Below are 53894 nucleotides of genomic sequence, written 5' to 3' on the forward strand. Positions count from 1 at the left end.
CGTAATGGCGTGACCGAACGGACCATTAATGGTTTGATAACCGGGGCTGAACAGGGTAATACCGATGGCCGTCGCACTTTTTATATTTTCACTGTCCGCCCCAAAATGTGGCTGATGACGCTCAATCAGGACAGCCGTATTTTCCATCGACAGTCCGTACCGGAAATCTTAACGGAGCTGCTTAAAGAGCATTATATTTTCTTTGCCCGCGATACGCTCTATAAGCACCATGCCGAACGGGAATACACCACGCAAAAACGCGAATCGGCCTATGATTTTTGGTGCCGGCTGGCGGCGGAAGAGGGCATTGTCTTCTGGTTTGAGGAAGAACAGACGTTGTTCTGTGATTGCCGCCTGGGCATGCAGGCGGATATCGATCTGACTTACAATACTCACCCTGAAACGGACGAGACAGATACCACCGCGTACGAATGGAGTTATGGCGAATACCTGTGTTCGAATGGCACTATCCAGAAAGACCATAACTTTCTTAACCCCAAATATTCGCTCGAACATCAGAAGCAATCCGACGATAGCGGGCACAATTCTGTGTTTGAAAGTTACGGACGTTTCCAGTGGGACGAGGAAGGAAAACCTTTTACCCAATTGCGGCTGGAACAGTTACGAAACTACAGCAAAGTCGGCACTGCCAAAACTAACGTGACGGGGTGTACCTACAATGGCCTCAACCGGCCGCCGCTTGATTTACCGCGGGAGAAAACCCGTACCACCTTTAAAACCCGGACTCACCGGGGAGAGGGATTTAATGAACTGCGCTTTGAGGATGACAAAGGAAGCGAGGAAGTGTTTATTCATGCTCAACGGGATATGAACATGCAGATTCTCTGGGATAACACCACGCAGACAGGTAATGACCAGAAAACAGAAGTGGCGCATAACCGCACGGCGATAATTAAAAACGATGATGATGAAGCCGTGCAGGGCTTTCAGACGCTTGAAGTCGGTCAAAATCAGACGGTGACCGTTAAAGGTCAGCAAGCCCTTTCCATTGGTAAAAGCCATCAACTGAACATCAGCGATAACCAGCAAATCACCGTGGGTAAACATATCACGGTGCACTCTGAAAGCGGGCAAATCACCATTGGGAACGCAGGCGGGCAGATAGTCATTGACCCGATGGGCAATATCCGTATCGAAGGCGTCAGCATCACTATGACCGACCATATCGCCGGCAAGAAATCCGCCGGTGCGCTGTTTGACTACTCCGCCCGCTATACCCTGCTCAGTGAACGGAGCGGTAAACCACTGGTGAATACCCCCTATACCATTACCACCGCTGGCGGTCAGACCCTTTCCGGTAAAACCGATGCGCTGGGCAGAACCGTGACGGTACAGAGTGAGGCGGAAGAAAATCTGCAACTGAGTTCACCAGAAGTCCCACCGAAACCGAAGCAAACCTTATACCGTGCCAGCGGTAACACGCAGATAGAGTATGTGATGGAATTTACGGAGAAATAAGTATGACAATATCCAACAGCGGTAAAATGTGCCCGGCCGTGACCTCAGTTAACTGTACGATGGAAATAGGGGTTTTTCCCGCCGATGAAGACCCCTGCTATCTGGCGGAAAAAGCTGAGTATGCTCTGCGCCTGCCGGCAATGATTGTCACCAAGCTGGGCGCTATTCGCTTTCTTAATCAAGTCATTATGAGTGGGTTGATTAAGGTTGAGGAACTCAAACATGACTTTTTATGGCCTTATAAAGCAGAAGTGGTGTTTGCTATCAGAGAAGAGGCAGTGCCTTTACCCATGCTGGCAACCAGTCAAATCTCTAAGCAGCGTTATGGTGATAATTTACCGCAATCCAGTAATCCATTTGCCCGGCCTTCTGCCGACGATACGGAGAAATTTGGTGTTGTTGGTATTCGGCGCCCCGATATTATTTTGGTTAAAGATGAGACTCTCCGCTGGCCGGGTAGGAGTGCCACCTACTTTGATGGCTCCGTGCATCCCGATAATCTGAAAATGCTGATTGAGGTGAAATTTCCAGGGGATACTCTCAATAAAGGGCAAGAAATTGATTACATTCAAATTGCTACCCGCTCTCGCTTTGGTGTGATGCGTATTGACGATAACCGCACAGAAGAGCAAAAACAGTACGATGAAGCGTGGCGAAAACATTATCAACCCGGTTCCCAACACTATAAAAATCCGATACCACTGGCCCCGCTGCCGCCTGGTTCGCCGCCTGATGATAAAGCTTTACCCGCTCTTCCCGCAGAGGGTGTGCCGGGAACCATTCCGCAGCCCCTGACAGAAAATCCACCGCTTCTCAGTACTTCCCGCTGGTCGTTTTTACCGAGCTATGAAGACTGGGTTGTCCTTGGGCAGGAGGTGGCGGGTCTGACCGAAAACGGATTGAATTATGTCCGTGACAGTACCCGGGAACTCCTTGCCCAGTTTGGAGCATGGTTCAATCAAGCCGGCAAGTGGGTGTGTGAAGAGATTATTGATCCGGTCACTCATCAAGTCAGCTACGCGTTTTCCTGGGTTAATGAACAAACGGGGAAAATCGTGACCTGGACGGAGAATGAGATAAAAGCCCGATGGCAGACTGTGCAACAGGGCTCAGATATCACCCTGGAAGAGCTAAAAAACATTAGCTGGATGCAAATATTAAAAGAGGTGGGGGAAGGCATGCTGGAAGTAGTTGTGATTATTGCCGAAGTTGCCGTTGTTATCCTGGTCACCGTTGCCGTTGCTGCTGCACTGATTGCACTGGTGGAAATTTTAGCTGCCGCAGTAGCAGCCAGTGCCGCCGCGTTAGCTGCTGTCCTGACAATATTGGCGAGTGTGACATTCGCCACCGCTTCATAATTAACGGAGGGAATATGGATACTTCAGATTACTTTACCCAGTTGAGATCACAACTGACCTCTTTTCTTTTTATCAATGGCGATGAACTGACTGTTTCCCGTCTGGGTCTCTCGATTACTCTGTTTTTTAAACAGGGTTACACTCAGGAGAAAAAACAGCGTATTCTGGCCTGCTACCGGCGCTTTCGCGAAGAGTTTGGTACTCATCTGCGTTTTCATACTCATGAACTGAAAGGGTTCAAAAAATATTCTCCGGAAAATATAGCCAAAGTGGAAGAAGGCATTCTGAATCAGAAAAAAAACCAGTTTTCTAGCTGGGATGTTAGTGATGCAAAAAATCTCTATGAAGCCCCTCGCTATCTGATGCATTACATGGACTCCCGGGAAATAAGTGGTGACAACAGTAGCTCCTACCTGAGTCTTGTACTGCCTTGGGATTATCTGAAAGCACAAGAGGGCATGACCCGATTTATGGCCTGGCTGGACTTTCTGTGTAACCAACTTGAACCTGATTGGGGAGACTGTGGTTACTGTCTGGTCTTACCCAGAGATTATCATGATTATTTTCCCTTAGAGTACCAGCTAGCTCAGCGTTATCCCACCCTACAAGTTAACTCCACTGTTCATACAACATTGAGAGATTATGCCCACTCCATCAGAAGCATTAACTGGATCACCCTGCTGTCCAAACGCTTTGTAGAGCGATTGGGTGGGGAATCATGGATACGCCACACGCTGGCTCGCCACCTCTACCCGGATGTGGTGATTACCCCTTACTCCAATGGTCTGATGATCCGGGCCGGTCAATACCCGGACTTAACGCCGCTACCGGGCAGTGTCCCGGAGAGTTATTTTGCCATTAACCAACTGATACGTCCGATACGTTTTGTTCCGGGAGAAGGTGATTCACTGCATTTTTATGGCGAGGGTCATTTTGATGATATTTCCACACAAGCCTGGTATGCCCGTTATGACCGTGGACCGCTACAGGTGACTCCTTTGAGAAGTAACCATCCTGCACTGGTCAGCGGGATCTGGCAAACCGATAGTTTGCCTGGTCGGCAGTACTTCTTTGCTCAGGGGGCGATGGCTTTTGATGTTGAAGGTGCGGAGACGGGTACAACTGTATGGCATCTGATACGGGAAGCGGCAAATAGGTGGGAATAACAGATTATCCACCGCCTCATAATTTACGGAGAAAATGATGGAAACTTCAGATTACTTTGCTCAGTTGAGATCACAACTGACCTCTTTTCTTTTTATCAATGGCGATGGACTGACGTTTTCTCGTCTGGGTCTTTCAATCACCCTGTTTTTTAAACAAGGCTACACTCAGGAGAAAAAACAGCGCATTCTGGCCTGCTACCGGCGCTTTCGCGAAGAGTTTGGCCCTCACCTGCGTTTTCACCGTCATTCACTGAAGGGATTAAAAAAATATTCCCCGGAAAATATTGCCAAAGTCGAAGAAGGTATTCTTAATCGGAAAAAAAACCAGCCCTCTAGTTGGGTAGTCAGTGACGCCAAAAATCTCTATGAAGCCCCTCGCTATCTGATGCGTTACCTGGATTCCGATGAAGCTGATGGTGACGATGGCAGCTCTTACCTAAGCCTGACACTGCCTTGGGATTATCTAAAAGGGCAAGAGGGCATGACCCAGTTTATGGACTGGCTGGACTTTCTGTGTGAACAACTCGAACCGGACAGTGGGGACTGTGGTTATTGTCTGGTGCTGCCCAGAGATTACCATGACTACTTTCCCTTAGAATACCAGCTAGCGCAACGTTACCCTGCATTGCAAGTTAATTCTGCGGTTCATACAGCCAAATTACAGTATGGAAATTCCATCCGTGGCATTAACTGGATCACCCTGCTGTCTAAACGATTTGTAAACCGACTGGGTGGGGAATTCTGGATACGTCATGTGCTGGCCCGCCACCTCTACCCGGATGTGGTGATTACGCCTTACTCCAATGGTCTGATGATCCGCGCCGGTCAATATCCGGACTTAACGCCGCTACCGGGCAGTGTCCCGGAAAGTTATTTTGCTATTAACCAACTGATACGTCCGATACGGGTGATACCTCGTGAAGGCCATTCATTGCACTTCTATGGTGAAGGTCATTTTAATTCAACTTCCACCCTGGCCTGGTATGCCCGCTATGACCGGGGACCGCTACAGGTGACTCCTTTGAGAAGTAACCATCCGGCACTGGTCAGCGGGATCTGGCAAACCGATAGCTTGCCGGGTCAGCAGTACTTCTTTGCTCAGGGGGCGATGTCTTTTGATGTTGAAGGGGCAGAACCGGGCACAACCATCTGGCATTTAATACGAGAAACGGAAAATATAACGGAGTAAATGATGCGAAGTGTAGTGGAAGGAAAAAAAATTATCCTGAAAGGTGATACCACAACGACCGGAGGCGATGTTTTAAATGGTTCCGGTTTGGTAAACCAACAACTATCGGTTGCCTGTAAAGGTGACCCGGTGTTTTGTCCCGCCTGTAAACAAACCGGCGCTATTGCGGAAGGTTCTAACTTGTTCAATATACAAGGAATACCTGTCGCACTGGAGGGGCACTTGGTTAATTGTGGTTGCCCGACCGGAGCTTGTCGATTAAAGGTACGGTCATAAATATCAAATTCTAAAGCCTTTAATTGAAATACTCACAAAACAGGGGCAGGTTTTAAACTGTGATTAAAAGTTATTTTTTTAACTTATGATTTTAATCGGTATAAAGTTTTAACCGTTTTTTACCCCCCTTTTAAATAAAATTTCGAAATAGTAGAGCACTTGAAGGGAACTCAGTCCGATTTTTGTGATCTGATTAATCGTCAAATTATCAGAGTAAAATCCTGTTTTTTACGAAGGCCGTTTTTACGAAGACGAAATAGGTATTGACCTTAACTTCAAAATCGGCAACGTTAACCAGATTACTTATTTAATAGTAATAATATATTAATTATTTTGGTTCAGCTCAAATATTTGGATTGATTCGTGGAGGTTTCTTTTTTTATTGCTACTTTTAAAATTGTCACTGTGTTTTTAGTCTCTGAGTAAATGACGCTAATTATCATTCCATGCGGGGTAGCCGGGCTATCAATTCCCGTTTTTTTACTCTGCATGTTCGCTTTCTCTGGTAGTCAAAAGTAAACGCTGTGTTATCCGACTAGTTTGCATGCAGAAGAGTGTGGAGTCTGCACAACGTTTTAATCGTAGGGCTTGCAATGGAAAGGTGAAGATTATGCGTGTTCAGTTAGGGCAATTATATGATTTGCGATATTCACTGAGCGTTGATCAGTTGTGTGTCGGTGAAGTATTAATGCCCTTGGAGCGATTGACACCGGCACATCTTAAGGTAGCGATTGAATATCTGTTGCATAAGTATTCTGTTCTGAGAGCACGGTTTGTCGGTAGCGGGATGAATATGAAGATGGATTTCGTACCGCCTAGCAGTGAATTATTGCATCAGGTTTTTGAAGTTAGAGAGCAAACCGATAGTCAATGTGATCGCCGATGCTTAATATCAAACTACATTGCTGAGGTTAGGGCTGCCATGAATTTGGCAAATCCGCCGTTATTGCGTTACTGCCTGTTTGATGGCAATTGTGCCAGTGATCAAAGATTGGTATTGATATTCAATCATCTAGTCTGTGACGGTATTTCCAGCAGGATCTTATGGCGAGATCTTTCAAAGGCATACAGAATGTCAGTGAATGGTCAGCCCCTTGCGCTTGAGAATGCCACAAATTATGAGCAATTTTGTGCTGAATTGTATGAACAACATCGGCAAATCGTAAAAGCTGCTATCCCTAATGATGAACAACAAGTTGAGCAACCTACCCTAAATATTCTCGGCGGGCGGCGTGTTGAGTCACTACCCATTAGCAGATTGTCTGAGGCCGTCACAGAAATCAGGCAACTTGATGGTGAAGCCTTAAACAGGATACGCCTTTTGGCTAAGCAACATCGTGTCAGTATTGCAGATTTGCTATTGGGTAGTTGGTTAAAGGCGCTGGCGGCTGTTTTTGGGAAGGGCAGCCTGAATATGCTGTTGTGGGTCAGTCCTCATTTTGTGGGGTATTGGGAAACCTCGGTGGCTAATCTTGTCGGGTCAGTATCATTTCCAATCACAATTAAGTTTAATATTGATCCAGATCCATCGTTGGATAGCGCCCTCCAGCACACGGTACAAGAATTCAATAATGCGATGGAAAAAGCGGCGGATTATGCTGCGACTTACTTTGTGCCTAATTCCATCTTTGGATGGCCTGAGTTTCCTGCAATTTCTTTCAATTTCGTTGGTGATCAACGACGGTCTCCCAATGTTATTGGTTATGAACTGTCACCTGAAAAAATACGTATTGGGAAACCCGATGAAGATGCGCAAGAGATACCATTGAGCATGGATATAGAGATCTATGCCGATACGATGGAAGTCACTATTTCTTCCAGACCAGATTGCCATCTACAAATTTTACCGCCTCGTTTAATGGATCTTTGGTTAGAAATGATTGGAGAATCTGGAGTTGAATAGATATTTTAATTTATTTATCAATAGCATACCTGACATTCTTCATCTTTTATGGTTGCATAAGTAGAGCACAGCCTTTCTCTGGATCATGATCGTTGTTGATTGGCTGAAAAGTTGAAACGCTATTTCTGACGAGCCGTTGATTGATGGAGTAACACCAAGCACAAATTTTGCCCTCTCCGTAACGAGGCTGGCTTAGCCAGAGGGTGGGGATACTGTTTAAGTATTTATGGAGCTTGACACGTTATGTATAAAGATTGCCTACAGATTGGTGATGAAGAATTACTGTCCATGCAGCAAAGAGCTTTATGGTTCATTGACAATTATACCCCTGGCGATTCCCAATATAATATTTCCATGGCATTCCGTATTCACGGATCGTTTCAAATCGATGCTTTTCGCTATGCGGTTAACCAGCTCGTTTCCAAGAATGCCACCCTGAGAAGCACTTTCGTTAATGTGAATGGCGAGCCAAAGTTGGTCATTAATGAACACTTGCCGCCGGCATTGGAGGTTTTCGATGCAACGAACTTGAGTCAGGAGGCGCTTGAAGATGCAGTTCAAAACTTTCATTCCATCCCTTTTCAATTAGAAAAAGCGTCGTGTCTGCGTTTCGGTATCTACGTTGTCAGTGCGGAAGAATACGTTGTACTCATGTGTGTTCACCATATTGTGTCGGATTTTACTTCACTGGGGCTGATGTTGGATCAGCTTGAACACTATTATTTGGCTGGACTTGGCGAAGATGACGATGCTTGGTTACCGCCCGCTGAGGATTTTAAGGATTATGCAGTCAAAGAACGAGAGTATTACCAAAGTGAAGCGGCGGAAGAATCGAAAGCTTATTGGAGTGGATGTTTAAAGCAGCCGCCAGAAGTGCTGCAATGGGATAGTTTTTGGCGCAAAGGCGCTAATGACAAGTCATCCGTCCTGTTTAGTATTGGTGAAGAGACAACTAAAAAAATCAAACGGCTTGCTTCAAAAATAGGTGGATCGGTCTTTACGGTCATGTTGGCCGCATGGAGCGCTTACATCGCCAGAGAGACAAAAACTGCTGATATCGTTATGGGGGTGCCGGTGTCGATGCGTCACTCGGTTCATCAGCACATTATCGGCTGTTTGTTTAATGTATTACCCATACGTTTATCCGTCGATCAGACATTTCACCATTTTCTATTGGCAGCGAAAGAGCGATTGTTATCGGCCCTTGATAATCGAAATTTTTGTCTCAGCCAAATGGTCGAACATCTGGCCGTGGAACGAAATGATGGTCGTAACCCATTGTTTCAGGCTATGGTGAATATGCTAGGGCATGTAGAGCAATCGCGTTGGTTGACACTGGAGATGGCTGACGATTCTGTTCAGGTATCATGGGCGGGGCGGACTATTTCCCCATTCAGGGTTTGTCAGCAGGAAGGCCAGATTGATATTGAACTGATGTTTGTGGATGCCGGTTCCCAATTAAGATGTGAGCTTAAAGGGGACAAACATTTTTTCTCACATTCAGGCCTTCAGATATTTGCAAAGCGCTTTGAGCTGGTGGTTGAAGCGCTTGTCGCCGCGCCTGATGAAGAGATTAATACTTTGTTGGCACCAAAATCAGAGGATTACAATCTGCTATCTGGTCCGATTAATTCTGATGCTCTCCCGGAAGTGTCAAATCAAACCATTATTTCGCTTTTTGATCAATGGGTGACGCAACAAGCGGCATCAGTAGCGATTCGTTATGGTGTCGATACATTAACTTATTTGGATTTGCAGCATTGGTCGCTGGAGGTCGCTGTTCAGCTTATACAAAATGGGGTTATGCCTGGCGATCGCGTAGGGGTTGCATTGTTACCTTCACCGGAAGCGGTGGTGGTCATGCTTGGTATTATGCGTGCGGGCGCGGGGTACGTACCGTTAGATCTTAGGTTGCCACAGCAACGTCTGGCGCAGATTGTCGAGCAATCAGAGATGAAGCTTATTGTTGTTAACGCTGATGTTGACCCAGATGATTGGTGTACAGCTAAGCTGATGACGATGACGGCTACTGAATCACCCCTTACGGTAAGGCGTGCTGAGTACGGTACATTTGATCACTGTACATTTAATCATTCTACACCCGCTTCGATTGCATACAGTGTTTTCACTTCAGGTTCCACCGGGACTCCCAAAGGCATTGATGTTGAGCACAGCAATGTTGTTTCTTGTTTGAATGCAATGAGTGAATATTTGGCCCACGCGCCTGGCGAGGTGTGGACTTGGTTCCATGCAGCCAGCTTTGATTTATCTGTGTGGGAGCTTTGGGGGGCCCTTTGCTCTGGTGGCGCTTTAGTGGTTGTGCCTGATGATCTGCGGAACCAGCCAGACAAATTTCTGGATCTTGTCGCAGCAGAGCAGGTAACGATTGTCAGCCAGACGCCCTCCGGTTTGAAAAATCTATTATCTGAGTTTCGGCATCGGCCAAGGGCTTATGCGATAAAGCATTGGGTAATTTGTGGTGAAGCATTGCTCAGTGCCACGGTTCGGCCTTATTTGAGTGCGCAGTGGACATTTTGGAATATGTATGGTCCTGCAGAGACAACCATTTTCGCCACTGTGGAGAAGGTAACGGAAGAACTAACTGACTACAATGTGATTCCCATTGGCAAACCGTTAAGCTTCGCAACGGTCTATCTTTTAAATCCTTCAAGGCAAACACCCCTGATGGGTGAGGTTGGCGAAATTTACATTGGTGGTCGTGGCGTTGCTCGTGGTTATGTCGGTCTTGAACAGTTGACTACTCAGTGTTTCATTGCCGATCCCTATATTCATCATAGACGTATGTATAAAACCGGTGATTTAGCCTATTGGGATGGGGAACGAATTCATTTTTGTGGCCGCGTAGATGACCAAGTAAAAGTCTCTGGTTATCGAATTGAGATTGCTGAGATTGAGGATTGCCTCAATCGTCATCATGCTATTGCGGACGCCACAGTCATCGTTGAATCTCACGAAGGGCTCAATCGCTTAGTCGCAATATTCGTCCCTGTCAGTAAGGATAACCTTCCCGAAGAGTCCGCTATTCGTGATCATCTCAAAGCTTATCTCCCCATCTACATGTTGCCCGGCAGGATGATGCTGGCTGATGAATTGCCGCGTAATGCTCACAACAAAATTGATAGAAGAGCATTAAATGGCTTGATTGAAGCGGGGCAATTGACAGATATCAGTTCGTTGGGACCCGCGCCTGTGTTACCTGTTGATTCAGTTTTTGCCGAAATTTCGAGAATTTGGTGTGAAGTGTTGGGAAGATCAACCGTCGGGCTGGATGACGCATTTTTTAATATTGGCGGTAATTCATTGGCACTGATGCAAATCTATGCACAGCTCGTGCAATTACCGGGATGTGGTGCCTTGGCTCCTTCAGATTTATTCCGTTTTCCAACTATCCGGAAGTTGGCTAATTATCTTTTAAGCCCTCTGCAACCGATGGTGTTGGTAGAAGTTGCGGATAAACCCTCTCAAACGCGACGTCAAAAAACGTTGAATGCAAGAAAAGCATTGAAGGAGAGACAAATTCATTCACTGAAAGGGGAACAAGATGTCTGAGAATGCGATTGCCATCATTGGCGTAACTTGTCGGTTACCTGTGGCGAATAACTTGGATGCGCTATGGAATAATCTTGTTGCTGGCCGAATACTTGCCAAAAGATATAGCCAGGAAGAGCTTATCCGTTGTGGTGTAGCTCAGCATATATTCACTGCAAAAAATTATGTTCCTGTCGATTCGCGTTTGCCGGATATTGATCTGTTCGACCCGGATTTCTTTTCAATCAGCCAGCGAGAAGCCGAATTGCTTGATCCTCAGCATCGAATGCTGCTTGAGTGCGCATGGGAACTGGCCGAAGTGACCGGCTATGGCAATCCTTTCCGACGTCCTCGTATTGGTGTTTTTACCGGGAGTTCGATGAATACCTATTTGCCCAATGTCATTAAATCTGAGTGTGATCTGGTTTCATTAATGGGAACAGAGCTCATGCTGACTAATGATAAGGATTATCTGCCAGCGCGAATTTCATACAAACTCGGTTTTGACGGGCCGAGTGTAGCTGTTTTGACCGGCTGTTCGACATCACTAACGGCGGTGCATATGGCGATACAAAGCCTCTTGCTTGGCGAGTGCGAGATTGCTTTCGCCGGTGGTGTTGCCGGACATGTCCATTCTCGACCGGGTTATTTTCACCAGCAGGATATGATCTTCTCTGAGGATGGCTATTGTAGACCGTTCGATGAGAAGGCATCGGGGACTTTCTTTGGCGATGGGGCGGGGTTGGTGGCGCTACGGCCATTAGATGAAGCCATTAGCAACGGGGATACCATCCATGCGGTGATCCTCGGTTCAGCGGCGAATAATGATGGTTCAGCACGGGCTGGCTTTGCTGCACCGGGGGTGGATGGGCAACGAAAACTCATTTTGGATGCTCAGGCGCTCGCTGATGTTGGGCCGGATGAATTAGGGATGATCGAGGCACATGGTACCGCAACGCCACTTGGGGATTCGGTGGAATATGCCGCGCTTTGTCAGGCTTTCCGCCAGAATACGGATCGTGAGAGATTTTGTGCGTTGGGATCGATTAAAGCTAACGTGGGTCATTTAGCGGCGGCGGCGGGGTTTGCTGGATTAGCCAAGACGATAATGGCATTAAAGACCGGCATGATTGCCCCACATCCGACTTTCAGCAAGGCCAGCTCTGTTATGAATCTTGAGCAAAGCCCTTTCATTATCAATACCACGCCCATCAACTGGCCGGTGAAAGGACCACGACGGGCAGGCGTGAGTTCTTTTGGTGCCGGTGGCAGCAATGTTCACATGATTTTGGAGCAAGCGCCGGTACGAAGGTCAGGTAAAAATAGAGTTATCTGGCGAGCTATTCCATTAGGGGGGCGCAGTGCTAATGCCTTGAACACATTGAGTACTCATTTGGCAAGAACGCTGGAAGTTAAACCCGATACGCATATTGATGAAGTGGCTTTTACTTATGCGGAAGGTCGTGCAGCCCAGCCATACAGAGCTTGTTTATATGCTAAAGATGTGAAGATGTTGATTGACGGTATCAGAAATACAGATTTCACCGTCACAGCACAAGTCTCTGAACCACAACGTCTGGTGATTGCGCTTGGTCCTGCTATTCGATCCGCTTTATCAGTGCAGATACCTGGTTATTGGCAAGAAGTGGATAGGTTGCTTGCTGCATTGCCGACAGATGTTTCCCATAACATCGGTAAAATCGATATCACTGAAATGACAATAAATGATGGCGATAAGGGAAAAATTGCCAATCTTGTGGCGATAATTGCGGCGATCAATTGTTGGCGGAAGATGATTTCGACGCCAATATTCATCATATCCGATAGTCGTTACGACCTTGCTGTTGCTTGCTCGTTAGGCATGCTGACATTGCCTGAAATTGCTGATAAGTTGCTAGGAAATGTGACACCACATTTCGCTGAGCGTGGTAATTTCGCTGAGCGTGGTATAGCTTTGCCCGGAAGTTTTTGGTCTAAACATCACGGCATGATTGATGGCAATAATGTGAAAGCTATCTTGATTGATGGTGCGCTGCCGAGCTTACAGCAGCAGAATGAAGTCATATCAGCAAATGATGTGATATTAGATTTGGACCATTCGCCTGATAGTTTCTCTGAAATCGTTGTAAATCCTGAAAATATTATTCGTTTGGATACTCTCCATGAAGAGCGCGACTCGGCTTTAGTCAAACTGGTCGGCAAGCTTTGGCAACGTGGTTTGGTGATAGATTGGTCGATATTGCGAGATGGGGAAGTTGTTCAACGTATTCCACTACCGGTTCAACCTTTGCAACGTCGGCGCTGCTGGTACACAGATTCAACATTAACAGAGTACAAACCAGAACCTGGCACTAGTCAACCTGTGGCAAGCTCTGAGGCTTCCGATGAGTCAGTCGGCGTTTATGTTGAACGTTGGAAACGAACGCAGCGCTTGTCGCCGATATCATCATCGGTGGCTAAGCGTAACTGGCTGATTTTCTACGATAACAGCGATAAAAAGATGTGTCCGATCGCGGATGTGCTGCGTGATCTGGGGCAAAACGTGTTTGAAGTGCATGAAAATCGTGTCACTTCTCTCGATGAAACTGATTTCGATGAAACTGCTTTTGATGAAACAGAGTACATCGTCGACGTTGACGATCCCGTCAGTGTTCAGAGTTTGATGCTAAGGTTGAAGGCACAACAAGCGCCTACACCCGATCATATCCTCTTTATTTTGGGTGATATCCCGTCAGTGGATGAAGTGCCAGTAGGGGAAGATCGGTTCCCATTTACGCTGTTTAATAGGGTAAAAGCGTTTTCTCAAGTGGGAAATAAAGCCATTTCGTTAACATTGATCGGACCCGGTTTTATCGACGTGATGGGCAGCGAACCACGGAGTATTGAACGGGCTACGGCGCTGGCCTCCATTTCGGCGATCAACCAGGAATTGCCTGGCATGATAGTGAAAGTTATCGACATACCGGTCAAAGAACTCAACTCTCTTAAGGATGCCCAGTATATCGTGGCTGAACTTTTTACTGCTCATGATCAGAATGCGGTTGCTATGCGTCAAGGTTGGCGTTGGAAACGCTATTTTGACGTTCAGAGTCCAGTTGTTAGCGAAAATCTTTCATCTGACATGATCTGTTTAGTGACTGGAGGATTAGGAACGGTTGGTTTTGGCATTGCACAATATCTGGTCACCAAATTCAACGCGAAGCTTGTCCTGCTCGGTCAGACACCCAGAGATTTCACCCAATCTGATACGTTACAGAGCCAACGAATAACGCAATTGCGCAAGATGGGGGCGGACTTTGCAGTGATTACTGCCGATGTGACAGATAAAGCCCGTGTGCTGGCAGAACTTTCCCGTGTGGAATCTCGGCTGGGGGCCGCTAATTGTTTTGTCCATGCTGCCGGGCTTTCTGGTCAGGCAACAATCCAGTGGCTGCAAAATTCGACTCATCATGATTGGGAAAAGTTGATGCAGCCGAAGTTAAAAGGGGCTGCTGTTTTTCATGAAATATTTGCCGATCGTCCTCTGAGGTTTGGTTGTTTTACCTCATCTTTGTCGGTTTTCGCGGGTGGTTTGGGGCTTGCACCTTACGCTGCGGCAAACGAAGCTTGTGCCGCATTTGCCTCAACCCACCATTTGGATAAACCCTATTTCTCCATTGATTGGGATGGATGGGAGGGTTGGGATGAGTCAAATAGCTTCAAATACAGCGTCAATCGTGCTCGCCCTTTACGCCATGCTGATGTTGTTAATGCATTGGATATTATTTTCTCGGCATGCCATGCAGAGCCGCGTTTTGCTGTCTCCACCGTACCTTTGAATGAGCGGTTGCATAATATTGTGGAGAATTCATTGCAAACGGATACGGCGCAAACTGCAATGGTATCTCCCTCGGCATCAAATAAATCCATTATCGATGATATGACAGCTATTTGGCGTGGTGTACTGCGCTGCGCGGTTGATCATGAATCGAACTTTTTCGATTTAGGGGGAGATTCACTGGTTGGGGCTGAGTTGGTGCGACAAGTTAATGCTCATTTTAATGTTGCGGTATCTATGGTTGATCTTTTCGAATCGAGCACCGTGGCGTCTCTTGCGATGCAAGTAGAGAAAAAGCGCAATCAAGGCGGTGTGCTATAGCGCGGATCGGCAAGACCAACGTGTTCGGGAAAGGGAATTAGCATGAAATCAAAAATACAAATGCATTATTCAACAGATATTGCGATTACCAGCATAGCTGGACGTTTTCCTAATGCGGATTCGAGTCAAGATCTTTGGGATGCGATCTTAGGGAAGCGGGAACTGATTTCGAGTTATACCAATGAAGAACTTCATAATCGGGGCGTTGATGCAGGTGAAGGCGGATTGCATTACGTTCCGCGTGGTGCGTACCTGCAAGATCCAGAGGCGTTTGATTACAGCTATTTTCAAATGATGCCGAGAGAAGTTTCTAAAATGGACCCTCAGCAACGGATTTGTCTGGAGGTTTGCCATGAGGCACTTGAACTTAGCGGTTATTCCAGCGGGGCAGACGCAGGGCTCTGTTCAGTTTTTATCGGTTCTCGTCGGAGTACCTGGCAAGCCGATGTACCGACCCTGAACCACTCTTCTGCTGATGCCATGCTGCTATTTGGTGGAAGTTCTGTAGATGCTTTGGCAACGCGTGTGGCGTATAAGCTCAACTGTTTGGGGCCTGCTGTCAGCGTAGGCACTTTTTGCTCAGGTTCACTAGTGGCTGTGCATATGGCTTGCAACAGTTTATTGCTAGGTGAAAGTGACATGGCGCTGGCAGGCGGTGTTTGTGTCAGGTATCCCGCTCATGTTGGTTATGTTTACCATGCGGGAGGGATATTGTCTCCGACAGGACGAGTTTGCGCGTTCGATGAGAAAGCTGACGGTACGATTTTCTCTGATGCCACCGCGTTCGTGGTATTACGCCGTCTGGAGGATGCTTTGCTTAATGGTGAGCCGATTTTAGCGGTTATCAAAGGGTCGGCAATCAACAACGATGGGTCTGTCAAGGCGGGTTATAGTGCTCCGGGGGTTTCAGGTCAGGAGCAGGTGATCCGTCGTGCGCTTGCGGCGGCTGATGTCCGAGCTGATCAGATTGGTTTGATTGAAGCGCATGGTACTGGCACACCTGTTGGTGATGGGATTGAATTACGGGCGCTAGGACGGATATTTGCCGGCGTATCGGCCAGATCGTGTGCTTTAGGTTCGATTAAATCCAATCTTGGTCATGCTGATTGTGCTTCGGGTATCGCTGGGCTGATAAAAGCCATCTATGCTGTCAATTCAGGCATTATTCCTCCGTCAATGAATTGTGAATCTCCTTGTGCTGAATTGAGGGAGCCTGAATCGCCGTTTTATGTGCCTACTGAATCTAGAGATTGGGATAACGATAAGGCGGCGAGAATTGCTGGTGTTAGCTCGTTCGGGATCGGTGGTACAAATGTTCATGTTGTCGTTGCCGAACCACCGGAGAGAAAGCCTGACATACCTTCCCTGGCGGCAGCACATCTGATCCCGCTGAGTGCACGTACTGAAACAGCATTAGCGCAAAAAATTTTGGATTTAGTGAAATATCTTGAACAGTATCCAGAAACGAATATCGCTGATGTGGCATTTACCTTACAACGTGGCCGACGACATTTATCTATACGCAAGGTGATTGTCGCACGTGATATCCGTGAACTGATATCGGGCCTGCTAAATAAAGCCCTAGTGGTGACCCCTCAATTGAGTGAACTGCAAGAGATGTTTATTTCGCCTGCCTTTGTCTGGCAGGCCGGGGGAAGTATCAATTGGGATATTTTTTACCAGAGCGAATATCGTAAACGGCTCCCGCTGCCAACTTATCCATTTGAAAGAACGGCAATCTGAGCTGTAAAACCGGTAGAGATCGTCTTCATTTTGAGGAAAGTGAGGTTGATATGAGTAATATTGAAATTATTCAGAGAGAAATAATCGCTATTTTTGCAGAAACATTTGGTTTACCGAAAGAAGAGATAAAACTAGAAATACCGTTGGTTGAATTGGGGGCGGAATCACTCTTGTTATTCGAAGCATTGGAACCCATCCATAAACGATTTGGTATAAAACTTTCAGTACGGCAATTTTTCGCAGAATTACAAACGGTTCGTCAACTCAGTGAATATATCTTGATGGCGGATAAAAGCAATGTTATGGCGGATAAAAACAATGTTATGGAAGATAACCATTTGGTCACTCAACCCGCCTTGGCTGATCAAGAAAAAAGGTCTGAACAATCCGATACGCCAAATATTCCACCGGTTAAGAAAGAACGTTTTTTCCAATGGATGTCAAGAAGCGCACCATCGATTGAATCTGAGGAGAGAAAAAAGTATCTGGCTTCATTCATATCTAAATATAACGAGCGAACGATTAAATCAAAAATTCATTCGGTAGCGGTACGTAAAAATATTGCAGATAGCCGTTCTGGAATTGGCTTTAAGCCCTCCATAAAAGAGCTACTTTACCCGATTGTCTGCACCAAGTTTGCCGGCCCTGTTGTCAAGGATATTGATGGTAATGATTACATTGATATGACGATGGGATTCGGTGCGCATTTGTTTGGTCATAGCCCACCTTTTGTAGTTAAAGCGCTCACTCAGCAGATAGACAACAGTTTTGGTTTGGGAACTCGGCATGAGATAGGTTTAGAAGTGGCTGAACTTATCAAAGAGATTACTGGCATGGATCGCGTTGCTTTCGTCAATAGTGGAACGGAAGCAGTGATGAATGCGGTTCGGGCAGCACGAGCGCTCACTCGTCGTAATCATATTGTGCTCTTTTCTAGCAGTTACCACGGACATTGGGATGCCGTACTGGCTAGAGCTGGTGAATATGATGAAGTTAATGCGACAAAACCCATTTCGGTGGGTATACCTGAAAATATGGTTGCTGATGTTTCGGTGTTTGGGTTTGGCTCCAATGAGGCCATTGAGTTTCTCAAAACCAATAGAACCGATATCGCTGCGGTGCTGGTAGAACCTATACCCACGCGTGACCCAGGATTGAGTAATCCAGATTATTTGCGACGTTTGCGTCAAGTGACCAGGGAGTTAGATATTCTGCTGATATTTGACGAAATCGTGACAGGTTTCAGATCTCATCCAGCGGGTGTCCAAGGGTTATTCGGCATTGAGGCCGATATTGTGACCTATGGCAAAACGATAGGTGGTGGAATGCCTCTGGGCGTCATTACGGGTAGGAAGAATATGCTTGATTCGATTGACGGTGGAAACTGGAATTTCAACGATGATAGTTTCCCCGCAGCGGAGCCGACATTCTTTGGTGGGACCTATTTTCAACATCCGCTTTGCATGACCGCTGCGAAAGCCACTTTGCAGGAGATCAAGAGGAGAGGGGAAACTTTTACCAAGGCACTGACTCAGCGTACTGAATCGTTTGTTTCACGTTTGAACCAACTGTTCTTAAGCCGTCGGGTTCTTATCGAGGCAAGATCGTTTTCCTCATTTTTTAGATTAATGCATCGTGACAACATGGATTTGCTTTACTACAACCTGTTAATGAGAGGGGTTTATATCTGGGAATGGCGTTGCTGGTTTATATCCGATGCACATGATGATACTCATCTGGAAAAAGTTTATTTGGCATTTGTAGATAGCTTAGATGAACTTGAGGAAAACAACCTGCTTCCTCGATATAGCTAGAGCAAACTGGCCTGTTGTGAGTAATAACTTATTGAATTATTAAGCATCCTATCTTCTGGCTGTGCTGAGTTCGATGCTCTGAAACGACGGCTCATAGTCTGTTGAGTAATGAAAATTAAGGGGAACGTTATGCCGTTGGCAAATAAAAGTGTTTTCATTGGTGGGCCGATTCAATTTGCAATTTGTGATAACGGTTTTCATGAGGAGTTGAGAACGACTATCCAACTGGCGATTAAGACGGTAAAGGCACTGAATGGTAATGTATTTTCGGCGCATTTGACTGAGAAATTTGGCATTGATACACCCAGTTATACGCCAGATATGGTATCGAAACGGGATTTCCAATGGATGCGGCAGTGTGATTTTTTCATGCCCATTCTTCCGGTTCATCAAGGTGATGAATTACTGCGTACTGACGGTACACATATTGAACTTGGTTGGGCCTCTGCTCTGAAACGGCCCGTCTTATTAATCACTCAACTACCGATTGTGAATGGTGGTAGTCATTTGTTAAAGGGATTAGAGCATATTTGCAATTTGTCGAAATTGGATATTCACGATTTTCGTCAAAATCCGGGACAGATTGGCGAGATTTTCAGGAATCTTGCAGTTGAATAGCTATTGATCACCTTTTTGAGGATATACCGCCTTTCTATTGACTTTCTATTGAATTGAAAGGCGGGTTAATAGCGAGTTTGCTTGAATGGGTAATTTGTGGAGTTACGATGGAAAATCGAGTTATTGAATCAACCTATGATGTTTTAGGAATGAAGATAAAAAACCCAATTATTGTTGGGTCGGGTTTGCTTTCTGATCAAGCTAAAAATATTCGCCAGTTTATCGCTTACGGCGCAGGGGCAGTCGTGACAAAAACGATTTACCCGCGCTCAGAAAAATTGCATACAGAAAAGACCTATTTATTCAGTACAGGGATGCTGAACAATACGACGTATTCGAAGAAAACCGTTGACTATTGGTTAACACTTCTCCGTGAATTTAAGGAAGAACAACTTCCGGTGATAGTTTCTATCCATGCTGAATCACCTGAGGCGTTAGGTTCATTGGCTGTTCGTATCTCGGAAGTGACCGATGCCCCTTTGGAGTTAGGCATTTCATGCTTGCATGCGGATGACTTCACGGGAGATACACCAGAACGTGTATTCAACTACACCAAAGCAGTGAAAGAGCGAACGGACACCCCTTTTGCGGTCAAACTCTCGCTTGGCGATAATTTGTATGGGCGTGTTCAAGCTGCGGTAGAAGGGGGGGCTGATGGGATAACGTTGAGCGATACCATTTCAGGCATTGCATTCGACACAGCGAATGGCGAAGCGCTGCTTAATGGGGTTTGCGGATACTCTGGGCCAGGGATCAAACCAATGGTGCTTGCCGCTATTTATAACCTGCGTAAGCGAGGGGTGACGATTCCAATACTTGGGTCGGGAGGCGTACAGGATGGTAATGATGTTCATGAATACCTACTGGCAGGGGCGAATACGGTGCAGGTTTACACCGCGCTTCATCGGCATATGTATAAAACATTGCAGCGCATTGTTCATGAATATACGCAAGTTATGACGTCAGAAAAAGTATGAGGAAAATGGATAACATCATGAATAATAATAAAATTAGAGAATTTGCGGAACTGACCAGTGAGCAGGTCTTAGCCGCGGTTGAAGGTAAAACATTGATATGGCCGATTGGCGGGATTGAGCAGCATGGGCCTCATCTGCCGTTGAATGTGGATTCAGTGATCCCAGAAGCCTTTGCTCGCGTGTTGGCGGAGGATATTAATGGATTCACCTTGCCGGTACAGCCAGTGTCTGCCAGATCATTGCCACAAAGTGGGGGTGGACTTGAATTTCCTGGTACTATTTACCTGGATGGATCAACATTTACCGCTTATATCAGCCGAACAATTAAGAGCTTGTGCTCATTACCCTTTAAGCAACTGGTGATCATTAATGGTCATTTTGAGAATGAAGGTTTTATTTTCGAAGCGGTAGACGCATTACGGGCGGAGGGACATTTTAACGATCGTTCCGTTATCGTATTTAGCTGGTGGAGTTTGGTATCTGATGATTGGACTCGTGAACATTTAGTTGATTTTCCCGGTTGGCACGCTGAGCATGCAGGGTTAACAGAAACGAGTTTAATGTTGCATTTGCGTCCCGATTTAGTGAGAGCGGAGCGACCTGATCATGATAAACCGCCACGCGCTGGGATCTATCAAGTACCGATTAAAAAAGAATTTTCAACAAGAGGCGTTCTTTCCAAAACATCCGGTTCAAGTGCGGAAATAGGCGAACTCATTTTCGAGCATGTCAGACAGCAAATATTGGAACTGGTTACTGCGGATTAATCAGTCGCCATATCGCGGTGTTTTTTCGGTTTTGCCCTAGCTATAGGGAAAAGATTTATCGCTTTTATATTATACAAATGCGCCTTAAAACCTCATCTTTCAGGGGAAGGTTAATAAGGCGCAGTTTTCTGTATACCCACGTTGCTAATATTTGCTGCGACGACTTGTATAAAGTCATCATGACAATCAGAAAAAAACACGCCATGATTATCATTAAAGATTTAAAGGTGACCAATATACCAAAGCTTAAATTTAAATATTAACGTTAGCAGATTGTAACTCAAATCTTAATCCAAGCGCTTTCACTATTTTCAAAATAGTTGTAAAAGTTGGATTTCCTTTTCCTGATAAGGCTTTATATAATCCCTCCCTGCTTATACCCACTTCTTTTGCAAGCTGGCTCATATTTCTGGCTTTGGCAATATCTCCCAATGCAGATAATATCAGGGCTGGATTATCCTCTTTCATCACCTCCTCTAAATACAGTTGGATATCTTCTTCTGTTTTCAGGTGTTCCGCAATTTCATAGTTGCTGATTTCGATTCCTTTGTTCATAAATACCTCTCAATTTCTTTAACTATTTTCTTTGCTTGCTGTATATCTTTTGACTGTGTGCTTTTATCATCCCCACACAATAATATAATTAATTGTTCTCCATGTGAGGTAATGTAAATCCGATACCCTTTTCCCTCATCAATCCTTAATTCAGATATTCCTTCTCCGACTGGTTTTACATCACCGAAGTTACCAAACTACAATCGCTTAATCCTGACCTGTATTTTTGCTTTTGCTCTGGTATCTTTCAATTTATCTATCCATTGGTTAAAAATACTTGTGCTTTTAATTTCCATTTTTATCCCCATCTATACTTTGATTATAGGTATAAAACACAGTTGTGTCAACTTTAGTTAACATTTTTATTTTTAAACAGCTTTCCGGTTTTAAACTAATTAAGCTATTGTGTTTGTAGTATCAGATAGTCAGGAAGGGATCGTGATTTTAAAAGTGAAGTGATATCTGGATAAATTATAAATAAAGAGAAATATTACCCTGAGATTGGATATGTTTTATCTGTATGTGATAAAGCAGGTATTGATAAAAGCCATTTTTTATTTGTCAGTGTGGTTTTAAAATCGGGAAAAAAGTGGCAAGCGTATTATGAAAAAACAAGTGAAAAATTTAATCATCAAAGGTAACAAGAAATAGTTAAGGTTCTTTTTCAGCGGATAAAAAATTCGATGCTATATTGGCATTGAAAGAGAAAAAATCAAGAAAAGCAGATTTTAAGTTTATTTTACATGGCTGTAAGAAATTTACGTAAAATCAGAGATAATCGTTAAAGAAAGCAGATGAACTTTTAGGTTAACCAGATTAACAGCATTAAAGATGGTTAAAGAAATATGCTTTTATTTTAATGCCAGTAATGCACCATTTACTCTCTGTTTTTTAAGGATAGAAAAGTAACATAGGATTATTAAAGTAAAAATGAAAAAAACAAGTATCAGTTTAATAAAAATAGGATTGTTAAATACGAAATGGAAAATAGAATTATTTACCTGTTACAGGCTTTGTTTATCATCTTTTTAACATGGTTCAGCTTATCTTTTTACTTGCATTTTCACGTCTAGATAATTGCAAGCTGCTTTCTATCGGTGATTAGTTAGCTAAGGATTGAAAAAAATAGGTGCTTCATTAATGCCAGATTTTAAAGAAATACAGAGTGGTTAAAAACGGCTGACTCTCTGTTATATTTAATACATTTATCGGTGATGTTATCCTCCGATTATTTTACGTTTATCTAACCTGATACAATTATTTAAAAGTGATAATACGGGGCCATTAAAGCTTTTATATAACTAACAAGTGGGTGTTAAAATGATTTTTCATTGTTATTTTACGAAGAAAACTATAAAAATGACGTAATAAAAAATAGGTAAAACGGTTATGTGTTACCAGCGTTCTCAATTGCGGCGCAGCATTTCAGTGAATGCCATTTTCAGTATGAACTGTGACTGATTTTTTGCTCAGGCACACCAAGGTGCCTGTCACAATTTCACGTTCACTGTTCTGAAAACTCATGACATCATTTAGGTGAAATACTCCATGCTTTGTATTATTCTCTGCCGTTGTAACATGTTGATAGGGCTGAAAAAGCAATCATACAGCTTCATGATAATTGAATTTTGCAGGCTCTCTAAAAGACACCGGGATAAGCACCCCCGTCGATAAGAATATTTTGTCCTGTTATATAACAGGCATGGGTACTACATAAAAATGCACAATAGGCTCCAAATTCTTCTGGAATTCCAAATCTTCCTGCGGGAATTTTCTGGCTACGTTGCATTGCCATATTTTCCGGTGAATCACCACATCTTAATGCTTTTTGTTTAAATGTTTGTCTCAGGCGCTGAGTCTCGAATGCTCCGGGTAATAGATTGTTTATATTGATATTATTTCTCATCAATAAATGAGATTTTGCCAAACCGCTAACGAAAGTTGTTAGCCCTCCTCGTGCTCCATTTGATAATCCCAACTCATTTTGAGGTGCTTTAACTGTACCAGAAGTAATATTGATGATGCGCCCAAAACTACGGTCAGCCATTTTATTGATCACTGCTTGGATCAGGGTTATTGGTGTAAGCATATTGGTGTTAATTGCCTGATACCATATATCATGACTCCATTCAGAAAAGTGACCTGTTGGCGGCCCTCCTGCATTTGTGATAAGGATATCCACCATAGGTGAAGCTGTTAATACTGCCTTTTGTGTCCCCGGTTGAGTTATATCACCCGATATCCATCTTATCGACACGGCTGAATTTATCTCTTGCAACTGTAGCGCTGCCATTTCCAATTGTTCAGTTCGTCGTGCGTTAATAACAACATTTACACCTTCTGCAACTAACGCTGCTGTGCAAGCAAAGCCCAGACCCTCGCTGGCTGCACATATAACAGCCCAACGCCCCGTTATTTTAAGATCCATATTCTCTCCATATATGTTCTACAAACGTCAGTTTTCTGTTTCAGACACCCAGTACTGGGTACAAACTATTAAAATGAAACAAATCAGAGCAAGAGCAAAAAGTCCCCACATCAAGCCAGTCGCAGTCGTTGTATGACCACTGGAGAAAAACCATAATATAATAGCTGCCCCGGCCATTTTGAGTGCCCCCTGCAAAGCGCTACCCGTTCCTGATAATTCAGGATGACCATATAAACTTATCCCGAGTAATAAAGGGGAAGATAGCCCACACCCCAACCCTATCGCAAAACTATAAATAATGATGAAGCCAATTGATAATATCTGAGTGAAGTGAATAAAAATGAGCGCTATTACCGTGAATGACAGTAATAATGGCAAAGATATTTTAAGAATATATTCGGGTGTAGCGTGTGATAACCTTTTTTTGTTAACAATGAGCCTATTACAATTCCAGCAGAATAGATTATAAACAGATATCCGTTCTGTGATGACGATAACCCAAATTGGGTCTGGAATACGAAAGGACTAGCAGTAAAATAACCAATGGTAATGGCAAACAAGACAGCAGAGACAACACTGTATAAAACAAAATTAACATTTGATAATAAAATTCGAAAACCAGCCAGTCTACCATTGCTATTTGGTCTCATCGGAGATGTTTCCGGCAGTGTCATTTTGACAAAAATCGCACCTAACAACATCATGATGGCTAGCGCGATAAAATTAAATTTCCACGGCAGATACTCAGTAATATAGCCCCCAATAATGGGGGCAAAAGTAGGAGAAACTTGTGATGCCATAGAAAAAATTGCCAGTGATTTTGATAATTCCGTTTTATCCCTAAAAGTATCACTGAGTATTGCTCTACTAATAACTGGGCATCCACCTGCGCCAATTCCCGTCAGGAGTCTGAATAATGAGAGTGTGTGAAATGATTCTGCGGTAGAAGTTAGATAGTTACCAACAGCAGAAAATAATAAGGAAAATATGATTACAGGAATACGCCCGTATTTATCAGAAAGTGGGCCATAAAAAATCTGAGATACTGCAAAACCAAGGAGATAATAAACAACCAAGCTCTGTGCCTGATTGTCTGTTATTGCGAGCGCCATTTTTATAATGGGAAGTGCTGGATTATAGAGGTCTATAGAAAACAATCCGAGTACTAAGATAACGCACGAGTTGATGATAATTAGCTTTGATTTCATGCCATTGCTCCTTTCATACAAGAGGGAGTATTTTTATGCGTCCGTTGTATTCCTTATTTGGCGTAGCGTGTTGGCTATCACATTTGATTTCAATCAAAAAAGGAGCGTTTTGCTGCATAATCCCGGCTAGGCACTCCTGTAATTGTTCAGGAGAATTCACGCAAAAGCTATTTACCCCTAATCCCTTAGCCAGTTGACACCAATCATAATTAGGAATTTTCGTTAGATCTGCTCTGTTATCTTTATTATTAAAGTAGCTTGCGGCATAAGAGGCATTGTTGAAGACAATAAAAAGTATATTACGATGGTATTTTGATGCAGTGGCTAATTCCATTCCCTGCATTAACATACAACCATCACCTGTGATCACCATACATTTCCTGTCCGGTGCTGCGAAGCTAGCGCCTATTCCGGCTGGAATACTCCAGCCCATAGGCCCGAGTGTCGTAGCGGATAAGTATGCTTCAGGTCTGCGGGCGACCCAATAATGACCAAAGAATGAACGATGCGCGCCAGAGTCTACACTGACAATTCCATTTTCTGGAAAATGTTCTTGGAGAATATTGATATAGGATGCGGGGTGTCTTTTTGCATCACCTGTTGCACTAAAATCAATAGGAAAATATTTGGGAACGGTACTGAGGTCTTTTACCCATTTTTCCCGTGTTAGGCATCCAGATATGAGCGTGTTATGGTAGTACTCGCCAAGAGTGTCTAGAAAAGCACTACTATTTGCAGTAATCCCACAAGTAATATCAAGGTATTTACCAAGATATTCAGGATTTGTATCAACCTGAATAGTTCTACCAGAAAGTTGTAATTCTGGAGACCAGAGCATTGTACTCCATTGGGTTGTATCTACCCCCAATAAAATAATGCCCTCCAATCCCGGATCTTTAAATGCTTCAATAGCTCTGGGGCTACCTGAATAACCATAAATACCGAGCGACAGAGGATGATCCTCTGGAAATATCCCTTTACCACTAAGTGTTGTTGCTACTGGAAAATGATACTTTTCTGCAAATGCTAACAACATATCAGCAGTTTCAGATGTTTTACTACGTAACCCCGCGAGAATAATGCAATTATGATTTTTTCTTATTAATTGTTCAAGTTTAGGTGAACATATTTTATTAATATCTACTGGGCGATTTTTCCAGGAATCAGAAACAGTTGAACTAATATCGGGGCGGTTTCCATCATATTCATTTAAAATTTCCTTACTTACTCCCAGATACACTGGACCTCTTTCAATTCCTTTCATTGCCCTGAGTGATTCTCTCAGAAACCGACTGATTGATTGACCAGCTTTAGCTTCAAATGTTGCGCGAGTTACTGGAGAAAAAATCACTTGTTGATTAATCCCAGATTGGGTACTGTCCTGTAAAACATTGTGCATTTCCATTGTCGATGAAATTTGTCCAGCTAAAAGTAAAACAGGGAAATTATCTGTATAGGCAGAAGCTATACCTGTCAGAGTATTCGTAACACCGGGACCACCAATGACCAGACATATACCAAAATTATCAGAGACACGGGCATATCCTTCTGCCATATAAGCAGCCCCCGTTTCACAGGCGGTAACTACTGGGGCAGGAAAAACATCTAATACTGAATCATTATCTTTCGGGTAGCATTTCATGAATGCGTTTATGAGTTTGCCTGGCACCATGAAGAGATGAGACGCATCTAACTGGCGTAGTTGCCTCAATATATAAGATGCTCCACTTTCTTTCTGCTTATGATCTAAATATGTCATAGTTCATAGCCCTATAAAGTGTATATTTTGTGTTTTCATTATTTCTAATGAATCTTGATGAAATGAGTCCGGGTATCGAACATTAGGCATATCTGCAAAATAAGGTTTCGGACTTTTGGGCAAATAATCGGAAACATGCATACTATGTTGTGCACGATCCCGAAGATATTGTAGGTATAGTTCATTATGTTGCTCTGATGCAGAAACTGTCCACTGTAACGCTAATTTTGTGTTGTCAGGCACTTTATCAGGATAAGTACTTCTGTGAGTTATTCTATTATCCCAAAGAACGAGATCACCAGCCTTACTCATGATCACTTTTTCGTATGCTTGCGGAGTATTTAGCATATTCTTCACAGTGGTTTGATTCAGTCGATGAGAAAAAGGGATTAATGTTATTCCTCCTCCATAATCAGGATCATTATCCTGCAAATATATAGCACATTGCATAAATTGTAATGGTGCATCTGGATTGATTACCTCATTCGATAAAAAATACGCATCATTGTGCCAAGGGATATAAACACTCTCCCGAATAGTAAAATTAGGAAATAAAGAAAAAGATTTCCTAAAAATTTCCTTGATAACTGTAACTGATTTATCATCCAAAATAGCATGAAATACTTCAGTGTTTTTTAATATATCTGTTGGCAAAAGAGTAGAAAGATTATTTATTTTTGATGTTTCTGTATAAAAATCCCTGATAATTTCAATTTCTTCTTTTTCTATTGCTTCAGGTATTACAACATAGCCCATTTCGTGTATTTTTTCCTTGACATTCATATTGATAACCTTATCTAAATTAATAAACCGATTCTGATTGGAAAATCATTTCTTCGAACGTAATACCAAGTTGCTCAAATTCTTTAAAGAAAGAAGGGAATGAACAATGAACATCTTCATAACCATCAATAAAATTAGCTTGTTGGCAACGTAATGATGCTACAAATAAGGACATAAAAATACGATGATCCCCCCAACTGGAAAGCCTGCAATTTCCTGAATAGGATGGTGTTTCATGAATTTCAAAACCATCATAAACACCATTTATAATCAAAGGCTGAATGTTGACACCCAACTTTTGTAATTCTTGTACCATTGCTTTTATTCTTGGTGATTTGTGAAGGCGGGTAATATACCCGTCATCTTTCAAGTTGCCTCTTTGTTGGCTGCACTCACTCACCACGGTCACATAGTTATCTATGCTCCCGGGGATTCGCTCCCTTGCCGTAGCGATGCATCTTGAAATCCATAGGGTATATATGATGAAAGAAACTTTATTTTTTAAAAAGGGTTGTCAACGGCTTGTGAGTTATTAAGCTGTTAAACTTGGTTAAAACCATCGTCTTTAACAAAACCTGTGGACTTCTCCCTCCTGAATGCTAATTGTGAGTAAAACGCGTTTTTAACATTAGGGGAAAGAGGGATAGCAAACAGCTCGAAGAATTGTCATTTCGTTGGGCGTTCTTGCTTCTTGATGTTTGTTGGCGAGAGCAAGTCACGCAGTACATTCAAAACCAGCAAGGGTAATGCCTTGTCGAAATTTCCTTCCCGCCTTTATGCTGGCGGGAGTATCTTTTTAAGGAAAAAATAACGGCATTCAGTTCACTTTGGGAATACTTTTTATTGTTTTCCGCTATTGTTTACCATAACGAAACTCAGGTGAGAGTTTACTTATCCCAAGCCCATTAATTTTTTTCACTTTAATTTGCACGGGTATCCGTTCTTTCATGGCTTCGATGTGGCTGATGACTCCAATGGTTTTACCGGAAGCATTTAAATGATCCAGTGCATCAAGAGCAATATCAAGGGTTTCTGGATCAAGTGTGCCAAAGCCTTCATCCAAGAACAGTGAGTCAATACTGGTTTTATTGCTGACTAAATCAGATAGCGCTAAAGCCAAGGCGAGGCTGACCAGAAAACTTTCGCCACCGGAAAGCGTTTTGGTATCACGAATAGCATCGGCTTGCCAGGTATCAATCACTTGTAGTTCAAGACCATCACTGTTTTTACGTTGCAAATCGTAGCGTCCGTGCAATTTTTTCAGCCGTTGATTGGCGAGATGAACCAAATGATCCAGTGTTAATCCTTGAGCAAAGCGACGGAATTTAGCGCCATCAGCCGAACCAATCAGATTATTAAGATAACTCCAGTCATCATAATTTTGTTGGCAATGGCTGATCTCTTCCAATAAGGATTTTTGCTGTTGACGGCGTATTGCATCATTACCAAGCAGGTTTTTCAGCTCTCCTTGTTGTAAGGTGTTTCTTTTTAGCTCATCAGTAATGTTTTCCAACTGTTCGGTCAGTTGTGATTTTGTATATTGATTAAGTAACTCAGGGCGATTTTTCCGATGTTGTTGCAGAGTTTCTGCTGCTTTCTGACATAGGGCGTTGGCTTGTATCTGCTGTTGTTCAAGCTGTTCTTTGAGTTGTTGCAATTCCTTACGTTGCTCTTGCGATAATAGCGCCGATTCAACGGCATGCTGATCGGCAAATGGGCTCTTTGCTAATGCAGCATTGAAGTTTTGTTCTGCCCGCTGTTTTTGTTGCTCAGACTGGTTGTAGTTTTTTTCTGTCTCATTAATGGCGCCGGTCAGTTGGCTAATATTGGATTGTGCCTGTTGCAGATGTGATTGTGACTGTTTGTACGCTTCTTCCAGTTGTTGAGATTGTTGTTGTAATGCCTGAGTGATGTCCGTAACAGATTGCTTACCAAATAGTTGTTGGCGCTGTTGTTGTGCTTCTGCGAGTTGCTGTTTCTGTTGCTGTGCTGTTTGATTAAGCCCATTTAAACGGCATACATATTCTTCTTTCTGTTTATGCAATGATTCAATCTGATTTTGAATGACCGCTTCTTCTTTTTGGATCTGTTGCCAGTTTTCATGACAGTTTTGATATATCTGCCACTCCTCTCTACGTTGTTGCAGCCAGTTTTCAGTATCATTCAGCATTGGCAGGGATAAATTATATTGCTGTAATTCTGACGTCATTTTTTCGATGACATCAGTTAGTTTACACTGCTGTTGTTGTATCTCTGGCTGCAATTCAGATAAGTGTTTTTTCAGTACATTGTGTTGATGTTTACTCAGTTCAATATTTCGTTCAATTTCTTTAATGCGTTCTTGATGAACAGTCAGTGTTTTTTCTGTTTTTTGGTACGTTTTTTCTGTTAGTTCAAGTTCGGTTAATTGAGTCTGGCAAAGCTGATAAGCAGATTGGTTTTGTTGCACAAATAGTTCAAGAGCGGGTTTATCCGAAAGAGAAATTTCGATCTGTAATATTGCGCAGGTTTCCTGCCATTGTTGCGTTAATATATTCAATCGTGGTTCAGCATCAGCAATTTCTTGCAAAATATGGTCGTATTGTTGCTGTTGGAACTCTTTTTTATTAACCAATGATATTTTGGTGGCTTGCAGCGCTTCAAATTGCTGGCGTAAATCTTTTAACCGTTGTTCTGATTTTGGCAGTTCAATATTTTGATAATCCTGAATTGCAGGATGATGTTCAGCACCGCATAGTGGGCAAGGAGAACCTTCCTTGAGCTGTGCCCGCTCTTTTTCCAGACTGACAATCTTTTGTTCTAACTGAATACGTTGAGTAAGATCGGCTAAATGTTGCTGTTTGTCTGAGAGTTGTTTATCGATGGATTCAATTTGAACAGGAAGTTCCTTTAATAATTTTTTCGGTTGTTGTAAGCGAATATGATGGCTGGCAATAGCGGCTTGTAATTGCAAGATTTGCGGCGACAGGATCTCCAGTTTATGTTGCAGCGGTAGCTGTTCCTGATATTGAGTTAATTGTTTTTTTAATTTCTCTGGCGAATATTGTTTTTGCAGAGTAGAAAATTGTTGCTTGGCCTGCTCAAATGCCAGTTCCAGCGGTTGGTTATTTTCAATTTGTTGTTTTAAGTCTTCCCTTTGTTTGTTCAGGTTATTGTTAAGTTGCGTGATTTCGGCAGTGAGCTTGCCAACTTTTTGCGTTTGGTGATCAATTTGTTGTTGGTGTTCTTGCCGCCAAGAGAATTGGTGTTGCCAAAAAGCCAGTTTTTCGCCGAAATATTGATGATAAGGTTGTTGCTCGAAATAATTTTCCAGTTGTTTTCTTTGATTGGTGAATGATAGGGCGCGCTGATTTGCTGTGTCATATTGTTGACAACGGTTTTCAAGCGCGGTTTTCTGCTCGTTGATTTGTTGCTGAGTAAGATTGAGCTCTTTAATCTGTACCGCAATTTGATGATCTAATGGAATCACCTGTTCTGTTATCAGCTTTTCTTGTTGTTGCCGGTGTTGTTGATACTCTGCTCTGGCAGAATCTGCATGAGTCACCTTTTGCTGTATCGGCGTGAGCGTCTGTTGTTGTTGATGAAGTTGCTGACGCATCTCCGCCAACTGTTTGCTGATTCTCTGATGTTCATATTGCGTTCGGTTTTTATCATCCAACAATGGGCGCAGTGTTTCTGCGGGTTCACTGCTAGCCAGTTTTTGCAGTTGCGGCTCTGCATGAGTAAGCGCTTTTTCTGCCTGCTGTAGGGAAGCGTTGTTTTCAGTAACAAGTTGCTCAAGTTCTTCCGCTCGTGTCAGCCATTGTGCCGAATGTTGTAATGTTTTTATCTGCTGATTGAGTTGTGATTCTGCATGGGTGAGTTGTTGCTGTTGTTCCAGATGTTGTTGATACTGCTCTGCCGTTAGCAAATCAATGGCGGACGTTTTGACTTGCAGAATATCCAGCTCTGACTGTGCTTGTTTATGTTGTTGGTAAATTTGTTGGGATAAAATTCCGTAAATTTCAGTGCCGGTTAACTCTTCCAATAAATCAGCCCGTTCGTTTGGCTGAGCATTGAGGAAAGCAGTGAAATCTCCTTGGGATAGCAATATGGATTTGGTGAAACGGCCGTAATCTAATCCAGTAATTTCAATGATTTTTTCTTTCTTGTCCTGGATTTTATCGGCCAGAATTTTACCACTGCTGCTAAGGGCGAGTTCCACTTTAGGGGCTTGCAGATTGCCATTGGGTTGATTACGCGCTCGCCGTTGGCTCCAGAAAGCACGATAAGCGACACCTTTCACTTCAAACTCCACTTCAGCCAATGATTCCGCAGTGTGTCGGGTCATCAGCTCATTTTGTGAGGTAGAAATCGTCAAGCGTGGGGTTTCGTGATAAAGCGCAAGGCAGATCGCATCCAATAAGGTGGTTTTACCCGCGCCAGTAGGACCGGTTATGGCGAACAAACCACTGCTGGCAAACGGCTCTGCTGTGAAATCAATTTTCCATTCACCTTGTAATGAATTGATGTTTTTTAGCCGTAGACTCAAAATCTTCATGCCTGCTCCTCCTTGTTTTTAGCCTGATAGATATCGTTCAGTGTTTGTTCGAAAAGGGTGGTCAGACGTTTTTTATGTTCTTCATCTTCGAGTGCTGATTGTGCAAGCCGTCGGGCAAAAACTTCGTTAACGCTAAGTTCTGTCAAAGTTTCTCTGTTTTCTTGTGCTAGCCTATTTTGTTGCTGTGTTTTACTACGTCGTAGCAGAATGACTTCGACAGGAAGCTCTGCAACCATTGATCGAATCCTTTTCTGGATATCATGGAGGTAATCTTGGGTTGCAACTTCAATATCCAGCCAGACGGGTTGTTCTCCTTGATAGTTATTAAAAGTTTGCAACTGTTGTTCAATGTGTTGCAGGTTACCCTTGATTAGTTGCATGGGCTGATATTGCGGAATGGGTAAAAGCTTGATGGATTCCAGTTTGTCTTGAATAAATTCCACCAAACAAACACTTTTCTCTTGCCCGACTTCATCGAAACTAAGAGGAATAGGGGAGCCGCTGTAGCGAATATGTTCAGATTTAGCCACTATTTGTGGCCGGTGAATATGCCCAAGCGCAATATAGTCTACCGGCGGGAAAGCTTGCGCCGGGAAGGCATCCAATGTACCAATATAAATATCCCGCACCGAATCTGTAACAGTGGCGCCAACGGTCGTCAGATGCCCGGTAGCAATGATAGGTAAGGGCAAATTCAATTCATCACGTAATTCACATGCTCGCTGATAGAGTCGATGATAGTGTTCTGCAATAGCTTCTTGTAATACGAGTTGTTTTTGTTCTCCTGACTGACCAGCCTGGCTGATCATAATATCTCTTGGCCGCAGAAAAGGGACTGCACAAAGAATTGCACCGGTATTGCCTTGTTTGGTGGTGAGTACTTTTATCTGTTTTTGTTGATCTTTTTCTGCGTGAGCAATAACGGTGGTATTTAGGCAGGAAAGGAGTTCTTTTGATTCATTTAATGTTGCTACTGAATCATGGTTACCACCAAGGCTAATTAACTGACAGCCGGTCGGTTGTAGTTCAACGACAAAGCGATTATATAGTTCACGGGCATAGCTAGGCGGTGAGCCCGTGTCAAATACATCTCCGGCAACAATTAATGCATCGACCTGATAATGTTCAATCTGTTTAATCAGCCAGCGCAGAAAATGTTGATGTTCAGCAGCCCGGCTTTTTGTAAAAAAATATTGGCCAAGATGCCAGTCCGAAGTGTGAATAATACGCATATTTTCGCCGTCATTGGTTAAAGTGAAGCATGATTATAATCGCTATATTCTGGATGTCGCTTTTAAATCTGATTTCGTGAATATATCTTCGAGCGGCTTCGCATTCATTATGAAATATGACAATTGTTAAATTAATTATTGCGAAATCGATTGCAGATAGAGGATAACCAAGGCAGGATTTCATAAATTTGTCATAAAACTGACGCATAATGCTTTTTCAAACTAAGTAGCGTTTATCTCAATATATTAACGGGATTAATCATGGCAAGACGTATTCTGGTAGTTGAAGATGAAGCTCCGATTCGTGAGATGGTCTGTTTTGTTCTGGAAAAAAACGGGTACCAGCCGGTAGAAGCAGAGGATTATGATTCTGCGTTGGCATGTTTATCTGAACCATATCCTGATTTAGTGTTATTGGATTGGATGCTCCCCGGTGGTTCTGGTTTGCAGATAATTAAGCAGATGAAACGGAATAATAATATTCGCGATATTCCGGTGATGATGTTGACTGCCCGTGGTGAAGAGGAAGATCGGGTGCGTGGCCTCGAAGTTGGGGCAGATGACTATATCACTAAGCCTTTCTCTCCTAAAGAGCTGGTTGCCAGAGTTAAAGCGGTATTACGGCGTATTTCACCGATGGTCATGGAAGATATCATCGAAATGGATGGTTTGGTTTTGGATTCAACGTCCCATCGGGTGACCAGCCAGGATAAAGCACTGGATATGGGGCCGACGGAATTTAAATTACTGCACTTTTTTATGACTCACCCTGAGCGAGTCTATAGCCGTGAACAGTTGCTTAATTATGTTTGGGGAGCAAATGTTTATGTTGAAGATAGAACTGTTGATGTTCATATTCGCCGTTTACGTAAAGTATTAGAGATTGGCGGCCATGATAAAATGGTGCAGACCGTTCGTGGTACGGGCTATCGTTTTTCTACCCGTTACTAAGTCTACGCACCGGAGAATCTAATGTGTTAGAACGTTTATCTTGGAAAAAACTGGTTTCAGAACTGTTTCTCTTTTGTTTGCCTGCGGTAATTCTGTCGATATTTATTGGTCATTTGTCCTGGTGTTTATTTGTTTCGGTATTTTTGGTGCTGATATGGCATGGTTATAACTTGCTGAAACTTTCGAATTGGCTATGGTTGGATCGCAGTATGTTGCCACCGTCGGGGAGAGGAGGGTGGGAGCCAATTTTCTATGGTATTCACCAGATGCAGCAACGGAATCGAAAGCGGCGTCGTGAGCTGGCGCTGTTGATCAAACGGTTTCGTAGCGGGGCGGAATCATTACCCGATGCTATTGTGATGATGACAACGGAAGGTAATATTTTCTGGTGTAATCGTTTAGCACAACATTTACTCGGTTTTCGTTGGCCTGAAGACAACGGACAGCATATTTTTAATTTACTTCGCTACCCTGATTTTAGCCGATATATCCTTTCCAGGGATTTTTCGCGCCCTTTATCCATTGAATTAAATAATGGGTTCGCTGTTGAGTTCCGGGTGATGCCTTATTCTGAGGGGCAATTCTTAATGGTTGCCAGAGATGTGACTCAGAAGCGAACATTGGAAAATGCCCGTCGTGACTTTTTTGCCAATGTTAGTCATGAAATGCGTACCCCTCTAACCGTCTTGCAGGGTTATTTGGAAGTGATGCAGGATCAGGCAGAGGATAGTTCGCTAAATAAGAAAGCGCTGAATACGATGCAGGAGCAAACCCGGAGGCTGGACGGTTTGGTGAAACAATTGTTGCAACTGTCTAAAATTGAAGTCGCTCCCCAAATTGATATGAATAATGAAGTCGTTGATGTGCCTTTGATGCTTAAAGTATTGCGTCAGGAAGCCACTGCGCTAGGTAGTGAATGTTATAAGATTAATTTTGATATTGGTGAAGGCTTAAAAGTGTTCGGTAATGAAGAGCTGCTTCGCAGTGCAATGTCGAATTTGGTTTATAACGCGGTTAACCATACTCCTAAAGGGACTCAAATTGATATCAGTTGGAAAAAGAATTCCCATGGTGCTGAATTTACAGTGAAAGATAATGGGCAAGGTATCAGCGCTGAACATCTACCTCGTTTGACCGAACGTTTTTATCGAGTAGATAAAGCGCGTTCCAGACAAACTGGAGGAAGTGGTCTCGGTCTTGCGATTGTTAAACATGCCTTACATCATCACCATTCTCATCTTAAAGTTTCCAGCGAAATAGGCAAAGGAACGATCTTTAGTTTTACTTTACCGGCAGGATTGATTGTACCTGTCAAAATAACCAGCAGAAGAGATAGGAATAGTTTGATTAACAGTAATAATTAATCTTCGTAATTGATTATTATTTTTTCAGGTTAAAAAAAACGCAAATCATATAGTGTTTATTCAATGATAGCTAACAGCAATCACTAGTTTTGAAAAAGAGTGCGGCATATACTTCTGCATTCTGGTTTATCTATTGCCTTCTGGCGCTATAAAAGTTTTACTTGTGGGCAGTTGTTGGCGATTCTATCTATCATGACCACTATAATCTGTCTTCAACAGATACCTGGTGAATATTATTTTGATAATAAATCGTTAAATTAGGGTTCAATATTGTCAATATGGGCTTAACTATTGATGATATTTATATTATTCAGGCCATTAAATATGGTAACAAAACATTAATAATCATTATGACACATCGTTTATCATCTAAGGATATTTGGGCATTAGGGTTTATGACTTTTGCTCTGTTTGTCGGGGCGGGAAATATTATTTTTCCCCCTATGGTGGGGTTACAATCAGGTGAATATGTTTGGCTAGCAGCATTAGGCTTTCTAGCGACGGCGGTTGGTTTACCCGTCATTACAATCATCGCATTGGCAAAAGTTGGCGGTGGTATTGAAGAGCTGAGTTCACCTATTGGTAGAGTTGCTGGTTTGCTGCTTGCGACAGTTTGTTATTTGGCTGTTGGTCCTTTATTCGCTATCCCACGGACCGCAACTGTCTCTTTTGAAGTAGGCATTGCCCCGCTTACCAGTAACGGTGAGTTACCCCTGTTTATCTACAGTCTTATTTATTTTGTGTTGGTAATTGCTGTTTCTCTTTACCCAGGCCGTTTGCTTGATACTGTCGGGCATGTGTTAGCGCCTATCAAGATGTTGGCGCTAGGTATACTTGGTGTTGCTGCTTTACTTTGGCCTGCCGGTGATTCAATTCCAGCGATTGATGTTTATCAGCAAATCCCATTCTCCAGTGGTTTCGTCAATGGTTACCTGACAATGGATACGCTGGGTGCGATGGTTTTTGGGATTGTCATCGTTAACGCAGCGCGTTCAAGAGGCGTTGCCGCATCTTCATTATTGACCCGTTATGCGATGTGGGCAGGTTTTATTGCCGGCTTTGGTCTGATACTGGTTTATCTATCGCTGTTCAAATTAGGCGCTGGTAGTGGATCGTTAGTGCCTCATGCAGAAAATGGTGCGGTCATTTTGCATGCCTATGTTCATCATACTTTTGGTGGTGTCGGCAGTATTTTCCTGGCTGTGTTGATTTTTGTCGCCTGTATGGTGACTGCGGTTGGATTAACTTGTGCATGTGCTGAGTTTTTTAGCCGTTATCTGCCCCTGTCTTATCGTTCACTGGTTTTGATCCTTGGAGGATTCTCCATGTTGACTTCTAACCTTGGTTTGAGTCATTTGATTAAGATTTCTATACCGGTACTGACAGCTATTTATCCACCTTGTATCGTTCTGATTGTGTTGAGTTTTACGCTGTGCTGGTGGCACAATTTTACCCGTATTTTAGCTCCGGTAATGTTAATTAGTCTGATGTTTGGTATTTTGGATGCGATTAAGTCATCTGAAGCACTGGTTTATTTGTTGCCAAATTGGGCAACACGTTTACCACTGGCGGATCAAGGGTTGGCTTGGTTAGCACCATCCCTGTTGGTTTTAGTTGTGGCTGGTATTTATGACCGCGTTTTAGGGCGCTCTGGTACCCGCGAGACTCAAATGCATCAGTGATGATGTTTGTTTCTCTGACTGTTTGCCATCGTCAGATGTTCAGGGAGAGTATGGGATGGGGTTCCTGAAAAAAGGATATCCCATCCCGATATTGCCTACACAGATTAGCTATTTTTTTAGTTGTTGGTCATTAGTAACCAATGGCTGCACCGGCCGGGCGTCGGACATCATTGGCGCCATAAAAATGGTTTTCACGCACTTGACCAGATACGGCTGCATCATTGCCGGAAGAATTAGCAGCAGCGTCAGCGGTTTTAGGTAAACCAACCATAATCACTTCAGCAGCGCCCCATGGTATCTGCTCCACCATTTTATATCCCATTTTTTCTAGCAAATTCAACGAGTCTTTAGAAATACCACGTTGTTCATAATAAACTTCATCGGGTAACCATTGGTGATGAATACGGGGGCTATTGACCGCTTCTTGAGGAGACATACCGTGATCAATAATGTTTAAGGCGGTTTGCAGGGTAATAGAGATAATACGGGAGCCGCCGGGTGAGCCCAGAACAAGGAATGTCTTATTGTCTTTTGTGACAAGTGTCGGGCTCATTGAGGATAATGGGCGCTTACCGGGGGCAATAGAGTTAGTCGCACCTTGAACGAGACCATAAAGATTCTTTTCACCAATTTTAGTGGTGAAATCATCCATCTCATCATTGAGGAAGAAACCTGTTCCGGGGGCGATGACGACAGCACCAAAAAGTCCATTGATAGTATAGGTAGTTGAAACTGCATTACCTTCTTTGTCGACAATGGAGTAGTGTGTGGTTTCTGGTTTCTCGTGGGGTCCAATACCCGGCTGAACATTCTCCGATAATGTTGCTTTACCTGGTTCTATTTTTTTACGTAAAGATTCAGCATAGTGTTTACTCAGTAAGCGATCGATTGGATTTTTAATAAATTCTGGATCACCAAGGTAAGTATTTCTGTCCATGTAGGCATGGCGCATGGCTTCTGTCAATGTGTGAATATAATTAGCCGAGTTGAATCCCATTTCTTTGAGGTTATAACCTTCCAAAATATTCAGAATTTCACACATGGTTACTCCGCCTGAACTCGGTGGCGGGGAAGAGATAAATTTATAACCGCGATAGTGACAGGTGACGGGGGTTGTTTCTGAAATTTTATAATTGGCAAAATCGGCTTCGGTAATAATGCCGCCGGATTTTTTAGCGGCTTCGGCGACCAGTTTAGGAATATTTCCGTGATGAAAAGCTTCTTGCCCTTTTTTAGCAATTAACTCTAACGTATTTGCCAGATCGGTTTGTATTAATCTATCTCCCGGTTGATAAGGAGAGCCATCTTTGCGTAGGAAGATACGAGCTGCTTCTGGATCTTTGCGGAAACGCTTGATTGTGGTGTCCAGAATATCGGTATCTGCACGGGTCAGTATAAAGCCTTCTCGTGCCAGCTTAATTGCAGGTGCCATGACTTGTTCACGGCTCAATTTGCCATATTTTTTTAGGGTGCTGTCTAACCCCATCACGGTTCCGGGCACACCGGCCGCTCGGTAGCCATATAAACTGGCTCCTTTAATAACATTACCTTCTTTATCCAGATACATATCGGCACTTGCTGCACTTGGCGCGGTTTCGCGGAAGTTAATAAAAGTATCGGTACCATCGGCTAAATGAATTGTCATAAAGCCACCACCACCGATATTGCCACAACATGGATTGACAACGGCTTGGGCATAGCCAACAGCAACCGCTGCATCAACCGCATTTCCACCCATTTTGAGGATATCCACACCAATTTGTGAAGCAAGATGTTGGGCTGAAACGACCATACCATTTTTGGCTTCAACAGCCGGTTCCGAAGCGGCATAAAGGTGGGACGAGACGAGCAGGGATATTATTGCCAGCGGTGTTTTCCATGTTTTCAACATATTGTAAGCTCCTGTCTTTTGGCGAGGTTATTTTTGTCGGTGTAATGACTTGTTTTATTTACACGGATTTTAATGTTAAACAATTGTAAATTTAATTGTAAGTGGTGATAGTTATCGGGAATAGGGGGTTTTTGTGCGCAAGGTGGCAAAACGAGGAATTTCAGTGAAAAAAAACCAGCCGGAATAATCGGCTGGCCTAATTATGGGTAATATCTAAGGTTATAGTTTAGCAGCGTTTTGAGATAGGTATTTAGCTACGCCATCTGGAGAAGCGCTCATGCCCTCTTTACCTTTTTCCCATTGTGCAGGGCAGACATCGCCGTGCTCTTCATGGAATTGCAGTGCGTCAACCATACGCAGCATTTCGTCAATGTTACGGCCCAGAGGCAGATCGTTAACGACTTGATGACGAACTACGCCGTTTTTGTCGATCAGGAAAGAGCCGCGCAGAGCGACACCCGCTTCTGGGTGCTCAATGCCGTAGGATTTTTGAATCTCGCGTTTAGTATCAGCAACCATTGCATATTTAACTTCGCCAATACCACCTTGATCGACAGGAGTTTTACGCCATGCGTTGTGGACGAATTCAGAATCAAAAGAAACACCTATAACTTCAACACCGCGCTTTTTGAACTCTTCGTAGCGGTGGTCAAATGCGATCAGCTCAGAAGGGCATACGAAAGTAAAGTCCATCGGCCAGAAAAAGATAACGGCAGGTTTACCGTTCAGGTGTTTTTTCAGGTTGAAATTCCCAACTATTTCGCCGTTGCCGAGGACTGCTGCTGCTGTAAAGTCAGGGGCTTGACGAGTTACCAGAACCATGAGTTACTCCTGTAGTTTTACGAGGTTTATGTAAAAATTGGATATAGAATAAAGAATTAGCGTACACCAATAAAGGATAAAATACTAATCTTTGCAATAGATTTTACCTATTAATACTTTATTTTTATTTTCTTTACCTTAATAAGATAGAGGATTTTGGTTGTATGAACTTTTTTGAATAATTGAGAGTAGCCGCGGTGTATCTATGACATCCTTAGCAAGAACCTCCGTAAATCCGTCATAAAGACGGTTGCGGCCTGAGAAGTGGGAAGCCTCGCCGTTTTTTACGGCGGGGAGCAGTCACTAGTGTCAGCAGTTATTCTTTTACTTTTTTAAGAAGTGGCAATGATAAAGCGCTGGCAGTAGCCTTTATGGTGAAATTTTTATTAAACGGCAAAGAGGCGGTCAGTAAGGTGGACTATAAACGCCGTGAGCCGCTTATTTGGTGGAGTAAAGATAAAACCCGCCGACTTAGAAGCTCAAATTCCGTTGATTCTGGCCGAATTGGATCGCCTGGGTCCCCCTGATGAAGATCTTTCCGAATGAAAGCTAGCGTTAAAAAATAATTTCCTACTATTCATCTTATTCCAGCCAAATGGCTGGCACGCTGGGAAAAAGGAATTCTGACTGTACCACCGGATATCAAGGATGAAAAAATCATTAAACATGCGAAAGTGCCGTATTGCCTGAATGATTTCTTTCTATCCGCATTTACGATTTATTCACAAGCATAGTTGTAATAATAACGCTTATTGAGGCGAACAATAAAAATCCTTATTTTCCGCTTTTTCCATCATATAAGGATAAAATTGCCAGAATAGTGCTTCAAAGTCAGCGTAATGTTGTTCTATATCCTGAAATGATCCAGATAAAGCTGATAATCTGGGATGTCTTCGAGCCATACCTGTTAATACATCTGCAATAAATGCAAGATCTGCATAGCGGATCAGCCAGTTTTGCGGCCATAAAAATTCATTCAGTTCCTGAAATTTTTCGGGAGTGTAATAAAGATGAGGTTCAATCTGGTTGCGAGCATGGTGAATAAATGCCGGTAATGAGTAGGTGGGAACCAGTTTATCCCAATTCAAGGAGAGGAAGTGATCCCAGATAATATCTAAAGTGATCGGCGCAACCCGTCGATATGGAGCGCTGAATAAGTGACGGGCTTGAATAACCAATGGATGGGTATCTGTTAATACATCAACACGCCGATGCATACGAATACCTGCAACCACATCAGCGCTGTATTGTCCCTCTGGATTACCGCGCACAAAATCTGCCATCAGATTTCCTAGTAGGGAGCTGTCAGCCAGAGTAGCTAAATGAAGGTGAGCGAGAAAATTCATTTGGTGATTATAATATAAATCCGCGAAGTTATGTGCTTATTTGTTGCACCCTTAGGGCCGCGGCACTAGACTAGTCCGCCTGTTTTTCTGAATGATTAAATATAATGCGTGTCTCCGATTTTACTTTTGAACTTCCCGACGAAATGATTGCTCATTACCCTCAACCGCAACGCAGTGGCTGCCGTTTGCTCTCGCTTGATGGTGAAACGGGGAAATTAACGCATGGTATTTTTACGGATGTTCTCGATAAGCTGAATGCCGGAGATTTGCTGGTTTTCAATAATACCCGCGTCATACCTGCGCGTATTTTCGGCCGAAAAGCCACGGGCGGTAAGTTGGAAGTGCTGGTTGAAAGGGTGCTGGATGATAAGCGGGTACTTGCACATGTGCGTGCTTCCAAAGCGCCAAAAGTGGGGACTGAATTGTTATTGGGTGACAATGAAAGTCTTAAAGCAACCATGTTGGCCCGCCATGATACCTTGTTCGAAATACGTTTTGATGATGAACGTGATGTGTTGTCCATTTTGGATGACATAGGTCATATGCCTTTGCCGCCTTATATTAATCGTCCTGATGAAGAGGCAGACCGTGAGTTGTACCAAACTGTATACAGCGAACGGCCCGGGGCGGTAGCTGCACCAACGGCCGGTCTTCATTTTGATGAGCCATTATTGGAAGCGCTGCGTAAAAAGGGCGTGGAAATGGTTTTTGTGACATTGCATGTTGGCGCCGGTACTTTCCAGCCTGTGCGGGTGGAGACCATTGAAGACCATATTATGCATGCTGAGTATGCAGAAGTGCCCCAGGATGTGGTTGATGCTGTGCTGGCATGTAAGGCGCGAGGTAATAAAGTTGTTGCCGTTGGCACAACGTCAGTTCGATCGCTGGAAAGTGCCGCAAAAGCCTGTCAGGATGGGTTAATTGCGCCATTTTTTAATGACACGCAAATTTTTATCTATCCGGGTTTTGAATATCAGGTTGTGGACGCGTTGATTACTAATTTCCATTTACCGGAATCGACACTTATTATGCTGGTTTCTGCGTTTGCGGGTTATAAAAATACGATGAATGCTTATAAAGAGGCAGTTGCAGAAAAATATCGTTTCTTTAGTTATGGTGATGCTATGTTTATTCGTCGTAATCCCTTCGCTTGCAAGGAAAAGATTTCTTAATGTAATAATTATGGCATTGACTGGAATATATTGTTGAATTTGTTGAAAATAGGGTTATGTGAATATCTCAGCTCAACGGTAAATTTCAACTTTGTCTGGTTTTAAACAACAGCATCGGACTGTTTATCTGATGCTTGGAGGTTAAGTGAAATTTGAATTACAAACTACCGACGGTCAAGCCCGTCGTGGTCGTCTGATTTTTGAGCGTGGCGTGGTAGAAACGCCAGCATTTATGCCAGTTGGGACTTATGGCACAGTAAAAGGAATGACACCGGAAGAAGTGAAAGAAACCGGTGCGCAGATCCTGCTTGGCAATACTTTCCATCTGTGGCTACGCCCAGGGCAGGAAATCATGAAGCTTCATGGTGATTTGCATGGATTTATGCAGTGGCATGGTCCAATCTTGACGGATTCAGGCGGTTTTCAGGTATTCAGCCTTGGCGCAATGCGTAAAATCAAAGAGGAAGGGGTACATTTCCGTAACCCAATTAATGGTACGCCGGTTTTCCTCAGCCCAGAAAAATCGATGGAAATCCAGTATGACTTGGGTTCTGATATTGTCATGATTTTTGATGAATGTACGCCATATCCTGCTGATTGGGATTATGCGAAACGTTCGATGGAGATGTCCTTACGTTGGGCTGCCCGTAGTCGCAAGCGTTTTGATGAGCTACAGAATAAAAACGCTTTGTTTGGTATTATTCAGGGAAGCATTTATGAAGATTTACGTGACATCTCAGTAAAAGGTCTGGTAGAGATTGGTTTTGATGGATACGCTGTAGGTGGTCTGGCGGTAGGGGAGCCTAAAGAGGATATGCACCGCATTCTTGAACATGTCTGTCCGCAAATCCCGCAAGACAAACCGCGTTATCTGATGGGGGTAGGAAAACCAGAGGATTTGGTGGAGGGGGTTCGTCGCGGCATTGATATGTTCGATTGTGTGATGCCAACCCGTAATGCCCGTAATGGTCATCTTTTTGTGACCGATGGTGTGATTAAAATCCGTAATGCCAAACATAAAGAGGATACTTCTCCACTGGATGAGCAGTGTGACTGTTATACTTGCCGAAATTATAGTCGGGCATATTTGCATCATCTTGACCGTTGTAACGAAATTCTCGGTGCAAGGCTGAATACTATCCATAATTTGCGGTATTATCAGCGCCTGATGGCTAAGATCCGTCAAGCCATCGAGGAAGGTAATCTTGAACAGTTTGTTGAAGATTTTTATCAACGGATTGGTAAACCCGTTCCGGCATTAAGTATTTGACTTAAGTAGTGATTGACTGGTTTCAGTGTGTATAGCATATTGCGGCTGGTTTTTGATTACTATTGAATTTGATAACAATGAGGGAAGTTTAATGAGTATTATTTCTGAAGCAGCAGCATCTGCTGGCGCACCGGCTCAGGGAAGCCCATATTCTTTGATCATCATGCTGGTTGTTTTCGGCTTGATCTTCTATTTCATGATCCTGCGTCCACAACAGAAACGTACTAAAGAACACAGAAAGCTGATGGATTCTATTTCCAAAGGTGATGAGGTGATGACCAATGGTGGTTTGATTGGTCGTGTCACTAAAGTTTCTGACACGGGTTATATCGTTGTAGCACTGAATGACACTACTGAAGTAACCATTAAACGTGATTTCGTCGCTGCCGTTTTACCGAAAGGTACAATGAAGGCTCTGTAATTTCTGATTTTCCCGAAGGGAACTGCCGTGCTAAACCGTTATCCTTTGTGGAAGTATCTGATGCTGATCGCTGCGATCCTCATCGGTTTGCTTTATGCACTTCCCAACCTTTATGGTGAGGATCCGGCTGTACAAATCACTGGCGCGCGAGGCATTGCCGCCAGTGAGCAAACGCTGGTCCAAGTCCATAATGTTTTAGAAAAAAATCAAATCGCGAGTAAATCTATTGCGCTGGAAAATGGTGCGATTCTTGCTCGTTTCAATAATTCCGATATTCAGCTTCGTGCCCGTGAAGTATTGATGTCCACATTAGGCGATCAGTACGTGGTGGCATTGAACCTGGCACCAGCAACACCAACTTGGTTAAGTAAGGTTGGTGCCGAACCAATGAAACTAGGCCTTGATCTGCGAGGTGGGGTGCACTTCCTGATGGAAGTGGATATGGAAACCGCATTAGGCAAACTGCAAGAGCAGAATACTGATGGCCTGCGCACTGATTTGCGTGAAAAAGGCATTCCTTATTCCACTGCCCGTAAAATTGATAATTACGGTGTAGAAATCCGCTTCCGTGATGAAAAAGCGCGGTCTGAGGCGGAAAACTATCTTACTGGCCGCCACCGTGATTTAGTTTTCAGTATTGGAAGCAATAATACTCTGAAAGCGGTGATGAGTGATGAACGTCAGCGCGAAGCCCGATCTTATGCGGTGCAGCAGAACATTACCATTCTACGTAATCGTGTTAATCAACTGGGTGTGGCTGAACCATTGGTTCAGCGTCAGGGCGCTGACCGTATCGTGGTTGAATTACCGGGTATTCAGGATACTGCTCGTGCAAAAGAGATTCTTGGTGCGACAGCGACGTTGGAATTCCGTCTGGTCAATACCGGTATTGACTCTACCGCAGCTACATCAGGCCGTGTGCCAGGTGATTCTGAGGTGAAGAGCACCCGTGATGGTAATCCGGTTGTGTTATATAAGCGTGTTATTCTGACCGGTGATCATATTACAGATTCAACCCCTGGTACCGATGAATACGGTAGTCCAGAGGTGAGTATTTCACTGGACAGTGCTGGTGGCTCCGCGATGTCTAATTTCACCAAGGACAATGTTGGTAAGCCAATGGCGACATTGTTTGTGGAATATAAAGACAGCGGTAAGAAAGATGCTAATGGTCGGGCGGTGTTAGTTAAACATGAAGAAGTGATTAACATTGCTAATATTCAGACTCGTCTGGGGAACAATTTCCGTATCACGGGTCTTTCCAACGCAACCGAAGCGCGTCAGTTATCCTTATTGTTGCGTGCGGGTGCTCTGATTGCGCCGATTCAGATTGTAGAAGAGCGTACCATTGGGCCAACCCTTGGTCTGCAAAACATAGAACAAGGCTTAGAAGCTTGTCTGTGGGGCTTAATTGCATCAATTCTGTTTATGGTGATTTACTATCGCAAATTCGGTGTGATTGCGAGCAGTGCGTTGTTGGCTAACCTGGTGCTGATTGTTGGTATCATGTCTCTGTTACCAGGGGCGACGTTAACCATGCCGGGGATCGCGGGTATTGTGCTAACGCTGGCTGTGGCGGTTGATGCGAACGTGCTGATCAACGAACGTATTAAAGAAGAGTTGAGTAATGGCCGGACAGTACAACAAGCGATACATGAAGGTTATAAAGGGGCTTTCTCCAGTATTATTGATGCTAATTTGACCACGTTGATTACCGCGGTCATTCTTTATGCTGTTGGTACCGGGTCAATTAAGGGCTTTGCGATAACAACGTCAATTGGTGTCGCGACTTCTATGTTCACCGCTATTGTAGGTACTAGAGGGATCGTCAACCTGCTATACGGCGGTAAGCGTATTAAGAAGCTGTCAATTTAAGGAGCACGTTGTGGCACAGGATTATACTGTTGAACAATTGAACTACGGTCGCAGAGTCTATGACTTTATGCGCTGGGACAACGTTGCTTTCGGAATTTCGTTGCTACTGTTGGTAGCTTCTGTTTTTGTGATGGCAACCCGCGGGTTTAACTGGGGACTCGATTTTACCGGTGGTACGGTAATCGAAATCAAACTCAGTCAATCTGCTGATTTGGATAAGATGCGTGATAACCTGGCAAAAGCGGGTTTTGAAGATCCTCTGTTGCAAAATTTCGGTAGTAGCCGTGATGTAATGGTGCGTATGCCACCAGTTACGGGTGCGGCTAATGAGGAGCTGGGTAAAAAGGTTATTAAAGTCATTAATGACACCATTGATAAAGATGCGAGTGTCAATCGTATTGAAATTGTTGGGCCGAGTGTCGGGGCTGAGCTCGCCCAAGATGGTGCAATGGCGTTGCTGGCGGCGCTTATCTGTATCTTGATTTATGTTGGATTCCGTTTTGAATGGCGTTTAGCATTGGGTGCGGTTCTTGCGCTTGCCCATGATGTCATCATCACGCTAGGGGTTCTGTCATTGTTCCATATCGAGATTGATCTGACCATTGTGGCATCGCTGATGTCGGTTATTGGTTACTCATTGAATGACAGTATCGTGGTTTCTGACCGTATCCGTGAGAATTTCCGTAAGATCCGTCGTGGTACGTCGTATGAAATTATGAACGTCTCTCTGACGCAAACATTGAGCCGTACAATCATGACATCGGCAACAACTTTACTGGTGGTGCTGATGTTGTATATTTTCGGTGGCGCGATGTTGAAGGGCTTCTCACTAGCGATGTTAATTGGTGTTTCTATCGGTACGGTATCTTCTATCTATGTTGCTTCCGCTTTAGCGTTGAAACTGGGTATGAAGCGTGAACACATGATCCAGCAAAAGGTTGAGAAGGAAGGGGCTGATCAGCCATCTTTATTGCCTTAATTATTCTGCCTTGATGCTGTTCAAACACCCTGTGAGTATCCGGCTGACAGGGTGTTTTTTATTCAGATTAAGGATAAACTGTAAATTTAGTTCGGATTAACCATCAGGAAACGATATGCATTGCCCATTTTGTGCTGCTGTTGATACCAAAGTGATTGACTCTCGTTTGGTCGGGGATGGCTCGCAGGTGCGCCGGCGGCGCCAGTGTCTTGAGTGTCATGAACGATTCACCACTTTTGAAATGGCTGAGCTGGTTATGCCTAGAGTAATAAAAAGTGACGATATCCGAGAGCCGTTCGATGAAGAAAAATTGCGCCGTGGTATGCAAAAAGCACTGGAAAAGCGCCCGGTCAGTTCTGATGATGTAGAAATGGCGATTAGCTATATTAAATCTCAGTTACGTGCTACCGGTGAGCGGGAAGTTCCATCCAAAATGATTGGTAATCTGGTCATGGATGAATTGAAGAAGTTGGATAAAGTCGCCTATATCCGTTTTGCTTCTGTCTATCGCAGCTTTGAAGATATTCGTGAATTTGGCGAAGAGATTGCTAAATTACAAGGTTGAGCCAGTGAATAACGATAAAAAATATATGGCGCGCGCTTTGGAATTGGCGCGTCAAGGGCGCTTTACCACGCCACCTAATCCTAACGTTGGTTGTGTAATTGTGCGTGATGGACAAATTGTTGGGGAAGGTTTTCATTTACGTTCTGGTGAGCCACATGCGGAGGCTCACGCTTTACGGATAGCCGGAGATAAAGCTAAAGGCGCAACTGTTTATGTCACGCTTGAACCATGCAGCCATCACGGTAAAACACCGCCTTGTGCCGATGCGTTGATTGCGGCTGGCGTTAGCCGTGTGGTTGCGGCGATGCAGGATCCCAATCCACAGGTAGCAGGAAGGGGGCTTTATAAGCTGCAACAGGCTGGTATTGCAGTAGAACATGGACTGATGATGGAAGAAGCTGAATCTCTCAACCGGGGGTTTTTGAAGCGGATGCGTACCGGGTTTCCATATATTCAGTTGAAGATGGCTTCTTCTCTTGATGGCCGAACGGCATTAGCTTCTGGCGAAAGTAAATGGATTACATCACCTCAAGCTCGCGATGATGTACAAAAATTCCGTGCTCAATGTAGCGCGATTCTGAGTTCCAGTAGCACGGTTTTAGCTGATGATCCTCACTTGACAGTTCGTTGGCGTGAATTGGACGCAGAAACCCAGGCGGTTTATCCCGAGGAAAATCTTTGTCAACCGGTACGTGTTATTGTTGACAGTCAGAATCGTGTTGGCCCTCAGCATCAGGTCATACAGCAGCCTGGTTATTGTTGGCTGGCTCGCACTAAAGCAGATGAACATGACTTATCTGAAAATGTAGAACAGATACTGTTACCTGCTCATGGTATTGGGGTAGATTTGGTGTCATTGATGATGCAGTTGGGTAAGCGTCAGATCAACACAGTCTGGACTGAGTGTGGGGCATTGCTGGCGGGGGCATTGCTAACTTTAGGGTTGGTGGATGAATTGGTTCTTTATGTTGCGCCAAAAGTGCTAGGTGATACAGCTTGTGGTTTGTTCACTATTCCTGAACTCAAAAATCTGGCAGAGGCGCCGGAATTTGACATTTTTGATGTACAGCAGGTGGGGTCTGATCTTCGTCTGCGTCTGCGGCCTGTATACTGACTGAATATGTGAGTGTGGGTTGGTTTGCCTGTTTTTATGCTCTGTTGCTAAATCGGCAGGCGCAGCTAACGAAAGAATATGATAGAATCCGCCCCCCTGCGGATATGAACAGATGGAAGGAAGGCTATGAACGTAATCAAAGGTGGTGTTGCAGCTCCACAAGCTCGTGTGGCGATTGCCATTGCACGTTTTAACAACTTCATTAATGACAGTCTGTTAGGCGGAGCGGTGGATGCGCTTGAGCGTATCGGTCAGGTTGCCTCAGAGAATATCACTGTTGTCTGGGTTCCTGGTGCTTACGAGTTGCCATTGGCAGTGAAGACATTGGTCGAAACTCAAAAATATGACGCTGTTGTCGCGCTAGGTACAGTTATCCGTGGTGGTACCGCTCATTTTGAATACGTTGCTGGTGAATGCAGTTCTGGTCTGTCTAGTGTAGCGATGACTAGTGAAATTCCAGTAGCGTTTGGTGTTCTGACCACAGAAAGCATTGAACAGGCGATTGAGCGCGCTGGAACCAAAGCGGGTAATAAAGGTGCAGAAGCTGCATTAACCGCACTGGAAATGGTCAATGTAATTAATGCCATTAAAGGCTGATTTTAGTTTTAATTAAGGGGAATCTTGTGAAACCTGCTGCTCGTCGTCGTGCTCGTGAGTGCGCTGTTCAGGCTATATATTCATGGCAATTATCTGGCAATAGCATTGCTGATGTTGAATTACAGTTTCTGTCGGAGCAGGACGTCACTGGTGTTGACGTAACCTATTTTCGTGAATTGCTGTCAGGAGTAGCTGTAAATGCGGCTAAGCTGGATGCTTTGATGGCCCCTTATCTTTCCCGTCAGCTCGAAGAGTTAGGTCAGGTAGAAAAAGCCATTTTGCGTGTTGCTATGTTTGAACTAAGTTATCGTGATGATGTCCCTTATAAAGTGGCTATTAACGAAGCTATCGAATTGGCAAAAGTCTTCGGTGCTGAAGATAGCCATAAGTTCGTAAACGGGGTACTGGATAAATCTGGCCCGGCAGTACGCAGAAAAAGATAAGCTACTGCTTGTCGGGTTTTTCCCACCGTAGACGATGATTTGTAAGGCCGGGATACCGGCCTTATGTTCATGATCATCAGTAACTTTTTGGGATTCTATTATGGCATGTGGCGAATTTGACCTCATTGCGCGTTATTTTGATCGTCGGGAGATTAGCCGGCGTGATGTAAATCTAGGTATTGGTGATGATTGTGCACTGATGACACTAGCCGATAAACAACAATTGGCGGTTAGTACGGATACCTTGGTTTCAGGCGTACATTTTTTACCTGATATTTCCCCTGAAGATTTAGCTTACAAATCTCTTGCTGTGAATCTGAGTGATCTGGCCGCAGTCGGCGCTGATCCTGCTTGGCTTTCATTGGCGTTAACATTACCGGAAGTGGATGAACGCTGGCTGGGTGGTTTCAGTGATAGTCTGTTTGAACAGTTGCGTTATTATGGTATGCAGCTTATTGGTGGTGACACTACCCGCGGTCCGATGAGTCTGACGTTGACGATTCATGGTTTGGTTCCCGCAGGCAGGGCGTTACGGCGTACTAGCGCAAAAAATGGTGATTGGATTTATGTGAGTGGATCGTTGGGTGATAGTGCGGCGGGTTTGGCTCTGTTACAAAACCGTCTACAAATTTCTGATCCGATATCCCACAACTGGTTGGTTCAGCGTCATCTCAGGCCGCAACCTCGTATTTTACAAGGGCAAGCACTACGTGGCTTGGCAACATCAGCTATCGATTTGTCTGATGGTTTGATTTCCGATTTAGGTCACATTCTGAAAGCCAGCCGATGTGGAGCCAGAATAAATCTGGATGCGCTTCCTTACTCTGATGCAATGAAACAGTACGTTGAACCGCAACAAGCTTTGATGTGGGCTTTGAGTGGTGGGGAGGACTATGAGTTGTGTTTTACCGTCCCGGAGAGGAATCGTGGTGCGTTGGAAATTGCGTTAGCGCATACTGGTGCTGGTTTTAGCTGTGTTGGACAGATTATGGCGGAATCGGAGGGAGTTCGTTATTACAGCAATAATAAAGAGATTAAATTAGATCTAAAAGGGTTCGATCACTTTATTACCGAGGAAGCACATGGATAAGGCAAAGCGTCGTTTACGGATGAGTAATCCCTGGCATCTATTAGCGACAGGTTTTGGTAGTGGGCTGTCGCCGGTTGTGCCGGGAACAATGGGATCGGCGGCGGCTATTCCATTCTGGTTATTACTGATCCAGTTTCCGGAATGGATTTGCTGGTTGGTTATTATTGTCGGGATGTTTTTCGGCATAATGATTTGTCAGCGTACTTCTGATGATATGAAAGTTCATGACCACGGTAGTATTGTCTGGGATGAATTTATCGGTATGTGGATCACATTGATGGCAATTCCTGTGGTTAACTGGCAGTGGGTTTTGGCCGGTTTTATGGTGTTTCGTATTCTCGATATGTGGAAACCGTGGCCAATTCGCTGGTTTGATCGCTATGTTCATGGCGGATTAGGCATCATGTTAGATGATATTATCGCTGCTGTATTTTCTTTCGTGATTGTTTGGTTATTGGCGTTTTATCAGATTTTGACTTTTTGAGGTGTGGTGTATTGATTGTTAAGCCTATTGAGATTGGCGCTGAGTTTAGTCTTGAGCAGTATTGTTGTAGATGGAAGGTCTAATGAAATCACTGCAATTTCCGAACTCCTGAACAGATTGTCATTGAAAGGCAATATCTCAACTCTGGATTCTATCGGATGTCAGCACAGTATGGTGCAGAATATGATTGGTCAGTGGACAGACTGTATATTGTCCCTTAAAGGATGACTCATTTTTGCTTTATATCTCAGCATTTTCTTCTTTAGGCTAAGATTGCCTAATATCAAAATTAAGACCACGATAGTACTACAAAAGTCAGCATGTACGAGGTATTAAATGGGCACTGAAACTTATGTTCGCACACGTATAGACCCTGCAATTAAGCAAGAGGCAATCGACGTTTTAGCCGATATTGGGATTAAAATGTCTGACTTTTTACGCATTGCTGTAACGATGGTGGCCGAAGAAAAGGCGCTACCTTTCGAGATCAAGAAAATCCCTAACAGAGTTACTGTTGAGGCTATGAATGAGGCGAGAAGCTCAATGAGTGCGCGTTTTAACGATGTGGATGATTTAATTCACGACATCGAAAAAGACTGCGGCAAGTAAGCGTGCTAGCCAGCCGAAACTTAAAATTTCTACCGAAATATTGACGGGAGAAAGATCTGAATAAGATCTTTTTTCTTATTACTAATGTTCTTGTTATCAGTAGAATCATTGTAAATAAGTAATCCACCATCATCAGTTCTATTCTGGTTGGTTGATCACTCTATATCAAATAATGCTCGGGGGAATCCATCATTATTAGGTAGCCCCATTGCTGTTAAATTGCATCCGGGTAGTTCTGGCTTGCTATCTATTAAATCTGCTACAGTGGATATCCATTTTGAACTTGGGCCGATCTCTTTAATCAAGAACCATAATATAGCAATCATGCCGCACATTCTTTCATAGGAATCATCAGTTAATCCTAAGTTATTAAAAAAAGGATGATTTGGTAGTGGCTTTAGTTTTGGTTCGTTAACTTTATTCCAAATCCGGGAGTGATGTGCGCATCGATTCCTAAGTACATTCATTGCACTTAGCCAGTTCTGTAATATTGGGCCATTTCCTGGGGGAATACCTAACCTAGCAAGAATATCATTCCTGTATTTATCTTTAAGCATAGCGTAATATTTCGACATTAGACCAAAGTCCCAAATTTCAATAACTACCCAAAATGGTATTCCTTTATATCGTCTTTCATGCCATTTGATAAAATCCTCTCGGCTTTTTGATATCTCTTTTGAATGTTTTTCTAGCCATTCATTTCTTGTGCTATTTCTACCATTTTTACGTAGTACTAAATAAGGTTTCATAATTACGCTACACGTGGTTTCCTTCAACCCATTGTTATGCATAGGGTTGTTAGTAGATAAGGTGTAGCACCATTTTGGAAAGTTATTTAGATGTTTTGGGTTGATAAATGAATCATCAAAATAGGCAAGAGGGCTATATTTGCCTATCTAATGAGCAATAACTGAACGGACAAAAACTTCTATGCGCTCTAAAGCATCTATTATTTGAAGCCTTAACCGTTTGTCGAATAGATAAAGATCATAAATTGCCTCAAATCTTACTCCGGGGCGAAAATTATCTGTGCGAATAGAGATATTATCAGTAGTATTACGAGGAATTCTGCATGGATACCAAAATCCTGACAATCGATAATAGCCAACTTGAGCTATTTTTCTAATAGCATGGTTACGATCAGTAATATTCATACCTCGAAATTGTAATAGATCGACTAGTTTGTCATATTATTTATGAACTTTGACTGGTTCAGTCATGGTGTTGCAATTCTCATAATTCGAATATAGGAAGGCCCAGCCATAACAATCATCTCATTAAGTAAGATTTAAGCCAAGGGGCCGGGCTCAGTTGTAGCTAATCTATACTAATTAAGAGATAAAAACAATGGTGTATTTATCGATTTTACCTATCAATGTTTGTCAATTTCTTGTATTTATCTGTAGTCATCCCTACTATATTTCAGAGGGATGAAAGAAGTATTGAGGAGAAGTTTTATATTGTAGCACTAACCTATGTACCGTATTGGAGTTCTTTATAATGTGATTGCGTGCTATATTGTTTTATAAAATACATTTTAGCTAATTGATAATCTGTTTTTTTACAGGCTCTGTTTTTGTTGTGTAAATATATTTACTCACAGAATTAAAGTGTTTATTTTACCTATTTACCTATTTACCTATTTACCTATTTACCTATTTACCTATTTACCTATTTACCTATTTACCTATTTACCTATTTACCTATTTACCTATTTACCTATTTACCTATTTACCT

The 53894-nt window shown here is 43.4% G+C and carries 39 protein-coding genes and 2 pseudogenes; 28 read left to right on the top strand and 13 right to left on the bottom strand.

Going from position 1 to position 53894, the window contains the following annotated elements; genetic code table 11:
* The 13 genes from ACGF5R_RS16555 to ACGF5R_RS16615 all read left to right on the top strand — a co-directional run.
* A partial coding sequence (locus tag ACGF5R_RS16555; RefSeq protein ID WP_387691850.1) for a contractile injection system protein, VgrG/Pvc8 family occupies nucleotides 1–1479 on the top strand: 1479 nt, incomplete at its 5' end.
* A gap of 2 nt (nucleotides 1480–1481) precedes the next feature.
* Nucleotides 1482–2837, top strand: a complete 1356-nt coding sequence (locus ACGF5R_RS16560) for a VRR-NUC domain-containing protein (protein WP_387691852.1) — start codon at nucleotides 1482–1484, stop codon at nucleotides 2835–2837.
* 14 nt (nucleotides 2838–2851) lie between these two features.
* Nucleotides 2852–4003: a DUF3396 domain-containing protein gene (locus tag ACGF5R_RS16565; protein WP_262981722.1), complete on the top strand. Its 1152-nt coding sequence runs from the start codon at nucleotides 2852–2854 to the stop codon at nucleotides 4001–4003.
* Between the two features lie 37 nt (nucleotides 4004–4040).
* Entirely contained in the window at nucleotides 4041–5192 is a 1152-nt protein-coding gene (locus tag ACGF5R_RS16570) for a DUF3396 domain-containing protein (RefSeq protein WP_387691854.1), read from the top strand.
* A 3-nt stretch (nucleotides 5193–5195) separates the two neighbouring features.
* On the top strand, nucleotides 5196–5468 hold the full coding sequence (locus ACGF5R_RS16575; RefSeq protein WP_088374998.1) for a PAAR domain-containing protein: 273 nt from the start codon (nucleotides 5196–5198) through the stop codon (nucleotides 5466–5468).
* 610 nt (nucleotides 5469–6078) lie between these two features.
* On the top strand, nucleotides 6079–7371 hold the full coding sequence (locus ACGF5R_RS16580) for a condensation domain-containing protein (protein WP_387691856.1): 1293 nt from the start codon (nucleotides 6079–6081) through the stop codon (nucleotides 7369–7371).
* A gap of 243 nt (nucleotides 7372–7614) precedes the next feature.
* Nucleotides 7615–10941: an amino acid adenylation domain-containing protein gene (locus ACGF5R_RS16585; RefSeq protein ID WP_387691858.1), complete on the top strand. Its 3327-nt coding sequence runs from the start codon at nucleotides 7615–7617 to the stop codon at nucleotides 10939–10941.
* Nucleotides 10934–15058, top strand: a complete 4125-nt coding sequence (locus ACGF5R_RS16590; RefSeq protein WP_387691860.1) for an SDR family NAD(P)-dependent oxidoreductase — start codon at nucleotides 10934–10936, stop codon at nucleotides 15056–15058. Before ACGF5R_RS16585 ends, ACGF5R_RS16590 begins: the two co-directional genes overlap by 8 nt.
* A 42-nt stretch (nucleotides 15059–15100) precedes the next feature.
* A complete protein-coding gene (locus ACGF5R_RS16595) occupies nucleotides 15101–16801 on the top strand; it encodes a beta-ketoacyl synthase N-terminal-like domain-containing protein (protein WP_387691862.1) in 1701 nt (566 codons plus the stop codon).
* A gap of 50 nt (nucleotides 16802–16851) precedes the next feature.
* Nucleotides 16852–18615, top strand: a complete 1764-nt coding sequence (locus tag ACGF5R_RS16600) for an aminotransferase class III-fold pyridoxal phosphate-dependent enzyme (RefSeq protein WP_387691864.1) — start codon at nucleotides 16852–16854, stop codon at nucleotides 18613–18615.
* 129 nt (nucleotides 18616–18744) lie between these two features.
* Nucleotides 18745–19233, top strand: coding sequence for a nucleoside 2-deoxyribosyltransferase (locus ACGF5R_RS16605; protein WP_112879513.1), 489 nt, complete (start codon nucleotides 18745–18747; stop codon nucleotides 19231–19233).
* 107 nt (nucleotides 19234–19340) lie between these two features.
* The gene (locus ACGF5R_RS16610) at nucleotides 19341–20210 is read left to right on the top strand and encodes a dihydroorotate dehydrogenase (protein ID WP_387691866.1); all 870 of its coding nucleotides are present in this window, start codon (nucleotides 19341–19343) and stop codon (nucleotides 20208–20210) included.
* 17 nt (nucleotides 20211–20227) lie between these two features.
* Nucleotides 20228–20977: a creatininase family protein gene (locus ACGF5R_RS16615; RefSeq protein WP_112879515.1), complete on the top strand. Its 750-nt coding sequence runs from the start codon at nucleotides 20228–20230 to the stop codon at nucleotides 20975–20977.
* 252 nt (nucleotides 20978–21229) lie between these two features.
* On the opposite strand, the gene ACGF5R_RS16620 is transcribed toward ACGF5R_RS16615, so the two are convergent.
* From ACGF5R_RS16620 to sbcD, 9 genes and pseudogenes are all read right to left on the bottom strand, one after another.
* Nucleotides 21230–21532, bottom strand: a complete 303-nt coding sequence (locus ACGF5R_RS16620) for an addiction module antidote protein (protein ID WP_112879516.1) — start codon at nucleotides 21530–21532, stop codon at nucleotides 21230–21232.
* A pseudogene (locus tag ACGF5R_RS16625) lies at nucleotides 21529–21828 on the bottom strand (type II toxin-antitoxin system RelE/ParE family toxin). Before ACGF5R_RS16625 ends, ACGF5R_RS16620 begins: the two are co-directional and overlap by 4 nt.
* Nucleotides 21829–23171: 1343 nt before the next feature.
* Nucleotides 23172–23960, bottom strand: a complete 789-nt coding sequence (locus ACGF5R_RS16630) for an SDR family NAD(P)-dependent oxidoreductase (protein WP_387691868.1) — start codon at nucleotides 23958–23960, stop codon at nucleotides 23172–23174.
* A gap of 350 nt (nucleotides 23961–24310) precedes the next feature.
* Nucleotides 24311–25168 (bottom strand): MFS transporter, encoded by an 858-nt coding sequence (locus ACGF5R_RS16635; RefSeq protein WP_387691870.1) that lies wholly within the window; start codon nucleotides 25166–25168, stop codon nucleotides 24311–24313.
* Nucleotides 25169–25181: 13 nt separating this feature from the next.
* A complete protein-coding gene (locus ACGF5R_RS16640; RefSeq protein WP_387691872.1) occupies nucleotides 25182–26927 on the bottom strand; it encodes a thiamine pyrophosphate-binding protein in 1746 nt (581 codons plus the stop codon).
* A 3-nt stretch (nucleotides 26928–26930) separates the two neighbouring features.
* Nucleotides 26931–27710 carry a phytanoyl-CoA dioxygenase family protein gene (locus ACGF5R_RS16645; RefSeq protein WP_387691874.1) on the bottom strand — a complete coding sequence of 260 codons (780 nt, stop codon included), beginning with the start codon at nucleotides 27708–27710 and terminating at the stop codon, nucleotides 26931–26933.
* A gap of 19 nt (nucleotides 27711–27729) precedes the next feature.
* Nucleotides 27730–28080, bottom strand: coding sequence for a hypothetical protein (locus ACGF5R_RS16650; RefSeq protein ID WP_387691876.1), 351 nt, complete (start codon nucleotides 28078–28080; stop codon nucleotides 27730–27732).
* A 483-nt stretch (nucleotides 28081–28563) separates the two neighbouring features.
* Nucleotides 28564–32250, bottom strand: a complete 3687-nt coding sequence (locus ACGF5R_RS16655) for an AAA family ATPase (RefSeq protein ID WP_387691878.1) — start codon at nucleotides 32248–32250, stop codon at nucleotides 28564–28566.
* Nucleotides 32247–33482, bottom strand: a complete 1236-nt coding sequence (sbcD, locus tag ACGF5R_RS16660) for an exonuclease subunit SbcD (protein WP_387691880.1) — start codon at nucleotides 33480–33482, stop codon at nucleotides 32247–32249. Before sbcD ends, ACGF5R_RS16655 begins: the two co-directional genes overlap by 4 nt.
* A gap of 261 nt (nucleotides 33483–33743) precedes the next feature.
* Here sbcD and phoB point away from each other — a divergent pair, with 261 nt between their 5' ends.
* The 3 genes from phoB to brnQ all read left to right on the top strand — a co-directional run bounded on the left by phoB (nucleotide 33744) and on the right by brnQ (nucleotide 37479).
* Nucleotides 33744–34433, top strand: coding sequence for a phosphate regulon transcriptional regulator PhoB (gene phoB / locus ACGF5R_RS16665; RefSeq protein WP_112879375.1), 690 nt, complete (start codon nucleotides 33744–33746; stop codon nucleotides 34431–34433).
* Between the two features lie 23 nt (nucleotides 34434–34456).
* Nucleotides 34457–35797 carry a phosphate regulon sensor histidine kinase PhoR gene (gene phoR / locus ACGF5R_RS16670; RefSeq protein WP_387691882.1) on the top strand — a complete coding sequence of 447 codons (1341 nt, stop codon included), beginning with the start codon at nucleotides 34457–34459 and terminating at the stop codon, nucleotides 35795–35797.
* Nucleotides 35798–36147: 350 nt separating this feature from the next.
* Nucleotides 36148–37479, top strand: coding sequence for a branched-chain amino acid transport system II carrier protein (gene brnQ / locus ACGF5R_RS16675; RefSeq protein ID WP_112879381.1), 1332 nt, complete (start codon nucleotides 36148–36150; stop codon nucleotides 37477–37479).
* A 130-nt stretch (nucleotides 37480–37609) separates the two neighbouring features.
* Here brnQ and ggt read toward each other — a convergent pair whose 3' ends face one another.
* From ggt to ACGF5R_RS16690, 3 genes are all read right to left on the bottom strand, one after another.
* The gene (gene ggt / locus ACGF5R_RS16680; RefSeq protein ID WP_387691885.1) at nucleotides 37610–39370 is read right to left on the bottom strand and encodes a gamma-glutamyltransferase; all 1761 of its coding nucleotides are present in this window, start codon (nucleotides 39368–39370) and stop codon (nucleotides 37610–37612) included.
* Nucleotides 39371–39589: 219 nt separating this feature from the next.
* Complete coding sequence (locus ACGF5R_RS16685) at nucleotides 39590–40192, bottom strand: peroxiredoxin C (protein WP_011148042.1); 603 nt, start codon at nucleotides 40190–40192, stop codon at nucleotides 39590–39592.
* 749 nt (nucleotides 40193–40941) lie between these two features.
* Entirely contained in the window at nucleotides 40942–41538 is a 597-nt protein-coding gene (locus ACGF5R_RS16690) for an ACP phosphodiesterase (RefSeq protein WP_262981181.1), read from the bottom strand.
* Between the two features lie 104 nt (nucleotides 41539–41642).
* On the opposite strand from ACGF5R_RS16690, the gene queA reads away from it, so the two are divergent.
* The 12 genes from queA (at nucleotide 41643) to ACGF5R_RS16750 (ending at nucleotide 52157) form a co-directional block, all read left to right on the top strand.
* Entirely contained in the window at nucleotides 41643–42710 is a 1068-nt protein-coding gene (gene queA, locus ACGF5R_RS16695) for a tRNA preQ1(34) S-adenosylmethionine ribosyltransferase-isomerase QueA (RefSeq protein ID WP_112879371.1), read from the top strand.
* A 145-nt stretch (nucleotides 42711–42855) separates the two neighbouring features.
* Nucleotides 42856–43980, top strand: a complete 1125-nt coding sequence (tgt, locus tag ACGF5R_RS16700) for a tRNA guanosine(34) transglycosylase Tgt (protein ID WP_112894588.1) — start codon at nucleotides 42856–42858, stop codon at nucleotides 43978–43980.
* Between the two features lie 91 nt (nucleotides 43981–44071).
* Entirely contained in the window at nucleotides 44072–44401 is a 330-nt protein-coding gene (yajC, locus tag ACGF5R_RS16705; RefSeq protein WP_011148038.1) for a preprotein translocase subunit YajC, read from the top strand.
* Between the two features lie 27 nt (nucleotides 44402–44428).
* Complete coding sequence (secD, locus tag ACGF5R_RS16710; RefSeq protein ID WP_387691889.1) at nucleotides 44429–46276, top strand: protein translocase subunit SecD; 1848 nt, start codon at nucleotides 44429–44431, stop codon at nucleotides 46274–46276.
* A 10-nt stretch (nucleotides 46277–46286) separates the two neighbouring features.
* A complete protein-coding gene (gene secF, locus ACGF5R_RS16715) occupies nucleotides 46287–47255 on the top strand; it encodes a protein translocase subunit SecF (RefSeq protein ID WP_112879368.1) in 969 nt (322 codons plus the stop codon).
* Between the two features lie 115 nt (nucleotides 47256–47370).
* Nucleotides 47371–47820, top strand: a complete 450-nt coding sequence (gene nrdR, locus ACGF5R_RS16720) for a transcriptional regulator NrdR (protein WP_036775072.1) — start codon at nucleotides 47371–47373, stop codon at nucleotides 47818–47820.
* A gap of 4 nt (nucleotides 47821–47824) precedes the next feature.
* Nucleotides 47825–48934, top strand: a complete 1110-nt coding sequence (gene ribD, locus ACGF5R_RS16725; protein WP_387691891.1) for a bifunctional diaminohydroxyphosphoribosylaminopyrimidine deaminase/5-amino-6-(5-phosphoribosylamino)uracil reductase RibD — start codon at nucleotides 47825–47827, stop codon at nucleotides 48932–48934.
* A gap of 126 nt (nucleotides 48935–49060) precedes the next feature.
* Entirely contained in the window at nucleotides 49061–49531 is a 471-nt protein-coding gene (gene ribE, locus ACGF5R_RS16730) for a 6,7-dimethyl-8-ribityllumazine synthase (RefSeq protein ID WP_112879367.1), read from the top strand.
* Between the two features lie 26 nt (nucleotides 49532–49557).
* Nucleotides 49558–49974: a transcription antitermination factor NusB gene (gene nusB, locus ACGF5R_RS16735; RefSeq protein ID WP_112879366.1), complete on the top strand. Its 417-nt coding sequence runs from the start codon at nucleotides 49558–49560 to the stop codon at nucleotides 49972–49974.
* Between the two features lie 100 nt (nucleotides 49975–50074).
* On the top strand, nucleotides 50075–51064 hold the full coding sequence (gene thiL / locus ACGF5R_RS16740) for a thiamine-phosphate kinase (protein WP_262981184.1): 990 nt from the start codon (nucleotides 50075–50077) through the stop codon (nucleotides 51062–51064).
* The gene (pgpA, locus tag ACGF5R_RS16745) at nucleotides 51057–51548 is read left to right on the top strand and encodes a phosphatidylglycerophosphatase A (protein WP_112879364.1); all 492 of its coding nucleotides are present in this window, start codon (nucleotides 51057–51059) and stop codon (nucleotides 51546–51548) included. The genes thiL and pgpA overlap by 8 nt, the downstream gene beginning before the upstream one ends.
* Before the next feature lie 336 nt (nucleotides 51549–51884).
* Nucleotides 51885–52157 (top strand): type II toxin-antitoxin system RelB/DinJ family antitoxin, encoded by a 273-nt coding sequence (locus ACGF5R_RS16750; RefSeq protein WP_387691893.1) that lies wholly within the window; start codon nucleotides 51885–51887, stop codon nucleotides 52155–52157.
* Nucleotides 52158–52312: 155 nt separating this feature from the next.
* Here the strand turns inward: ACGF5R_RS16750 and ACGF5R_RS16755 are convergent.
* A pseudogene (locus ACGF5R_RS16755) lies at nucleotides 52313–53377 on the bottom strand (Abi family protein).
* Nucleotides 53378–53894 lie beyond the last annotated feature (517 nt).

It is taken from the genome of Photorhabdus sp. RM71S (genome assembly GCF_042879355.1).
GTDB classification, from domain to species: Bacteria; Pseudomonadota; Gammaproteobacteria; order Enterobacterales; family Enterobacteriaceae; genus Photorhabdus; species Photorhabdus kayaii.

What these genes read in the sequence shown, in the direction of transcription:
- ribE (WP_112879367.1), top strand. Translation starts at nt 49,061, where the DNA reads ATGAACGTAATCAAAGGTGGTGTTGCAGCTCCACAAGCTCGTGTGGCG.
- ACGF5R_RS16690 (WP_262981181.1), bottom strand. Translation starts at nt 41,538, where the DNA reads ATGAATTTTCTCGCTCACCTTCATTTAGCTACTCTGGCTGACAGCTCC.
- ACGF5R_RS16605 (WP_112879513.1), top strand. Translation starts at nt 18,745, where the DNA reads ATGCCGTTGGCAAATAAAAGTGTTTTCATTGGTGGGCCGATTCAATTT.
- ACGF5R_RS16565 (WP_262981722.1), top strand. Translation starts at nt 2,852, where the DNA reads ATGGATACTTCAGATTACTTTACCCAGTTGAGATCACAACTGACCTCT.
- queA (WP_112879371.1), top strand. Translation starts at nt 41,643, where the DNA reads ATGCGTGTCTCCGATTTTACTTTTGAACTTCCCGACGAAATGATTGCT.
- ACGF5R_RS16615 (WP_112879515.1), top strand. Translation starts at nt 20,228, where the DNA reads ATGAATAATAATAAAATTAGAGAATTTGCGGAACTGACCAGTGAGCAG.
- ACGF5R_RS16595 (WP_387691862.1), top strand. Translation starts at nt 15,101, where the DNA reads ATGAAATCAAAAATACAAATGCATTATTCAACAGATATTGCGATTACC.
- pgpA (WP_112879364.1), top strand. Translation starts at nt 51,057, where the DNA reads ATGGATAAGGCAAAGCGTCGTTTACGGATGAGTAATCCCTGGCATCTA.
- ACGF5R_RS16640 (WP_387691872.1), bottom strand. Translation starts at nt 26,927, where the DNA reads ATGACATATTTAGATCATAAGCAGAAAGAAAGTGGAGCATCTTATATA.
- ACGF5R_RS16750 (WP_387691893.1), top strand. Translation starts at nt 51,885, where the DNA reads ATGGGCACTGAAACTTATGTTCGCACACGTATAGACCCTGCAATTAAG.
- brnQ (WP_112879381.1), top strand. Translation starts at nt 36,148, where the DNA reads ATGACACATCGTTTATCATCTAAGGATATTTGGGCATTAGGGTTTATG.
- ACGF5R_RS16600 (WP_387691864.1), top strand. Translation starts at nt 16,852, where the DNA reads ATGAGTAATATTGAAATTATTCAGAGAGAAATAATCGCTATTTTTGCA.
- ACGF5R_RS16630 (WP_387691868.1), bottom strand. Translation starts at nt 23,960, where the DNA reads ATGGATCTTAAAATAACGGGGCGTTGGGCTGTTATATGTGCAGCCAGC.
- yajC (WP_011148038.1), top strand. Translation starts at nt 44,072, where the DNA reads ATGAGTATTATTTCTGAAGCAGCAGCATCTGCTGGCGCACCGGCTCAG.
- ACGF5R_RS16590 (WP_387691860.1), top strand. Translation starts at nt 10,934, where the DNA reads ATGTCTGAGAATGCGATTGCCATCATTGGCGTAACTTGTCGGTTACCT.
- ACGF5R_RS16580 (WP_387691856.1), top strand. Translation starts at nt 6,079, where the DNA reads ATGCGTGTTCAGTTAGGGCAATTATATGATTTGCGATATTCACTGAGC.
- ACGF5R_RS16570 (WP_387691854.1), top strand. Translation starts at nt 4,041, where the DNA reads ATGGAAACTTCAGATTACTTTGCTCAGTTGAGATCACAACTGACCTCT.
- thiL (WP_262981184.1), top strand. Translation starts at nt 50,075, where the DNA reads ATGGCATGTGGCGAATTTGACCTCATTGCGCGTTATTTTGATCGTCGG.
- ggt (WP_387691885.1), bottom strand. Translation starts at nt 39,370, where the DNA reads ATGTTGAAAACATGGAAAACACCGCTGGCAATAATATCCCTGCTCGTC.
- ACGF5R_RS16585 (WP_387691858.1), top strand. Translation starts at nt 7,615, where the DNA reads ATGTATAAAGATTGCCTACAGATTGGTGATGAAGAATTACTGTCCATG.
- sbcD (WP_387691880.1), bottom strand. Translation starts at nt 33,482, where the DNA reads ATGCGTATTATTCACACTTCGGACTGGCATCTTGGCCAATATTTTTTT.
- ACGF5R_RS16685 (WP_011148042.1), bottom strand. Translation starts at nt 40,192, where the DNA reads ATGGTTCTGGTAACTCGTCAAGCCCCTGACTTTACAGCAGCAGCAGTC.
- ACGF5R_RS16575 (WP_088374998.1), top strand. Translation starts at nt 5,196, where the DNA reads ATGCGAAGTGTAGTGGAAGGAAAAAAAATTATCCTGAAAGGTGATACC.
- ACGF5R_RS16560 (WP_387691852.1), top strand. Translation starts at nt 1,482, where the DNA reads ATGACAATATCCAACAGCGGTAAAATGTGCCCGGCCGTGACCTCAGTT.
- ACGF5R_RS16635 (WP_387691870.1), bottom strand. Translation starts at nt 25,168, where the DNA reads ATGAAATCAAAGCTAATTATCATCAACTCGTGCGTTATCTTAGTACTC.
- ACGF5R_RS16655 (WP_387691878.1), bottom strand. Translation starts at nt 32,250, where the DNA reads ATGAAGATTTTGAGTCTACGGCTAAAAAACATCAATTCATTACAAGGT.
- ACGF5R_RS16645 (WP_387691874.1), bottom strand. Translation starts at nt 27,710, where the DNA reads ATGAATGTCAAGGAAAAAATACACGAAATGGGCTATGTTGTAATACCT.
- ACGF5R_RS16610 (WP_387691866.1), top strand. Translation starts at nt 19,341, where the DNA reads ATGGAAAATCGAGTTATTGAATCAACCTATGATGTTTTAGGAATGAAG.
- ACGF5R_RS16620 (WP_112879516.1), bottom strand. Translation starts at nt 21,532, where the DNA reads ATGAACAAAGGAATCGAAATCAGCAACTATGAAATTGCGGAACACCTG.
- nrdR (WP_036775072.1), top strand. Translation starts at nt 47,371, where the DNA reads ATGCATTGCCCATTTTGTGCTGCTGTTGATACCAAAGTGATTGACTCT.
- phoB (WP_112879375.1), top strand. Translation starts at nt 33,744, where the DNA reads ATGGCAAGACGTATTCTGGTAGTTGAAGATGAAGCTCCGATTCGTGAG.